The sequence below is a fragment of the Halomonas sp. AOP12-B1-6 genome, from assembly GCF_052379225.1.
In the GTDB taxonomy this organism is placed as follows: Bacteria; Pseudomonadota; Gammaproteobacteria; order Pseudomonadales; family Halomonadaceae; genus Vreelandella; species Vreelandella casei.
Genome location: NZ_JBQSYK010000005.1, coordinates 111,945 through 168,196 on the forward strand (window position 1 = coordinate 111,945; position 56,252 = coordinate 168,196).

A 56,252-nucleotide genomic window follows, 5' to 3' on the forward strand; every position below is an offset into this window, starting at 1 on the left:
TGCAGGCATTTAACTGGCCGGAAGTGCGCAGCCACTGCACCGTAGATGCAATTATTACCGTCATCGATGGGCCTGCCGTGGCCGCCGGCCGTTTTGCCAGCGACGAAGGTAAAGTGGCTGCGCAGCGGTTAGCTGACGAAAGCCTTGATCACGACCCGAGCCTGCGTGAGCTGCTTGACGATCAGCTCAGCGCCGCGGATTTAGTCTTGGTCACCAAGACCGACCTGCTAAGCGCAGAGGAAAAGGCCCGCGTTGAGACGCTAGTAAAAGCGCGGGTGCCAGCGTCGGTCAAAATACTGTTTATCGACCAAACGCTGGCGACCGACACCGCGCAGCTAGAGGCATTAATGGGCATTGGCGCGGCCAGCGAAGAGAACATCGACCGTATCGCCAACCACCACGACAAACATCACGCTGAAGGCGCGCACCACGACCACGCCCACGATCATTTTGATTCTTGCGTAATAACGCTCGGCGAAGTCGATGCCGACGTTCTGGCAGCCCAGCTTCAGCAGCTGCTAGAAACACAGGAAATCTATCGGGCTAAAGGCTTTGCGGCGGTTCCCGGCAAGCCGATGCGCCGCGTAATTCAAGCGGTAGGCGAACGGCTAGACGGCTACTTCGACAGGCTTTGGGGGCAGGATGAGCGTCGCCAAACCCAACTGGTCATTATTGGTAAAGCGCTTAACCGCGACGATATTCAGGCGGCGCTATCCAGCGCTGAGCGCACGGTCAGCGCTTAATGCATCTTTTCGCTGCCAAGCCTGGGGGCTTTGTTGACGATGAAGGTATCGTCGACCTGCAACAAAGCCCCGCCGAGGTCGTCATTATGTCAGCGGCTGACAGCAACCTGTCGGCGCTGGCTCAGGCGGTTGACCGCCTGGGCGATGATTACCCGTCGGTGAGGCTGGCGAATTGGATGAATCTGGTAAAGCCGGCGGCCTTTGATCTCTATGAAGATCGCGTGCTTGAAAAAGCCAGGCTGGTGATCGTTTCGCTGTTAGGCGGCAAGGGCTATTGGCCTTACGGCCATGAGCGCTTGTTGGCCTGGGCTGCGGCGAAACCTGAGCGCCAGCTGATTATGGTGCCCGGCTGTGATGCACCGGACGATGCGCTACTGAACGATTCGAGCGTGAGCTTTGACGCTGCCTACCGCGTGTGGCGCTACCTGCGCGAAGGCGGCGTTGACAATGCCGAGCAGCTGCTGCGCTTTGTGGGTAGCGAGTGTTTAGCCCACGCTCAGCCGTGGCAAGAGCCGAAGGTGATCCCCGCGGCGGTTATCTATGCACCGCAGATAGGCGGTCGCCAGGCGGTGAGCCTAAGTGAATGGCGTGATCAGCGTGTTGCTGAGCGACCTGTTTGCTTACTGCTGTTTTATCGCAGCCATCTGCAGGGCGGCAATACCGCCGTGCCCGACGGCATGATTGAGGCGCTTAAAGCCCAAGGGCTTGAGCCGTTAGCCGTGGCCGTAGCATCGCTAAAAGAGGGGCCCTGTATCGTGTTTGCCAATCATCTTATTGAGCAAACCGGTGCCATGCTGGTGATCAATACCACCAGCTTTTCGGTCAACCGTAATACCGACGAAGTCGATGCCCTCAGTAGCGAGCAGGGCAGTGATGACTCGGGCAGCCTGTTTGTCGGCAGCCCCGTGGTGCTCCAGGCCATGATGGCCAGTAGCACAGCTGAGGACTGGCAGGCAATGGCCGCGGGGCTGCATAGCCGCGACGTGGCGATGCAGATAGTGCTACCTGAAATGGACGGGCGCATCATCACTCGCGCCGTCGGGTTTAAGGCCGAAGCACACTACAATGCCCGCAGTCAGCTGTCGGTCACGCATCACACACTGCATCCTGAACGCGCAGCGTTTGTCGCCACGCTGGCACGTCGGTTTTGCGACCTGCGGCAAACGCCCAACGCTGAAAAACGTGTCGCGCTGATCATGGCGAATTACCCCAATCGCGATGGGCGTATTGGCAATGGCGTGGGGCTGGATACACCCGCTTCAACGCTAAAACTCATAAACGCGCTGGCTTCATCGGGCTACCCGGTCAACGATATCCCTAGTGATGGCGATGCGTTGATTCGCCTGCTGCAGGGTGCCGTCACCAATGATCACGAAAGCCTCGATCAGCGCGCTTGCTGGCAAAGTATTGGCGTTGATGAGTATTTAAGCTGGTTTCAAACGCTGCCCGCCACGCTCCAAGAAGCCGTGTGGGCACGATGGGGCGCACCCGCAGATGACCCCAAATGCCGACAGGGGCGGCTGATGATTTCCGGTGTTCGCCTGGGTGAAACGTTCGTCGGTATTCAGCCTGAACGTGAGTTTTGTGAAGACCCGAACATTGACTTAACGCAGTCGTACCACGATATGCAGTTGGTACCGCCGCATAGCTACTTGGCGTTTTATCTTTGGCTACGCGAGCACTATCACGTTGATGCCGTGGTGCACGTGGGCAAGCACGGCAATTTAGAATGGCTACCGGGCAAAAGCACGGCGCTAAGTGCCGACTGCTGGCCGGATATCGCGCTGGGGCCGCTGCCGCATTTCTACCCGTTTATCGTCAACGACCCCGGTGAAGGTGCCCAGGCTAAGCGTAGAAGCCAAGCGGTGATCATTGATCACCTAATGCCGCCTCTGGCGCGGGCTGAACTGTACGGGCCGATGGCCGAGCTTGAAGCGCTGTGTGATGAGTATTATCAGGCGCTGGATATGGACCCCCGGCGCGAAGCGCTGATTCGTGAGCAGATTTTAAGCCACCTGCGCGCAACCGGTATCGACCAGGAACTTGCCCGCGCTGTTGATAGCAGCTGTGGCAGCGAGATTCTCAATGAGCTGGATACGTTCCTTTGCGATATTAAAGAGTCGCAGATACGCCACGGCCTGCACATTCTCGGCACGCTGCCACCCCAGGAGAAGCTAGCGGGTACGCTGGTAGCGCTATTGAGGCTGCCCCGTGGCGAGGCGGCTGCTCAGCGCGGCCTGCTGCATAATCTAGCCGATGACCTGGGGCTATCGAACGAAGCTTCCCCCTTTGACCCGCTGGCGGCCAGCAGTGAACCCTGGAACGGCCCGCGCCCGGCACTATTGGCCAGCCAGCTCAGCGATGCTTGGCGAACCGGTGCGGATACCCGTGAGCGGCTGGAACTATTGGCCGAGCAGCTCATTACCGACTATGTGCTCGCCCAGGGCTGCCTCGTTGAACTCGCCCATGGCTATCCTGCCACCGCGGAGCAGCTGCGCTATGCCCGCGAACATCTGTGGGTCGCTATGCAGCGCGGCGTAAAAATGGAGATTCAGTCGCTGTTGGATGGGCTGGACGGTCTGTTCGTGCCCGCTGGGCCAAGCGGCGCGCCTAGCCGAGGGCGGCTAGACACGCTGCCAACCGGGCGTAACTTCTTTAGCGTGGATAACCGCTCGATTCCCTCTCCGGCAGCCTGGACACTGGGGCAGAAATCAGCGCAGGCATTCGTAGAGCGCTACCTGCAGGATAACGGCGACTACCCGCGCCGTCTGGGTCTGTCGATTTGGGGCACCGCCACTATGCGTACCGGCGGGGATGACATCGCCCAGGCCTTCGCGCTGATGGGCGTGCGGCCTAAATGGTCGCTGGGCTCGCAGCGGGTGTTCGATTTTGAAGTGATTCCATCGATGCTGCTGAACCGCCCGCGCGTCGACGTCACCTTGCGCGTTTCCGGCTTTTTCCGTGACGCGTTTCCTAACGTCATTCGGCTATTCGATGCCGCGGTGCAAGCCGTTGCCGAGTATCAAGAGCCGGGCGACAGCAATACCATTCGAACGGCCGTGCTCAGCCAGCAGCGCACGCTTGAAGCTCAAGGAATGTCTTCTGAAAGCGCCGCTCAGCAGGCCCGCTACCGTATTTTTGGCAGCAAGCCCGGTGAGTACGGCGCCGGTCTTAATCGGCTGATCGAAAGCCGCGCCTGGAACAGTGCTGACGACTTGGCCGAGGCGTATTTAGACGCAGGCGCCTACGCCTATGGGCAGTTTAAAGAGTCGGGCGTTGGCGCACGCAAGGCGTTTGAACAGCAGCTCAAAGGGCTGGACGCGGTGATGCAAAACCAGGATAACCGCGAGCACGATATTCTTGACTCCAACAGCTATTACGCTTTTCAAGGCGGCATGGCCAATGCCACTCGTGCGCTAAGCGGCAATGCGCCGACCATTTATCACGCGGATCACGCTAACCCGGCCGCCCCCAAGATTCGCACGCTGAAAGAAGAGCTTGCCCGCGTTATTCGCTCGCGTGTGCTGAATCCTAAGTGGATAAATGCGATGCGCGAGCATGGCTACAAAGGCGCGTTTGAAATGGCCGCCACCGTGGACTATCTGTTTGCCTACGACGCCACCACTGATTTAGTCGCGGACTATCAGTACGCCCAGATCAGCGAGGCCTTCGTGCTTGACCCGGCCAGCCAGCAGTTTTTGCGTGAGCATAATCCTGCCGCGCTTGAGGAAATGGCCGAACGGCTGCTTGAAGCGGCCCAGCGCGGCATGTGGCAAGATCCAGGCGAGCAGGGGCAGGCGCTGCAAGACCTGCTGCTGGCAATAGATGAAGCCAAAGAGACCGGCCGCTATGGCCATTAACACGCGCGCAGAGGCGCTCAGCCCGCGTGTCAAAGGCTGGTGCCCCGGCGCGTGGCAGCCTATGCAAACCGGCGATGGCCTGCTGGTAAGAGTTCGCCCGCCCATGGGCGAGCTTTCACTTACCCAGGTGCTGGCCCTATGTGAAGCGGCAGATACGTTTGGTAATGGCTTAATAGAGCTCACCAGCCGAGCCAATATCCAGCTGCGCGGAGTAACCGACGCTAGCTGGCCTGCGCTCATGGATTTTCTGATCGAAAATGGCCTGGTGGATGCCAGCCCAGAGGCCGAGCGCCTGCCGCCCATCATGCTGGCCCCCGGCTGGCAAATAGGCGATGACACGCACACCGGTGCACGTTTGTTGCAAGCAAGGCGCAATGCGCTCGCCATCATGCCAGGCAAGGTCGGCATTGCGATTGATGCAGGAGACGCCTCGGTACTGAGCGACGCTGCGGCAGATTTTCGTATTGAACGTTCAGAATCGGGTGGCTTGATGGTGCGCGCAGAGGGGCACCAGCATGGCACGCCAGTGGACTCGATTGAGGCCGCCGTTGAGCACTTGATCTGCCTGACACATTGGTTTGTGGAAAGCGGCGGAAGCCAGGCAGGGCGCATGCGCCGACACCAGGTAGCGCTGCCCCTGTGGGCACCCGCCAGTGTGCGCCCGGCGCAGCCAGCGGAAAGCCGCGCACTTGGTAAACAGGCCTGCGGGATGGTCTATGGGCTGCCGTTTGGCCGTGCGCCGGCCACCGCCTGGCGCGCAGCCGTGACCCCGGCGTCAGTGACTCACCTCCGCGTCACACCCTGGCGGCGTTTAGTGGTCAAGCAAGCGCTGACTGAAAGCACAGCATTACCCGCGGTAGAAGGCTTGATCAGCGATAGCAGTGACTCGCGACTATTGATAGATGCTTGCCCCGGCGCGCCTTACTGCGCACAGGCAAGTGTTGCCACGCAGCCATTGGCTGAGCGATTGAGTGGCCTGGTAGAAACGTCTCTTCACGTGTCGGGCTGCGCCAAGGGCTGTGCCCGGCAACAGGCTGCAGCGGTCTGTTTAGTGGGCCATGCTGGAAAATTTAATCTTATCGTCAACGGCCGTGCCGACAGCACGCCGGTTCAGACAGGCCTCAGTGATGCTGAGGTAATTGCATATCTGGAGAATTTGGGTGCCCTATAAGTACGAAACAAGCGGACCGGCGATTTACCGGGAATCTTTTGCGATTATCCGACGCGAAGCAGAACTGAGCCGCTTTTCGCCAGAAGAAGAGCCGGTAGCGGTTCGTATGATTCACGCCGCCGGGCTGGTCGAACTTGCCGCGCATATTCATTTTCAAAACGATGCGGTTAACCGCGCACGCTCAGCATTAGAGCAGGGCGCGCCGATTCTCTGCGATGCGCATATGGTCTCGGAAGGCATTACCCGCAAGCGCTTGCCGGCCAACAACGAGGTGATCTGTACCCTGCGCGATGAACGCGTGCCGGGCATGGCTCAACAGATGGCTAATACCCGCTCGGCGGCGGCGCTTGAACTTTGGCGTCCGCATCTTGAAGGTGCCGTGGTGGCGATTGGCAATGCGCCGACCGCGCTGTTTCATCTTTTAAATATGCTCGAAGACCCTAGCTGCCCGCGCCCAGCGGCGGTGATCGGCTGCCCGGTTGGTTTTGTGGGGGCGGCGGAATCAAAGCAGGCGCTGTGGGAGAATTTTGCCATCCCCAGCTGTATCGTGCGCGGCCGCTTAGGCGGCAGCGCGGTGACGGTCGCAGCCCTCAATGCGCTGGCGGATCGTAGCGAATGACCCAGGGAACCCGAACGACCCAGGGAAGCGTTGTGGGCGTTGGCCTGGGGCCGGGGAGTCAGGACCTAATGAGCGTGCGGGCCGACCGGTTGATTCGCCAGGCCACGCACATTGCCTATTTTCGCAAGAAGGGCCGTAAAGGCCATGCGCGCAGCATCGTTGAAGGCCTGCTGGCACCGGATGTTATTGAGCTGCCCATGGAATATCCGGTGACCACGGAAATTCCGGTGGATGACCCGCGCTATAACGCCTTGCTGTCGTCTTTTTATGAGCAGAGCGTTGCCCAGCTGATTGAGATGGCCAACGCCGGCTGCGACGTGGTGGTGCTCTGCGAAGGCGATCCGTTCTTCTACGGCTCGTTTATGCATCTCTATACGCGGCTACTTAACCAGGTATCGGTTTCAGTAGTGCCGGGAATTACCGGTATGTCGGCGGCCTGGACCGCTACCGGGCAGCCGATCACCTGGGGCGATGACATTCTGACCGTCCTCATGGCAACGCTCCCTGAGCAAGCACTGGCGGAGCGGATCGCCCAGACCGACGCGCTGGTCGTCATGAAAATCGGCCGCAACCTTAACAAGCTGCGACGGGCGCTGGTAACGGCTGGCCGTGAGCATCAGGCGTGGCTAATCGAGTACGCGGCGATGGCGCAGCAGCGCGTGCTGCCGCTAAGCGATCTTGATCCGCTAGCTGAAGGAACTGAGAACGTGCCTTATTTCTCGATTGTGCTGATCCACGGCAACGGCAGGCGCCCATGAGCGGATGGCTAAAAATTGTTGGCTTAGGTCCGGGGGCAGCGAGCATGATCACGCCCGAAGTATCTGCAGCGCTGTTAGAGGCATCGGATGTGGTGGGCTATGTGCCCTACGTTAATCGGGTCGCGCCACGTGAAGGGCTTATTCGCCATGGTTCAGATAATCGCGAAGAGATTAATCGTGCTGAACAGGCGCTGCAGCTCGCGTTTGAGGGGCATCGCGTGGCAGTGGTTTCCTCCGGCGACCCGGGTGTGTTTGCCATGGCATCCGCCGTGTTTGAGGCGCTAGAGGCAGGCGACCCGCGTTGGCGATCAATAGATATTCAGGTGTTGCCGGGTATTTCCGCCATGCTGGCAGCCAGCGCACGGGCAGGCGCACCGCTCGGCCATGATTTTTGCTGTATTAATTTATCCGACAACCTTAAGCCTTGGTCGCTGATTGAAAAGCGCCTGCGCCTCTCAGCAGAGGCCGATTTCGCCATGGCGTTTTACAACCCGCGTTCCAAGGCAAGGCCGGTGGGGTTTGAGCGCACGTTGAAGGTATTGCGTGAGGTGTGTGAGCCCGAGCGTTTGATCATCTTTGCCCGAGCGGTTTCCACGCCCGATGAGGCGATTCGCGTGACGACCCTGGCCAAAGCAACGCCAGAAATGGCTGATATGCGTACGCTGGTGATTGTCGGCTCTAGCCAAACGCGCCGAATTGAGCGAATGAAAAGCCCTGGCCCGGATGAAGACCAGGCTCCGCTGGTGTATACCCCAAGGTCAGTATGCTGAGTTAATCCACGCAAGCACGTCATCGACACCATGAACTTCACGACGCGCTGGCAGCATCGGCCGTTCGATCATTATCACAGGCACCTTCAGGTGACGCGCAGCCGCAAGCTTAGCCGCGGCGCCTTCGCCGCCAGCGTTCTTGCAAACTATACGCTCGATACGCTGCGTTTGTAGCAGGGCTAAATCGCCATCGAGAGTGAACGGGCCTCTGTCTAGCGTGGTGGTAAAATGAGTCAGCGGCGGCGTTTCAGTTGGCGGGTCAATCAGCCGCAGCACGTAATGATGCTGGGGCTGCGCGCTGAATGCTTTCAGATGTAGACGACCAATCGCCAGCAGCACGCGCTGGGGTGGGCCGTTCAACGCGGCCACGGCGTCATCAATGCTGGCCACTGGCTGCCATCGGTCGCCTTGCTTAGGCTGCCAAGCGGGGCGAGATAAGGCCAGCAGCGCCACACCGCTTTGCGCCGCGGCACTCAGCGCGTTGCGGCTCATTTGCGCAGCGAAAGGGTGGGTGGCATCGACGATATGGGTAATACCCGCGTGCTTAATAAACGCGATAAGGCCATCCACGCCGCCAAAGCCCCCCACGCGGGTAGGAAGCGGTTGGGGCTTTGGCGCACTGACGCGGCCTGCGTAGCTAAAGATGGCCGGAAGCCCGCGTTCTGCAACGGCGCAGGCCAGGGCGCTGGCTTCACTCGTTCCGCCAAGAATCAGGACGTTTATCATGGCTGAGATTAACAATACTCCCTGGCTGACAGTTTTAGGCTGGGGGGAGAGTGGCACAGAGGGATTGACGGCGGCAAGCCGTCAGCAGCTGGCGGATGCCGAGGTAGTATTCGGTGCGCGCCGCCACTTGCGCCTTTTGCCGCCACTCAATGCGGTGGTTCGTGAATGGCCGGTGCCGTTTGCCGACGGTATTGCCGAGCTGCTGCACGAGCGGGGCCGCCGAGTCGTGATGCTGGTGTCCGGTGACCCGTTCTGGTTTGGTGCCGGCACAAGCCTGGCGCCTCACCTGCTTGCCAGCGAATGGACGGCCATTCCTTCGCCCTCAACGTTTAGCCTAGCGGCCTCGCATTTGGGGTGGCCGTTAGAGCGCTGCACCTGCCTGGGCCTACATGCCAAGCCGCTGACCCGCATTCGCCCTTATCTGCATGCCGGCAGGCGATTGCTGGTGCTGGTAAGAGACGCCGATGCGGTGGCCGAGCTGGCCTCGCTTGTCGTGCGGTTTGGCTTTGCGGAGTCTCAGCTAACCCTGCTTGAATCGTTAGGCGGTGATAACCAGCGAATCCGCACGCTGAGCATGAGCGAGACGCTGCCACTGGATATCACTCATCCGGTAGCAGTGGGCATTCTTGTGGCCGGTGACGGCCCGTCTATGCCACTCACGCCCGGCCTTGCCGACAGCTTTTTTGACCACGATGGGCAAATCACCAAGCAGCCTGTGCGCGCCATCACGCTGGCAGCGCTGGCCCCTAAACCCGGTGAGCGGCTGTGGGATATCGGCACCGGCTCAGGCTCCATCGCCATTGAGTGGCTGCTAGCTCACCCTGACAACCAGGCCATTGGCTTTGAGCACCACGCTGAGCGGGCCGCACGGGCACGCAGCAATGCCCAGCATCTTGGCGTTGACTGGTTAGACGTCAAAGAAGGCGATGCGCTGGAAGCGCTGGCAAATGCACCGCTGCCGCAGGCAGTATTTATCGGCGGCGGGCTTTCTCAAGCGCTTTTAGAACAGTTATGGCAGCGCCTGCCAGCGGGCGTGCGGGTGGTCGTCAATGCCGTTACGTTGGAATCAGAAGCGCTGCTCGCGCACTGGCATCAGGCGATAGGCGGCGATCTTTATCGCCTTGAACTGGCCATCGCCGCGCCTATCGGCCAACGCCGGGGCTGGAAAGCCAGCTACCCGGTTGTGCAGTGGCGGGTGGTGCGTTGAAAGGGCGGGTAATGCAGAAGGTACGCCGATGAGCACTACGCCGATGCTCATAGCCGGGTTTGGTTTTCGCCGAGAGGCAACGCTGGCATCGCTAGAACAGGCGCTTGAGCAGCTTTGCCAACAATATGGCGATATCGACCGATTGGCCGTTACTCACGCGATGCGCCCGCTGGTGGAAAGCCTCGGCCGCCAGCATTGCCTTGAGGTTGTCGTGGTGGCAGACGAAGAGTTAGCCAGCATGGCGACGCTTACCCGCTCAGCTTACAGCCAGCAGGCAAAGGGCACCGGCAGTGTGGCGGAAGCCGTTGCGCTTTTGGCCGCGGGCAGCGGTGCCCAGCTGTTGGGGCCGCGAATCATTTCAGCCGACAGAAAAGCCACGGCCGCGGTAGCAAAGGCACGGGCAACAGGAGTTACTTCATGACGGTTCACTTTATTGGCGCAGGCCCCGGCGCACCGGACCTGCTCACGCTGCGCGGGCGCGATTTAATCGCGGCCTGCCCGGTATGCCTTTACGCAGGTTCATTGGTGCCCGAGCAGATTCTTGAGCACTGCCCAGAAGGCGCGCGCATCGTTAATACGGCGCCGCTTTCTCTGGATGAGATTCTTGATGAAATTCAAGCCGCCCACGCTGTGGGCCAGGATGTCGCCCGGCTTCACTCCGGCGATGTGTCGGTATGGTCGGCCATGGGCGAGCAGCTGCGCCGCCTGCGTGCGCTGGATATTCCTTACAGCGTTACCCCCGGCGTGCCTTCCTTTGCGGCGGCGGCGGCAACGCTGGGCCAAGAGCTAACATTGCCAGGAGTGGCGCAATCATTAGTGCTAACACGCACGCCGGGCCGTGCCAGCGCAATGCCCAGTAGTGAAAGCCTCGCTAACTTCGCTAATACCGGCGCTACGCTGGCTATTCACCTTTCCGTGCATAATCTGGCGCAGGTCGTTAATGATTTGACGCCGTTTTACGGCCCGCAGTGCCCGGTCGCTATCGTTTGGCGGGCGAGCTGGCCCGATGAGCGAGTGGTTCGAGGCCGTCTTTCCAGCATTGAAGCGTTAGCCGCAGGCGCCTTGCAGCGCACGGCGCTGATTCTGGTAGGGCCGGTGCTGGAAAACGACGATTTTCAGGAAAGCAGCCTATACGCGGTAGGTTACGACCGCCGCTTTCGACCGCAGTCTGCGGATTCACCGTTTGCGGGCGGCAAGGATGATGAAGAGGGCCGCGCATGATCACGCTTTCGCTGATTGGTATCGGTACTGGCAACCCCGATCACGTTACCTTAGCCGCCGTGCGGGCGCTCAACAGCGCCGATGTGCTTCTGCTGCCGCGCAAGGGTGAGGCAAAATCAGACCTGCTCGACTTGCGCCGACTGCTGTGCGAACAGCTGCTTGATAGCGCTACACAGGCCAACATCGTGGAGTTCGATTTACCCACCCGCGATGCCAAGTGTGCGTACCTAAGCGCGGTAGACGATTGGCATAGCGCCATTGCGCGGATGTGGGCACAGCTCATGGATAAGCATTTACCCAACGGCGGGCAGGTGGGCATGTTGGTGTGGGGCGATCCTTCGCTTTATGACAGCAGCCTGCGTATTGCCAAGCGCTTGACTGATAGTGGTCGCGCTGTTGAGGTCAAGGTAGTGCCCGGCATCACCAGCCTGCAAGTGCTCACCGCCGAGCATAAAATTCCGCTCAACGCGCTCGCCGAGCCAGTTCAAATAACCACCGGCCGCCGCCTACGCGAACGCGGCTGGCCAAGCGATGCCGCCACCGTTGCCGTCATGCTCGACAGCGGCGGGGCGTTTTCCACGTTGCCGCAAGCTGAGACCTACATCTGGTGGGGAGCCTACTTAGGCATGGATAAACAGTGCCTGATCAAAGGCCCGTTAAGCGAGGTAAGCGACGAGATTATCAAGCGCCGCGCCGCGCTGCGTGAATCACATGGCTGGATTATGGATATCTATCTGTTAGCCAAACACCCGCTACTATAACGCCGGTATTAAGTTGGAATGTTTTTCCATAAAATGGCTCTACTTAGTTATCTGATATTCAATATTTAAGGAGTAAGCCATGAGCTTTTACGTTTACCTATCCGGCGAGATCCACACCGACTGGCGCGATGAAATCCAGCGTGGCGCAGAAGTCGCAGGCTTGGATATCGTCTTCACCGCCCCGGTCACCGACCACGACGCCAGTGACGCCGCAGGCGACCACCTGGGCGAGCAGAGCAACCAGTTTTGGCGCGACCACCAGTCGTCTAAGGTCAACGCTATACGTACTCGCACTTTGATTGAGCAAAGCGATTTAGTCGTGGTGCGTTTTGGCGACAAGTACAAGCAGTGGAATGCCGCCTTTGATGCAGGCTACTGCGCCGCACTCGCTAAGCCGTACATCACCCTGCACAGCGACGACATCGTTCACCCGCTGAAAGAAGTTGATGCCGGAGCGCAGGCTTGGTGCACCACCACTGAACAAGTCGTTGAAACTCTCAAGTACGTGCTGAAAGCATAAGCCTGCAAAACATTCTGCAGGCCCTCAGCGGCCTGTAGAATTTCCGACTTTGAATCGTTGATTTAATGAGCGCACGCTTTGGCGCGTCAAAGATCTTGCCCCAAGAATCATCATTTCCAATAGCTTGATAATACTTATAATATAACTACAACGTAATTATGAGTTGTCTTACCTTTGACTGGGATCCACGTAAGAATGCCGCTAATCGTAAAAAGCATGACGTCTTTCAAGAGGTCAGAACTGCTTTTACAGATGAATTCGGCCGTCTGATATCAGATCCCGACCATTCTGAGGAGGAGGATCGCTTCATACTTCTCGGGACGAGCATTCATTCGCGCTTGTTGGTGGTGTGCCACTGCATTAGAGACGGTGAGACCATTCGCATTATTTCAGCGCGCAAGGCAGATAAACGAGAGAGAAAAGCCTACGAAGGATATAGATATGCGTGATCATTATGATTTTTCAGAGTCAGTTAAAAACCCATACGCCAAAAAGCTTAAAAAGCAGGTCACGATTCGGCTGGATGAAGACACCATCTCGTATTTCAAAAATCTCGCTGAAGAAAAAGACCTTCCTTATCAAAGCTTGATTAATCTTTACCTGCGCGACTGCGCACAGTCACATAAAGACCTTAAGCTGGAATGGCAATAAACGTTGCAGCGCTGGCCTAGCCTTATATTACCCTACTCAGCGAAGAAGCTCGCTTAAAGCAGATGATGCCAAGGCCCAGGCCATGCGTACGACTACCGATCCAGTCGTCGAAACTCTGCGCTATGTCCTCAAAGCATAAATCCAGAGCTCCTCCCATAAACATAGCCACTGCATCAGTGGTGTTGAACAAGTGTTGCGGGAGGGCGCTTTAGCGCGCGATATATTCCGCCACAATAAAGCCCCCTGTAATGCGGGTACCGCCTTGGGAAGGCACGAGCTAAAAAGGGACCCGCGAAGGGCAGCACCCGCAGCCCCGCTCAGCCACATGCCCACATCGTCAACTCCCCACCGCGCAGGCGTTGCGGCTCAGGGCGCAACGGTAACGTCACCCAAACCAACACCCACCTAAGACCTATGGCTACCCCTCGCGATCAAGTTTTCAGGTGACCGAAGCAAAATTTATCAATAAAGTATGATTGAATAGAGCAAAACGAGCGGACACGCGAATTTTTGATATATAGCCGAATGTCGCGCCTGTGCTATATAAAACAGATGTTTAGAGCTTTTTTGAATGCTGGATAATGTTAATAAATGCGCGAGCATATTCAAGAATGTTATGTGGCGGGCTATATAATCACTGTTAGGGCTACGAGGATCAGAGTATGACGGATGGAATCAGCCCGGAAGATGAAGTTCCTAAAGGCAAAAGAGTTGCTAAGTATTCACGTGGGGCACTTCAGGCCATTGGGGGCGCTGTTCCTTTTGCTGGCGGTATATTTTCGGCTATTGCAGGCGCGTGGTCCGAAAAAGAGCAGGACAGGGTTAATCGTTTTTTTGAGCATTGGGTGCGAATGCTACAAGACGAGTTAAAGGAAAAGGAGGATACCATTATCGAGATTATGGCCCGCCTTGACCTACAGGATGAGTCGATCGCAGCGCGAGTAGAAAGCAAAGAGTATCAGTCGCTCGTAAAGAAAACATTCCGTGAATGGGCTGGTGCCGAAAGCGAAGACAAACGCGCTTACATTCGAAATATTCTGTCCAATGCGGCGGCCTCTTCAGTTTCCAGCGACGATGTCGTACGAATGTATATTGACTGGATCAACCAGTACTCAGAGATGCATTTTCAGGTTATTGGGGCAATATATAATAGCGGGGGCATAACACGCGGTGAGATATGGCGAAAAATTGGTAAGGGGCCTGTGCGGGAAGATTCAGCGGATGCCGATCTTTATAAGCTTCTATTTCGCGACCTAAGTACGGGCAGCATTATTCGCCAACACCGACAGGTAGATCGATTTGGCAATTTTGTTCCAAAGCCGACACAGAGAAGGCCGAAGGGCAGTGGCCCCAAACCAACAGTGTCGGCATTTGATGAGACCGAGGGTTACGAGCTTACCGGGCTTGGTCAGCAGTTTGTACACTATGCAATGAGCGAGTTACCGCCAAAAATTGAATTTCAGGCCGAGACCGATGGCGAAGAGCCCTAACAAAGCCAGGCACAGCGACAGCTTTTCCGTTGCGGCTTCGCCTCCACTACAAAGCCGCGCGTGCTGGCGGCGTTACGTGGTAGGAAGTAAGGAGAATAAATGAGTAGTTCTGGGTTTGGGCTTATTGTCATTTCGAACGGATCAGTCCCTGTCGAAATAGTTCAGGAGGATTTTAATTGGGCTAGCCCTCTACTTGAGAACCTCCCATTTTTAGTAACAGTCGTTATTGTTGTTGCTGCGGCCGTCGTTACTTATAGAAGCAACCGAAAATCGGTGGAGTCACAAAACAATCTGGCTCAACAACGCCGCCAAGATGAGCATGACAACAAAATTTCAGAATTTAGGCATCAATGGCTTCAAGGGGTTCGTGAAACTGCTGCTGAATTATGCGAAGTTATATATGAGCTTCAAATCTACATCGTTAAAAGAAACATTGCGCGAGAAAACTACAGGCAGGCTGGTCAAGCAGGAGACATCGACAGCGTAGAGAGCTTCTCTGAAGAGACGGGTAGCTACGCAGACCATTTGCATGATCACCGAACAAAGTTCTACAGGCTTTACTCAAAGTTGAAATTGCTCTTCAAAAAGGACGAACCGGCAACGGTAAAGCTTTTCGCGCTCCTAGATTCAATAAAAGATAGTATTTACAATTTTGATACAACTGAGCTTCAGGATGATCAGATAAAAAAGGTGATTGCAAGCCTTCAAGTGGTTTTGAAGGATGAATGGGAGGTAACAAAAGCTCGCGAATGGAAGAGCACGTAACAAGTTGCTGCACGCGGATAAATTACTCGCTGCGCTCCTAATTTACCGGTGAACAAAGCGTTAGGCAATTAGGTCATCAAGGATAATATGCAGAATCTATATACAAACAGAAGCTCTAAGAAAGATTTTGTGCAAAATGGCATATATGAAAACGTTAAAGAGGGCATGGATATTTTTATTGCATCAGCTTTCTTTACAGAGTTTGATGTCATTAAGATGCTATTGGAAAAAAATTGCCACATCCGAATTATTGTTCGACTGGGATTCCCTACCTCTCCATCAGCCCTTGAAAAACTCGCAAACAACAATAGCATTGAGGCGAGATTTTATACCAACCATTCATTTCACCCGAAGATGTACATTTTTGGGGACAAGTCTGTAATGATTGGCTCGGCTAATCTCACAAGGTCTGCGATTTTAACTAATCAAGAGGTTATGGTTGGGCTACCATCGAATGACTCAAGGTTCGATGAGCTGACACAGCTCTTTGCGGAATATTGGGATGAAGCTGAAGTTTTAAATGAAGATGCCATTTCCTCTTATAGATCTATTTATGAAAAATTTAAAAAAGCATCTCAATTAGTAGATGAGCTGGATAGTACGGTTATAGATGAGCTGGGAGACAAGACTTTCTCTAATATAAACAGAGGAAAGAAAAAGACCACGAAGAAATCTATATTTCTAGATACATACAGGAAATCTTATCAAGAGTCTGTGTCAGCGTTTAGGAAAATAGAGGAAGTATATTCTTTAAAAGATCGTAAGGTTGGAGAAGATGACATTCCTCTCCGCTTGGAAATAGACTCGTTTTTTAGCTTTGTGCGAGATTGTCATGCAACCCAGGAAACTTGGAAGCAGCAACCAATAGGCTGGAATGACTCAAAGAAAATAATTTTAACTTCACTGATTGATGAGTGGCTTATCACGGAATGGATCCATTTCGAAGAGCGAATTGTTCCAGAAAACTACCCATTGATCCGTAGTGTCTTCGGCAGCCAAGAGTCAATAAACTCGGCCTCAGCTGAGGAAATTGTTGATGCTCTCTGCGTATTGCATTCGTTCCATGATAGGTTGCGATTTTATAAAGGGGGTCTTGAAACACTTAAGTCAGAGTTTTTAGCCTCAAACAATATTACTGACATTAAAGCAAGCTTGACCTATCTTTTTTACGGTAAGGGCGAAATTGTATCAAGAATGTCTGACTGTCTGTTTGATGATAGGTATAAGTTAAACGAGTTTGGTCAAGCAAATGTTCAGGAGCTAATTGGGTGGATTAGCAAAGAAAATTTGCCGGTTATCAATGGGCGTACAACAAAAGTGTTAAGGTATTTTGGCTTCGATGTACGTCAACTGTAAGTCCAGCATGCCTAACAAGGTGCTACTGTCGGACAAACTTTCCGCTACGCTCCAAATTTGCCGCAGAGCGCGGCGCTAGGAAAAAATTATGGCTGACGACTATGCGAAAATAGGATGGGAGACAATTCAGAAAGCAGTCGATAATGGTCCCCGTTTATTTGACGAACACAGCGGCAGCCAGGACTTCAACAAAGCTTGTGATCACGTTTTGGTGCTGATCGAAGATGCCTTTTCTTGTTTCAACCGAGCCTCATATGGAACTGCAGTTTTTCTGAGCATCACAGCCATCGAAGAAACCGCCAAAGCCGAAATTGGAATATACCGAAGAGCCAATGAGGCCGATGAGCGAAGCAGAAGAAAAGATCCACTTTTCAATCATCTGTCTAAACATCGCATGGCTATCCTACCAACCGTTTTCATGGGGCGTCGGTTGGAGGAAGCTATCGGAAAAGATCGGTGCGAAGCGCTGCTATCGGAAGTGGCTCACGGTTCTCTGAGAGATTTGAGAGAAGAGGCTCTCTACTTTCATAGGTCCACCGGAAAGTTCGTAACGCCCAAGGAAGCAATAACTCAGGAAAAGGCTCGTGAAGTGTTACTGCTGGCCATTGAGGCGGCTGATGATCGGCTGGTTGGTTATACGGGACATACTGGCATCATCGAGCATCGATTGGACCAGATATTCGGATCGGTCTGCAATTCCTAACAAGTGCAGGCACGGCGACGCCCATTACATTGCGCCTTCGGCTCCATTGCATGGACGCGCATGCTGCAAACGTTAGAGCGATGGTAAACCATGCCTGATCAGGAATTTTGGCTATTCATTAATACATTTTCCGGTTGGTTCTCAGCAGTGGGAACCGTTGCTGCCGTTATTGTTGCACTGTATCTCGCACGTCAAGACAAGCGAATCCGGCTGAGTGTCTTTGCCGGTTATCGAGTCATAGTGACCCAAGGAATTCCAGGGAGTCAGCGGGATTATTTGACCATTGGAATCACGAATATCGGGCATCGCGAAGCACAGATAACAACTATTGGCTGGAGGGTTGGTTTCTGGCGTAAACAGTATTCAATTCAAACTGTGATGCAAGATGGTATGTCTAGTTCTCTGCCGGTCCGGCTCAGAGATGGTGAGGAAGCCCGCTACTACATACCATTAACCGGTGAAACACGATGGCTCGAAGAGTTTGCCAAGGAATGCTTGGTGCCAAATCCACGCAAACGATTGATGTTCATGTGGGTCAGAGTGCATACATCAGTTGGGGGTGTGTATACCGCCCGAATTGAGAAGGGACTGCGTGAAAAGCTGTTGGCGTTTGCGGAACAGTAATCGCTCTAACAATATGGTCAACGGGACGCCAACTACGCTGCGCTCCGTTGGCGCCCATTAACACCGGCGTTAGATTCTTCACCATGGCCACCTTATGCTCAAGAATTATAGAATTATTAAAAAAATCGGTGCTGAAGTATCGGAGGCAGCTGAGAGCGCCGCAAACTCTGTCCTTAACGACTATTCAAATCTTAAAGGACGTGAAGAAGAAATCACCGCTCAGTTGCGTGGAGAAATTAATCGGAATCTAGCTCGGAATATAGAAGAACGCTTAGGAAATAAAGATATAAATGGTTGCAAGTTCTCGGTGGCGACCTTCAAAAAGAAGCAAGAAAAAGGCGTTGGCGCAGACTTGGCTGGAGTTGTAGAGCTTTCATTGGCAAATCGCACAATTTCAAAAGCATTTCTTGCACAGGCAAAAATTGGAAATTTTTACGAAGGGCCAAGGGGGATAAACTATATAAAAGCCTACAATAAAGACATTGTCAGGCAAGCAGAAGATATGCTTAAGATCACCTCAGACTCATTCTTTTTTTTATACTCGACCCGAGGTATTCATTGCGTCTCCGCACTTCAAGTATTACTTAGCGGCTCGAAGACTATTGATACGGGGCACCATCCATTCCATACATTCGGCTCTTTCTATCAAGAGTTCTTCAAGTGTTTCATTGGTGATCACTTAATTTCACCTGCCGCACTAGGAGCTAAAGATCTAGAGGATTATGCTGAAAAAGTAAATGCCGAAACAGTTATGAAGCTCAGCGTCCAACTAAAGTCCGCTGATTGAAGCCAAATCTAACAACAGGTTAAAACCGTTCGCTGCGCTCACTGGGACGGGCTAAAGCCCGCCCCTTAACCAAACGTTATAAATCAATGGATATATTGAATGACCTCAAATAGATTCTGTGTTTTTTGTGGAAACCCACCAGAAAAAAAGAATCGAGAGCACATACTTCCTCAGTGGCTGCTTGAGTTAACTGGAGATCCAAAAAGAGTTGTAAATTTTGGTGCCAATTTTAGAGACGGGCGAACTGTTAGATTTGATTGGTTAAATTTCTGTGTTCCAGCGTGTGAGAGCTGCAATACGGAATACTCAAATCTGGAAGGTAGAGCTAAATCCTACGTTCTGACGTTACTTGATAGAGGCGCACTAACAAGCATTGAATACATAGATTTTATGGATTGGGTTGATAAAGTTCGAGTAGGACTTTGGATTGCATATCATTTCATTCAAGGTAACCCCACTAATATTCAGCCCCGCTTTCATATCAAGACGAGAATAAGTCAAAAAGATCGAATGATTGCCATCTACCCGATCGAGGGTGACGGAGTTGGCTTAAATGCCTTAGGAACAGAATCACTAGTATTTCATAGTCAGCCATCTTGCATGGGATTGAGAATAAATAATATCTTGATCATTAATATGTCCAGTGATTTTTTGTTTTCCGCACGTTGTGGTTTTCCGTTTCCAAAAAGCTGTTTCACTATGCTTGATGGAGAAAACCCTTATATGATGCATGCTAGTGATTTTTCGATAACTAGAAAAATTAAACACCCGCTTATAAGAAAATCAATAATTAAACCCTCCATACATCTTTATCAGCCGATTATGGGTAGGTCCGTAGATAAGAGGTTTCAATCAGGTTTCATAGGTGATTATAATAGCTTTGATTCATATTTGGCTAAACATACACTCCCGCCTTACCCTTCGGGTAAGGGCATATTGTACTTTCAGCATTTGGATCGAGTCGAACCAATATATGATATTAATGAGCCGATAGAGTTTCAGAACTGCACAGGAATACATTCCAAACCAATGTATAGTCTCGTGAAACAGGTCTATGAGTTTCAAAATAATATCTACAAACAAGAAAAATATTTAGCAGAAAATCGCGAGCTAGTTTTGAATCATGCAAAGAGAACGAAATTACTTTTAAAGTGGAATGACAAGGTCATTGCACATTACTCAGGCATGAAAAATGTGTAACGCCGCCATCAATTTGACAGCCTTACGCTGCGCTTCAGGCGGAAAATTATGGCGGCGTTATATTCATTACAAGTACAAGTGGAACCAAAGGTAATGATGGAAGAAGAATTAGAAAAGCTTAGAGAGAGTATATCAAGAACACTTGAAGGCAGAGATTACCCGTCCGTTAGAGATAAGATGCTCGCTGTCTCTGCATACTATAGATATATGTCTACAAGCATCGCTTCGGATGAAATATTGATAGACTGTGATCGTGAGCTTTTATCTAACTTTGAGGCTGTTTATTTGTGGTTGATTGAGCAGCTAGTATATTTACCTGCTCATCTGAAAGATCAAGTGGAAGGCATATTTAATGAAGCCAAGCTATGCGAACTCTTTGCAATCCTATCTAGCCTCAACGACAAGGAAATCTGGACTATTAACCGGCGTAGGAGATTAAATAGTTCCTTCGGTATTCTGTCTTCTTTTTTCAAGATTAGAGGTTACAGCGAGCTTGAAGATTCTCAGCTGGTTTCTACCACTCATTTAGTTAATGCAAAAGTTGCCCTGACTAGGTTGAGTCAGGTAACAAAATTTTCAGCCTCAAAGTTTGATGATGACTTCCATGCAGTAGATCGATTTGAGGAGTTTTCGAGTCGTTACAACACTGAAATTATTAACAAAGCGCGAACGGTCGCTCTGGTGAATTTATTAAAATCGCAGATTCAGGAAATTGAAGAAAGCGACGATACAAAATTGATACTTGAAAAGTTAGATCAGGTTGAGAAAGAAATAAATAAAAGAAGACCCCGCTGGGGGTTAATATTCTCAACGATTTTTGTAATATTTGGATTTACCGCAGATCTAAAAACATTAAACCCATATGTATACAGCAAGCCATTAAAAACAATAGAGGCCATTCTTTTCAACTTACATGAAGATGGTCAAGTTGAGAAAAATATTTCCAAAGGCCTTCCCGTAAACCCAGACGAAGATGGCAAAAATACAAGAGCCATAGGTCTTTTCAGGCGAGAAGAAATTGAACCGGAGTCTGAAAGCTGAATATAACAAGCGGCAGCACGGTGACCGCTTCTCCACCGCTTCGCGGCTACAAACCGGCACGTGTGCCGGGCGTTTAATGCTTAAGGGAATTCTATGCCATACCCAATAGAAAGGAAGTTAGTTGTAGCGGTTTCTTCAAGTGCGTTGTTCGATTTATCGGAATCACATTCAGTTTTTGTTGAAAAAGGGCCAAAAGCTTATAAGAACTTCCAAGAGGAAAATATTGACAAGGTTCTTGAGAAAGGAGTTGCGTTTCCTTTCATTAAGCGATTTCTAAAGATAAATAATCGGTTTCCTGAAAAACTTCCCGTCGAAGTGGTTTTATTGTCTAGAAACTCAGCAGCCACAGGAAAGAGAGTTTTTAGATCAATCAAACACTACGATCTTGATATTTCTCGGGCAGCGTTCATGGAGGGGAAGTCACCGTTCGAATATATCCCTGCTTTTAATGCATCACTATTCCTCTCTGCAAATGCAGAGGATGTGCAGAATGCTATTGATGCCGGCTACCCCGGTGGAGTAGTTTTACCTAGCAAAATTATTAATGATGACGAGAATGATGAGCTAAGAATTGGATTTGACTTTGATGGCGTTATTGCTGACGACGAAGCAGAAACAATCTTCAAAGACGGGGATCTTCCGGAGTTTCATGCGTATGAGGTAGCAAATTCTGATATCCCTCATAAGCCTGGGCCACTGGCAGATCTTTTTAGAAAGCTCTCTTTTTTGCAAAAGCTCGAAGATCGCGAAATTGAAAATAATCGGAATTACAAAAGGATTCTAACTACTGCCATAATTACCGCTAGAAACGCGCCAGCTCATGAGCGTGTTATTACCACTCTAGAGGATTGGGGAGTAAGCGCTAACGAAATGTTTTTCGTTGGTGGCATACAAAAAAGCAGAATTTTATCCACTTTTAAACCTCACATGTTTTTTGACGACCAAAGAAGCCATTTGGAGTCAAAGGCTGGTGATATACCAATGGTGCATATTCCATTTGGTATTGCGAATATCAAAATTGAACAAACAAAGGTAGCGGACAGCTAAAGCTGCGCGCTGCTTTTGGCGTTAACAGGCAGAAAAAGGAGATTCCAAGTTATGAATAGATTTGCGCTCAGGATACTGTTTTTGTGTTCAATATTTCCATCAATACTATTTGCAGATAGCGAAGCCAAGCCACATACCGAGGCTTTGTTCCATGCGCAAATGGATGCCATTGTTTCAAACGACTATCAGAAATTTCAGGAACATACCGATTCAGAATTTCAGCAAGCAATCAGCACAGAACAGTTTGAAGCTCTTGCAAACTCTCTGTCCTCAACATTTGAAAGTGGATACGAGCCTGAGTATTTGGGAGCCCTCAATCAGCAAGGGTTCAAAGTTCATCTATGGAAAGTGATGCCTTCAAGCTCAGAATCCGATCTCCTCGTAAAGATGGCTATGCAGGAAAACGAGATTGCCGGATTCTGGATCGAATAAACTTGCTATACAAAGCTACAGCGGAGCTCTTTTCCGGCGCCGTTGCTCCTTCAAATTGGCCGCTAAGACCGAGTGTTGAGGCTGTAGAAAACTCCACTGACGCCTAGCTTTCAGTAGAATAGTGAAAACGGGGTTATTCACCAATATCATTTTCAAAGTGCTGCAGTTATTTTATAAATTCAGTATTCTATAAATCCAGGTTATTCAAGGCGATCCATCGATATTATGGCTAGAAAAACATTAGGTTTGAAGGCGAAAAAACAGATAGACGACAAGCCTGCCGACGAAGTGGAAGATCAATTTTCTGATAATCCCGAACAACGTTTTTTAAATGGCGTCGCTATTCATCCTTCCCCACGCATTTACTTGGCGCCTGGCTCTCAAGAGCGCACTGTGCGGGCGATGGATTTAATTACGCCCATAGGAATGGGGCAACGAGGATTAATCGTGGCGCCGCCGGGCTCTGGCAAAACGACGATGTTAAAACATATCTGTCAGGCCGTGGCTGAGGCTCATCCTGACATCAAGCTGTATGCCTTGCTGATTGATGAGCGCCCAGAAGAAGTGACCGATTTTAAGCGCAGTGTGTCGGCAGAAGTTCATGCATCGTCTTCAGACGAAACCTACACACACCATGTGCGTATGGCAGATAAGCTCCTTGAGACGGCGCGTAAGCAAGCGGGCGAGGGGCATGATGTGATGATTGTAATTGACTCACTTACGCGACTCTCGCGCGTTCATAATGCCGAGCAGCGGGGCAATGGCCGTACGATGTCGGGTGGGCTGGATTCTCGCGCGATGGAAATACCCCGAAAGCTGTTTGGCGCCGCGAGAAAGATCGAAAACGGCGGGTCGCTCACCATTCTGGCCACCGTGCTGGTAGATACCGGAAGCCGTATGGATCAGGTGATTTTCGAGGAGTTCAAGGGCACGGGCAATATGGAACTCGTGTTATCTCGCGACGTGGCCAATCAACGGATTTTCCCGGCGATAGATATTGCCAAAAGCAGTACCCGTCGTGAAGAGCTTTTGATTGATGAAAAAGATATTGAAAAAGTACGCACATTGCGTAGAGGTTTGACAGCACTTAAGCCAGTAGAAGGCGCGCAGAAGTTGCTTGCGCTATTGGAGAAATATCCGACTAATGCCGAGCTATTGAATGCGTTTACATCCGACTAGCGAAGCTCACCTGTTGATCGCTTGAGAGGTGAGCTTCCTGGTTACGTATTAGCGGTTACTTCTTTTTATAATTCAAGTTTGAAGCAGGCACGGCCTTTTTAACCGGGAAGCCTTCGACTTCCTTGCGCTCGATGATTGCGTTTAATCGCCTTTCAATGGCACATAAATTCTTGAAATCACTGATATCGACCAACGATATAGCTTCACCCGAGGCGCCCGCACGACCGGTTCGGCCAATGCGGTGGATGTAATCTTCTGGCTGGAACGGTAAATCGTAATTCACCACGCGGCTCAGTTCGTCAATATCCAGACCACGAGCGGCCACCCCGGTGGCAATCAAGTACTTGAGTTCGCCGGATTTGAACTGAGCCAAGACCTGCTCGCGCATGGCCTGGCTTCTGCCGCCGTGAATGGAGTCCGCGGTGATGCCGCGTTTTTCCAGTTGCGCCACCAGCTTGGCGGCATTGTGTTTTTTCTCGACAAAGATAAGCGCCTGATCCCACTTGTTCTCGTTGATCAAGTGACTCAACAGTGCGGACTTGGTGTCCTTATCTACCGTGATGAGCCATTGCTTGATGCTGGCGGCGGCGCGAATGTTGGGCGTAATGGAGATATCCGCCGCCAGGTCGGTCATTTTGCTATCTGAAAAGCCGTAGGCCAGCGCCCGAACGTCGCCAGTCATGGTGGCCGAAAACAGCAGGTTCTGACGGTTTTCAGGCAGGCGGTCGATGATTTTTTTGATGTCATCGACAAAACCCATGTCGACCATTCTGTCCGCTTCGTCCAACACCATGACTTTTAGCTCATCAAAGTGCAGCGCCCGCTGATGAGCCAAATCCAGCAATCTGCCCGGCGTGGCGACCAGAATATCCACCCCTGCGATTAGGCGCTCTTTTTGAGCTTCGGTGTCTACACCGCCATACATCGCCATAGACGTTAAGTGCGTGTGTTTAGCGTATTGAGCCACATTGGCTTCAACCTGGACCGCTAACTCACGCGTCGGTACTAGAATTAGCGCACGTATGCGTTTGCCGCGTAACGTTCCCGCGTTACTGAATCGTTCTAGCAGCGGCAGAACAAAGGCCGCGGTTTTGCCTGTTCCCGTTTGTGCGGTGGCGATTAAGTCTTGACCCGAGAGAATGACAGGAATCGCTTGTTCCTGGATGGGCGTTGGCGCTTTGTATCCGAGTTCGGTAATCGCTTGAACAAGCGGACTGGATAAGCCTAGTTTTGCAAATGACATAATGAACTCTGACAGATTGTCGTAAGGTGTGTCGAAAATAAAAGATGATGCAGTATAGCGTAAAAGGGTAATACGCCATTATTCATGAGCTATACAGAATGCGCTTGATCTATTCCAGGCTAACGCCACTTCATTCAGCTACCGCTATCGTCAAGCAAAGGGCGCTATGCGCATGTGCCGGATAGCCTGAGATCTACTCCCGCAGCGAGTTCTTATTCAATAAATCGGTTCCATCAACATTCTCAGCAATTTCCTGATCTACCTTTTCCATCAGCTTCTCGTCAGGCCGTGCATCCAGCACTTCATCGGCATCCTGGCCGCGCAGTACCTCCTTTGCGCGTGCTTTGGCTTGTTGTTTCTCTCTTTCGTCAAGCGCATTGGGCCCCATGGCTATTTGGGAATCAGGCGTGGTCGAGGTCAGCGTCATATCAGGGGTGAGCGAATCTGCGCTTTGGATCTGAAAGCGTTCCAATGCTTGCTCAAGCTTGGAATTAAAACGTAAGCGATAGATCGGTTCTGGTAGGCTGAACCCTTGATCTTCTAGGGCGTGTTTGGTTTCACGAATGGCAATACTGCGCGCTTTACCAAAGTCCGTTTTTGACTGATCTACCCACATTTGAAATTCTAATATGATGTTGGAGTCGCCCACGTGAGTGATGATGGCAATGGCCTTGGGTTCGGCTAAAACAAAGTCTAATGTCTGAACGGCATCAAGGCCTACCTTGATGGCCGCTAGCGGGTCGTCATTGGCATCAACCCCTAGCTCAAACGTGAAGCGGCGCTCTGGGTTCTGGGTGTAATTGAGAATAATGCCTTTGAATACATCCGCATTGGGTATACGTAGCTGGTTACCATCCAGGGTCATGAGAATCGTGGCGCGGGAGGTCAGGCGCACCACAATGCCTTCTTTATCATTGATGACCACGTGGTCCCGCGCTTGAAAAGGTTGGCGAATGCTGAGCATCAAGGATGCAATGTAATTTTCAATGGTATCTTTCACGGCGAAACCAATGGCGATACCGATCACCCCCGCACCGCCCAGCAGCGTACCTATAATTGTCTCAGCCCCTATCAGGCTTAACGCCAGTATCAGCCCCAAGATAATAAAAATAACTTTGATAGTTTGTGCCAACAACTCTGCCACGAATGGGTTAGGCGTTAATCGTTGCCAGAGTTTTTGGCGTCTAGACAGCCAGGCGCCAAACCACGCGACTAACCCAAACAGTAAGAAAGCGACCACTAATAAGGGCAGGGCCTTGAACAGATTTCGGCCTTTGGTCCTTAAACCTTGATAGGCGGTCGAGACATTATCCTGCACGTCCAAGGTACGGTTGATCTGATCATCTACCGTTACTACATCAGTCAGCCGATTGGCTAAATTGATGGCTTGCTGGGCTTTTCTTTCATTGGCTGTTTCACCTGCCAGGATGACCACGCCTTGGGCGACGCTAACCTCAATCGCTCCCAGTCCCTCAATTTCAGAAAAAATTCCGCTTATGCGCTGGCGAATCTCATTGTCTTTGAGCGGTGAAGGTGTGGTTTCGATCTGCGCATTGTTAGTGCCCTCACTGCTGATAGTAGCAGGCGCTGGGAGGGCTGCGGGGGCAGCGGCACCAGTATCGCCTTGTTCTACATTATTGGACACCCGAACCGTTGTTGCATCCCCGGCTGCCGCGTCAGCAGAGAATCCATAGGCAATGCTTAACAGAAGCAATAATAGACAACAGACGCGCAAAGACCGACGTGCACTTGAAGAGGTAAAAAAAGCGGCCATAACCATCCTTGTCATTGTATGGTGAGAAAGCTGAGCAACCACTCATTATCCAAGATTAGCACCATCTGCATCCGCACACTGATTGATCAACGTGGTTTTATCGAGGCGCACGTTAGCGGCAGGTGCTGTCCTATGAGTTGGCGTTGGTTTGTTGATGAGCGTTGCCTCCGGCCCGCTCTTCCGCCTGATCCAACAGCACCGGCCCGCTACCCACTTTCGCCAATTGATCATCCGGATTATACAGCGGGCAGTTGGTCATGCTCAGGCAACCGCAGCCGATACAGCCGCTCAGGTTATTGCGCAGCGTTTGTAGATACGCAATACGGCCATCCAGCATGCGCTGCCAGCGTTTTGAAAGCTGTTGCCAGTCCTCCATCGTGGGCGTGCGGTTATTCGGCAGCGATTCAAAGGCCTGTTTAATCTCTTCAAGGCTCACGCCGACTTTCTGCGCGGCTTTGATCACAGAAATGCGTCTAAGCACCTCGGATTTATAGCGGCGCTGGTTTCCTGCATTGCGAGAACTGTGGATCAACCCTTGCTGCTCGTAAAAATGCAGGGCACTTACGTTGATTCCGCAGCGCTTGGCCACTTTGCCAACACTCCAATTTGCCTCCGCCATGCTCGCTCCCGCTTTTGTTCATGTTCAAAAAAAGCTTTACCTCAATATGGGTTGAGGTTTTAACCTCTTATTGTAAATCAAACAAGGAGAACGCTTATGTACTTAGAGCACGTTAACCTGGTCGTTGCGAATATGGATGCCATGCTGGACTTTTACCGCGCCGCTTTCCCACACTGGCAGATACGCGATGAGGGCCAAGGCGAGTGGTACGGCAAGCCGCGTAAATGGGTGCACTTCGGTGACGATAGACATTACCTAGCATTAAGCGACCATGGCGAAGGAACGAATCGCGATTTGACGGGGCATAGCGCCGGCTTAGCGCATTTTGCCTACGTGACCGATAACCTGGATGCTGCGGTTGCCCGGTTAAATAACGCGGGTTTTGCCATTGCCAAACCCGGCGCGACAGAGCCATTTCGCAAAAACGTTTATTTTGTCGACCCGGCGGGTTTTGAAGTCGAGTTTGTCGAGTACCAGAGTGACATCCCGGCGGAGCGCAATTTAAATCGTGATGCGTTGTAGGCAATTGCGCGGAGTGACGGTGACGCTTGAGTCCGTGACGAAACTTTTGGCTCGGCATTGTTAAAGCCTAGCGCCGTAATACTTATTGAATTATCTAGATCGCTTTGGAGTTTTCGATGGCAAAAGATATTGGCTTTACCCACATTGCATTATCAGCGAGTAACTTGGATAGCAGCATTGCGTTTTATCAGCGCTACGCCAACATGTCAGTCATGCACGAGCGAATCGATGAGGAAGCCAGCAAACGCGTTGTCTGGTTGTCAGATAAAACGCGTCCATTTGTCCTCGTTCTCGTCCAAAATAGCCAGCCGGTTCCTATTTTAGGGCCTTTTGCTCATTTGGGTGTGGGGTGTGAAAGTCGACGCGCAGTGGATGACCTATGCGACCGTGCTAGGCATGAAGGTATTTTATCCAAAGAAGCGACTGATTCAGGCGATCCGGTTGGCTATTGGGCATTTATCAATGACCCTGATGGTCATATTCTAGAGATATCCTATGGGCAAGAAATTGGTTTAGCAGTGGAAGCCTCGGAAGCTTAACTTTTAGCCATGTATTTACTAATAGCCGGCTGGACAGGAAGCGCCCATGACCCAGTACCTCACAGAGAGTGGCATGGGTGAACGGTATGACCACTATCGCCCCAAAATCCATCAGGCTGTCGTTCAAAAAATGCACCAGCACGTGCAGGACAGGCACTTTGAGCGCGTGGTTGATGTGGCGTGTGGCACTGGTGATTCTACTATACTATTACTTGAACTTGGTCAGGACGTCATGGGAATTGATTCATCTGACGAGATGCTGGCCATAGCACGAAAGCGCGGGCTATGTGTAAGAAGGGCCGACTATACCGAGCTTTCGAAGCAGGGTCGTTTTGATCTTATCTCGACGTGTATGGCCTTTCACTGGCTTGATGGCGCTCAGGCGATTGCTGCTTATAAAGCCGCCTCTAACCGTGGGGCTATTTGGCTTATCTATAATTTTGCCTTCGCGGGCCATACTAGTTCTGATGAGTTTATTGACTGGCTTCATAACGAGTATTGGAAGCGCTACCTATCACCGCCGCGTAATCGGTTTTAAGACATTGCCCTGAACCGATTATCGAGCAGGGCATACAGCATCAGTATGCGTTGCGGCTGTACATCGCGTTTTAGCGGTAGCACCGCCTAAACGATCTCCCGTACACTCCAGGGCTTTTATCTACTGGCTTATACGATGAATAAACTAGCATGGCTGCTGCTGTTTCTAGTGACTCCGGTTCTGGCGGATGTCGATCTGGTAAAAGTAGATAAATCAGAAAACCGTATGTATCTCCTGGATGGGGAGAACGTAGTTAGAGAGTTTCGCGTTGCGTTTGGCGGCAACCCGCAGGGCCATAAGGTGCAGGAGGGCGACCAGCGAACGCCTGAAGGTCACTACACGCTGGACTACAAGAAAGAGGACTCCGCGGCTTATCGTTCCATGCATGTGAGTTACCCCAATGAAGCAGATATAGCGCATGCCGAAAGCCTCGGCGTATCGCCAGGTGGTTTTATCATGGTGCACGGCCAGTTTAACTGGTTGGGGTGGCTGGCGCCCATTGCTCAACGCTTCAACTGGACCAATGGCTGCATTGCCTTGAGCAACTCGGAAATGGATGAGTTCATGGAGCTGGTTAAGGTGGGTACGCCCATTCACATTGAATGGTAACGCTGTATAAAGGGAAGACCTCAGTGCCAAAAGTAACCTTGAAAGGTTTTATAGCCGTCCCTGACAGCGATCTGGAAGCCGTGAAAACCGGGCTTGTCGATCACCGCGCGCTCACCCTTGAAGAACCAGGCTGCATGACGTTCGAGGTTGCTCAGAATAGCGCCGATCCTTGCCGTTTTGATGTCTATGAAGAGTTTGTCGACCGTGCCGCCTTTGAGCGACATCAGCAGCGTGTAGCAAACTCCGATTGGGGACAGCTAACCCGAAACGTGACGCGTCATTACGAGGTGTTTGAATAGGCTTTATCGTAAGGTTTGTGCTTTTTAGGGATTCGTTTAAAAAGTTGTCGTCGTCATCGGCAGAGCGTGGCATGGGCATCACTCTGGAAAAAGACTTCAATGCGTTGCTTCATGGGTATAATGCGAGCCATCGCCAATGGCCGTAGTGTTGGCGCGCAATGGATCGTATCGGCGAGTTAATCAGTCGATTCACATTTTACTGTTGAAGGTAGCTGACGTGATTAATACCAAAATATACAAGTCTGTCTATGAGTTGGCTGAAAAGCTAATGAGGGCGGCTGATAAAGATGATAGAGCGGCATTTGAGTCACTCTATGCAGAGTTGAAGGCTATTTGCACTGATAACGAAAATACCGATAAAGATCACCCTGAACAGTGGGAAACGCTGGCTGACTTTACCGAGGAGTTAGACGATGCGCTGTGTGTCTATGACAAAGCGCTAGAGAAAGCGGTCGCTATTAATTCGAAAGACCACATGTCATCCATCGGTTTTTCAATGGCGACATTGCAAGTTGAGCTAGGTCAAAAAGACGCGGCTATCAAGAATCTTCAAGCGGCAAAACTGAATGCGAATAAAGTTGAAGATAATGATTTGAAAGAAGAAATAGATAAACTGCTGGCAACGTTAACGGTTGCATAAGCGTTACGTTGCCATCTGTAGGTTGCTGATGTTAAGCACAGCCTTATACGATAAAGGGCTGGGCTGATTTCCCTAAGACTAGGAGCTGTAATTTTGACCAATAATGATATTTTGCGCCGTATACGGTACGCCTTTGATTTTAAAGATAGCACTATGATTAAAATCTTCGCCCTGGCAGATTTTGAGGCCAGCGAAGAGCAAGTGTCTTCTTGGTTGAAAAAGGAAGAAGATGAGGCCTTTCTCAATATGAGAGCCAAAGAGTTAGCCGCATTTCTCAATGGTTTTATTAGCTTTAAACGTGGTAAGCGTGATGGTCCGCAACCCAAATTAGAAGATCATTTGAATAATAATATGGTGTTTCAGAAGCTGAGAATTGCGTTGAATTTACAAGCAGATGATATTGCTGCTATTTTTGAGCTGGCAGATTTCAGTTTAAGTAATCACGAGCTAAGCGCATTTTTCCGCAAGCCCAGTCATAAGAACTATCGCGAGTGTAAGGATCAGGTGCTGCGCAATTTTTTACTCGGCATTCAGCGTCAGCAACGGCCTAATCAGAGTGACGTCGAGGCCTGAGTTTATAAAAGCCAGCTTGCTGTATTACACAAAGAGGCAGGGCGACGTGTGCCTGCCTCTCTGCCACTTAAGTTTGAACGTTACACTTTGATGCAGACGAAAATCGCATTGCCTTCGTTTTTGTCCCAAGGGGTGATCTTCTCGTAGTTATGTTCAAAGACGTGAACGTCAAAGTATGGCTTCAACAGCGCTAATAATGTTGCAAAGTTGAACGCCACCATCGGATGCTCATCGTTCCATTGCTGAGACTCTGCCCCGCTGATTCTTTCAATGCTGAGCCGAAGCGATTGTTGCTCCCCTTGGCCTGCGTAGTGCCACCCAGAACGAAACGTGAACACATCGCCTTCATGTTTGGCAGTGTGCTTAACAAATAAATCGTTATTAATTTTGTCTTTATCAACCGCATTAAAATAAAAAACGCCGCCCGTTTTTAAGGCGCGGTGGGCGTGAGCAATACACGCTGTTAGCTTTTCAATCCCATCGTTGTAATGAATCGAATATAAAAAACACGTTATTAAGTCCTGAGATTCATCAACCGTGAAATCGCTCATATCCTGCAGCGTGAAATCTGCTTCTGGGCAGCGCTTGGCGGCGATATCCAGCATGGGTTGATTGATATCAAGGCCGCTGCTGGTGTAGCCCGCATCAATAAAATGGCGTACATGTGGGCCGGTGCCACAGGCTAAATCCAGATGGCACGTACCGCCGTTGCCGAAAATCTGATGAAGTCTACGAATGGCGTTGCTTTGTGCTTGGTAGTCGATATCCACGCACATCAAGTCGTAGTAGCCAGAAAGGTCGGTATAGAGCGCGTTGACAGACATGGTCGCCTAGTGGTGGTCGATGGGGTGGATGGCGCATAGTAAACGAGCGCGTGGAGTTTGAGAAGGAGGTACCGTTTCATGCCAGCGGTGGCTTACTCTGAGGTGCTAGTGTGCGCCGATATAAACGTAATATTTCATGCTTCTAGAGGATCAGCGATGAACATTAAAGACCTACCTTTTGGGATTACTGACTGGGCTGAGATTGAGAAGACCGAGCATTCAGGTGAGCAAGGAGTGGCTTACTGGCGCACCCAGCACTTTGGCGATATGCGGGTACGTATGGTCGAGTATAGCCCCGGCTATTTGGCCGACCACTGGTGTGTAAAGGGCCACATATTGCTTTGCTTGGAAGGCGAGCTCCACACCGAATTAGCAGATGGCCGCCAGTTCGTACTCAGCCCCGGCATGAGCTATCAGGTCGCTGACAATGCGGAGCCTCATCGCTCCTCTACCCAGCATGGCGCCAAGCTATTCATTGTAGATTAAGCTATCTGTACCTAGACGGCACTCACCATTAGGTTTGCGCGGATAGCTAACCCTTTGGTGTCGTTGCCAGGGTGGTCAGCGTCTTTAACCGCTTGAATGGTTCGCCACATAGCATAGCCGAGCAAACCCTCTGCAATAATGCGAGCAGAACATGAGTACACTTTCGTCATCGACACTTACACCCAACACGATGTTTTCCAGTACTGGCTCGTCACCTAGATTCTGGCGCGATGCTCGCATGCCTTATGTGGAACTACGTCATATTAGTGATGCGCGGCAAATTTGCTATGCCCCTCACAGCCATTCGCATTGGTCGCTCGGGGCCGTTACCGCAGGGCGTAGCACGTTTTGCTATCGTGACGCATCTTACCGGATTCAAGCGGGCGACATGGTTATGATGAACCCCCACTGGGTGCACGCCTGTAATCCTATTGAGAGCCAGCCATGGGCCTATTTGATGCTCTATATCGACGCCGAATGGTTGAGCCAGCTGCGTTATCAACTAGGTTTACTCGACGCGCCTGAATGGCAAGACATATCGACGGCCGTGGTGACTCAGCCAAATCTCTATGCAGAGTATTGCGATATGGCAGCATGCTTACTGGATGATCAGCGAGCTATTGGCGATAAGCAAATGGTGCTGAGGGAGTGCCTATCTCTGATGATGCAGGCGCTTGCCCAAGATCCCCCTGTGATATTGCCTCAAGTGTCTTGTGAACTGGAAAAAATCGCTGCCTACTTGCGTGTAAATTTCGCCACTGACATCTCGCTTGAACGCTTATGCCAGCAGTCTGGCTATAACGCTGGTATAGGCGGCAATGCCAGCGGCAGATGCTAGCCATGCTTTGGGGTTGAGCCACTGCATCACGGCGCCCGTAATAAAGCCCGGAGCATTATCGGCGCTTCTTTCCTGCAAGCGGCCATCGTGCTGTAACAGTTGATAGCTGAGATAAAGTAAAAACAGCAAGCCTGCCCAACGTAAAAATGCTTCCAGCAGTGGCAGCACATTCAAAAGTGAATAAAGCCCTGCACCGATACATAAAAACAGTGCAATAAACCCCAGCGTAGCGCCTGTCACAAAATTCAGCCCTTGAGCGATGGGGTAGTGCGTGCCGCTGCTCAGGCAAACGATATTCACCGGCCCTGGTGAAATAGAAGCAGCAAGTGCAAAGGCCGACATGGGTAGCATTATAGGTAGCAGTAGTGACGTGCTCATCGTTATTCTCCTTAAGGAAAGCAAGGAGTTTGCAATGGCAGCCACGACTTCGTATTGAACAAAATTGAGGTGGCTTATTAAACGGTGTTAGTGCCCAAACACCGACCAGCCGGTACGTTGCACAAACATCTCCAACGCTTGGCTACCTAGCAGACTATTGCCGAAGGAATCTAATCCCGGTGACCAAACCGCAATAGAGCCATGCCCTGGGGCGATAGCCAGTATCCCGCCGCCCACGCCGCTTTTACCGGGGAGCCCAACACGAAAAGCGAACTCGCCAGAGGCATCGTAGTGCCCGCACATCATCATTAGCGAGTTAATACGCCGTGCTCTTTGGGGGGCTACCACACGAATGCCGCTGGGCTTATTTATGCCATCTGATGCCAAAAATAGGCCAGCATGAGCGAGCTGTTCACAGCTCATGGCGATAGCACACTGGTGAAAGTAAGTACCCAGCACCTTATCAACATCGTGGCGCAGGTGGCCAAACGCTTTCATAAAGTGTGCCAGTGATGCATTGCGATCGCGGTGCGCCATCTCGGAAGCAGCCACTGCGTGGTCAAAGCAGATGCTGTCGTCATCGGCGATATAGCGCACGAAATTGAGAATTTCGGCCAATGTTTCTTTGGGTTCATGGCCCATCATGATGGCATCGACAACTGCGATAGCGCCGGCATTGATAAACGGATTACGCGGTTTACCGCTCTCGTGCTCAAGCTGAACAATCGAGTTGAAAGGGTCGCCTGACGGTTCGCGGCCGACTTTTTTCCATAACGCATCGCCCATCTGCCCAAGGGCAATGGTCAGCGTAAATACTTTCGAGATACTCTGAATAGAGAACGGTGTGGTTGCGCAACCTGCCGAGTACACGTTGCCGTCCACGGTGGCGAGTGAGATGGCAAACTTCTTCGGGTCAACGTGGCCAAGCTCGGGAATATAGTCTGCCACTTTGCCACGCTCTTCTGCGTTCGCCATGGCTGTCGCAATATCATTGATCAAGTCTTGCATGGGCGTATTGTGTACCGTCATTTGAGGCGGGGCCACACCCTAGCGGAAAAGTGTGAGGATGTCTTTAGCTTCACTATAACGCTAATGACAGCTTCATCCGAGTGTAGGTACTGAGCAAGATTCGGGTCGGCAAACGCAGTCAGGTCGCTTAGGCTGCCAGCAGGGCACCACAACGAATAAACTGACCGCTAGAGAGACACAGATGAACGATTATGAGCGTATCGAAAAAGCCATGGCTTACATGGTGGCCCATGCAGCGGCGCAGCCTCATTTAGAGACGGTGGCTAATCACGTTCATTTAAGTGCCTTTTACTTTCAGCGCCTATTTAGTCATTACGTTGGGGTTAGCCCCAAGCGCTTTTTGCAGGCGCTGACGTTAGAACGCGGCAAGCAGCTGATTCAATCCTCATCTTCGCTACTGGATGTTGCCCATAGCCTGGGCTTGAGCGGCGGCTCACGGCTTTATGATCATTTCGTGCAGCTAGAAGCAGCGACTCCCGGTGAATATAAGCGCCAAGGTGAGGGCGTTGAGATTGCTTATGGCGTTCATGAAACGCCGTTTGGCCACATCTTTGTTGCCGTGACCCCCCGCGGTATCTGCCGAATGGGGTTTGTTGATGCCACCAGCGCAGAGTCGCTGTTGGCACGGCTTGCCAAGGAGTGGCCGCTTAGTACGTTGCAGCACAATACTGAGGCCACGCGTTACGCGGTAGAAGGGTTATTTGCTAAATCTAGGTTTTCTAAACCTAAACTTTCTAAACCCCAAGAGGGAGTGGCCGCTTTGTCGCTGCACGTGACCGGTACCAATTTCCAAATGGCGGTATGGCGAGCGCTGTTGACCATTCCTGAAGGCCAGTTAGCCAGCTATTCCCACCTAGCCCAGGCGTTGGGCGCGCCTAAATCCTCCCGTGCGGTGGGTAACGCCGTGGGCGCTAATCCCATCGCGCTGTGGATTCCCTGCCACCGAGTGATTCAACAAAGCGGCGCACTAGGCGGCTACCGCTGGGGGGTGGAGAAAAAGCAGATGGTGCAAGCCTGGGAGCTGGCAATGAGCGATACAGCGCTTGCTCCCATGGCCATGTCTTAATCAATGAGCCCGTTGGCATCATAAAATGGGAAAGGGCCCGGGTAGCACGCTATAAAACCTTGGTGAGTAATCATGCCATGCGCCGCTGACCACTGGTGCAGCAGGTAGCCGGGGGGCTCAAGCTGAAAGCGAGAAGGGCCGTCTGGAGTCAGGTCAAGGCTAACTTGGTGGGAAACACCCGGGCAGCTAATGGCTAAGGTATTTCCAAAGCGAGCCTGTATGCTCCGATGAAGGTGGCCGCAAAGCACGCGTTCTACTTGTGCATGTTTGCCAATGACGTTTTCTAACGCGCTCGCGTGCTTAAGCGGCTGTTGGTCCATATGATCAATGCCACTGACAAACGGATGGTGATGCACCATGACCAGGGTAGGTTTTTCGGGTTGCTCCGTTAGAATTTCATCAAGCCACTCTAAGCTGGCATTGCTTAACTCCCCGTACGGTTTTCCGGGTACCGATGAATCTAGCCCCACGAGGCGTACCGGGTAATCGTCAATGACCCAATGAAGAAAGTCGCGGTGCTGAAACAGATAGCGATGTTCTGGGAAGGCTGCGCGCAAGCTTTGGCGATCATCGTGATTGCCGGGAATCAAATACACCGGCAGCGTTAAGTCAGACAGAATGTGCTTAAACGTGGCGTACTCTTCTGGGTGGCCAAAATCGACCAAGTCACCGCTGATTAGTACCAAGTCGGGCCGAGGTATTAGCTGATTGAGCGTAGTAATCGCCTCGCGCAATGCATTGGCAGTATCGACTTGACGATAAGAGAGCTTACCGCCTGCCTTGATATGTGGATCACTAATTTGCGCGATAAGACATTGCTGAGAAGTGGAGCATTGCTCAACCCTAAAAGCTTGATCAGCCATTCGCCATTTCCTTGGTGTTAATCTTCGTAGTCGGCTTATCGGGATGAAATAGCACGTTACAAGGCAACGCTAGGCCGATCGCTGTGCCGTTTGGCCAACGCTGGCGCGAAGGTGCCTCTATTTGAAGCGGCACTGTTCCCCCGGTATCCACGAGCAGGCGCTGTGTCTGGCCTAAAAAAACGCTTTGTACCACCTGCCCCTTAATATCGGCTTGATTAAGCGGTACCACTTGAATATCTTCTGGTCGGCAGTAAATCTCTGTAGCCCCCAGTAAATGAGGCGCGGACAGCTCACCACCATGTACCGCTAATCGGCCATCCGGTTTTGTTGCAATGACGCTTAAACAGTTAACCGCGCCGATAAAGTCGGCCACAAAAGCATTGGCCGGCTGGTGATAGATTTCTTGCGGCGTGCCCAGCTGGGCGATGCGCCCTGTTTGCATCACCGCAATGCGATCACCTAACGCCATCGCTTCATCTTGATCGTGGGTAACGTATACCGCTGTGGTACCTAGCTCACGCAGTAATTGACCAATTTCAATGCGTAAGCGATCACGTAGTTTTGCATCCAATGCGGCCAAAGGCTCATCAAATAGCAGCACCTTGGGACGCACCGCAATGGCGCGGGCGAGTGCGACACGCTGTTTCTGGCCGCCGGATAACGCATCGATTCTTCGCTCGCCAAAGCCTTGTAAGTCGACCATGCGCATAGCTTCGTCGCGCCGTTGGGTGATCTCGAAACGCGATAGACGCTGTAATTTCAGGCCGTAAGCAATGTTGTCGGCAACGCTCATATTGGGAAATAGCGCATAGTTTTGAAAGACCATCCCGACGTCGCGCTTTTCAATGGGCAAAGTAGTGACATCACGCTGGCCAAACTGTACGTGTCCGCCTTTATCTGGGCTTTCAAGGCCGCTAATAATGCGCAGCGTGGTTGTTTTTCCGCAGCCAGAAGGCCCTAGCAGTACCAGCGTTTCACCCGCATTCACCTTTAGGTCAAGTGGCTGTAAGGCCATGTGGCCGCCAGCGAACGTGCGGCTACAGTGGGTTAGGGTAATACTGACAGATGAACTCATAGCGAACTCTCATATAAAGCAATCAGGTATCTTTGAATGTGGAGCTGAATCTCAGAGGCCTTGACGGCGTGAGTCTTAACGGCGTTGCTCGGTTAATCGCCCAGCCCATTGGATAGCCACCAGCAATGGCACCACCATCACCAAAAATATCAGCGTGTAGGCTGAGCCGATTTCCAGGCGCATAGACGCGTAACTATCGGCTAAGCCAACCGGCAGCGTTTTAGTCAGCGGAGTGTGGAGCATCCAGGTAATGTTGAATTCGCCAATGGACAGTGTGATCACCATTAGCGCGCCTGCCAAAATGCCGCTCATACAGTTAGGGATGACTACTGAGAAAAAGCGTTGCCTGAAGCTTGCACCTAAGCTTGCGGCCGCCTCTTCAAGCTGGGGAAGCTTTGCCGTCTGCATCACGGAAAGTACTGCGCGCACCATAAAAGGCAGTGTGAAAAGGACATGACCAATCAGAATAAACAGCCAGCTGCCTCTAAATTCACGATAGCTACCATAGGCGAGCAGCAGCGCTAGGGCAGTCGCCAATCCGGGTACGGCAACGGGAAGTAGGAGCAATTCTTCAATCGCATTGGCCCACCGGCGCCGGCTACGTAGCAGGCCATAAGCAGCGGGCACGCCAATAAGGGTAGTGATCAGCAAACAGGCGAGCGCCAACTTAATAGACAGCCAAATCGTATCTGAATAAAGCTCCCAAACCTCATTTACCCAGCGCAGCGTCAAGCCGCTCTGTAAGCCAACAAAATAATTCTCGGTCAGCCCTGCTAGCACCGACATCGCTACAGGCACAATCATGAATAAACATACGATCAGCGTGAAGCTCAGCTGCAGTGTGAAACGTAGGCGCGATTTCATGCGGAAGCTCCTAGATTTCCGCCTGCTAATCGGCGGGCGATGCTTAACGCTATCCAGGTAATAGCGCCCAGCACCACGGAAAGGGCGGCCGCCATCGCGAAGTTGGCGTAGTTGGTGAATTCGCCGTAAATATTGAGGGGCAAAATGTTAAGCCGCGTCCCCAGCGTAAAAGCAGTACCAAAGGCGCCCATGCTGGTAGCAAAGCAGATCGCGCCGGTTGAGAGCAGCGCTGGCGCAATGCCTGGCACAATCACATCTTTTGTTACCTGCCAGGTATTGGCTCCTAACGAGCGGGCAGCCTCTTCAAGGCTTTGATCCAAGTTGTCACAAGCAGCCATCACCGTGGTAATGACGCGAGGAATGGAGAAGTAGAGATAGCCAATGAATAGCCCGGCTAATGAGTAGGCGAACACCCAACGTTCGCCGAAAAGCCATAGGCTTGACTGTGCCAGCGCCCCCTGGCGCCCTCCTAACATGATGACTAAAAAGCCGACCACGACGCCTGGAAAGGCAAGGGGGAAGGTCAAAATAGCGACCAGCACGGCCTTACCCCAAAAATGCTGACGGGCTAGAAAAAAGCCCACAAAGCCAGCAATAGCGACCGCCGTTAGTGAGACAACGAGTGAGATACCAACGGTTGTCACTATGCTGATTAAGTACTGGCGATGGGTGAGAATAGTCAGATAAGCGCTTACGCCGCTACTTCGGTCTGCTTCGGCGCCCATCAATATCAAGCGTGAAAAAGGCAGTAGCCAAAAAGCGCAGAACACAATGAGCGCAGGCATTAAGGCCAGTACGGCCACGAGGCTTTTATGCCGCACGGGGACTGTTAAAACGATCCATCGAGTTGAAAAAGAAGCAGCCCCCAAGGGCTGCTTGGATGCTGCTTTCATGGTTAACGAACCTCCGACAAATACCGCTCAGAGAAGCTGCGCTGAGCAGCCGCCATTGCAGAGTAGTCAACGGTTGCGGCGCGGGCGTAGTCGCTATCAGGCAGAAAAACCTCACGTGCTTTTGCTGAGATAGCGCTCTCACGCACCGGGCGTAGATACGCATCGGCCCAGACAGCCTGTCCCTGGTCAGAAAGCACGAAATCAAGCACTTGCTGACCATTTTCGGGGTTAGGGCCATCCTTCACTAGGCTCATGACATAAGGCACAACCACGCTGCCTTCTTGGGGAATGACAAACTCTACGTTGGCGCCGTCATTGTGGCGAGCGCGATAAGCGTTGAAGTCATAATCAAGCAGAATAGGAATCTCACCGGAAAGCACGCGTGCATAGCTAGTTTGCTTGGGCACAATGGGGGCGTTATCGGCCAGCTCATTGAAGTAGTTGATGGCGGGTGTGAAATCATTAAGGTCGCCACCCATCGCTAAGTTGACCGCCACAGCGCCCACGTAGCCTACAAAGGCGCTTGCAGGATCAAGATAGCCCACCATGCCACGGTATTCGGGTTTAAGCAGATCTTCCCAAGAGGTGGGCACTGACGCGCCATCTAGCGCATCAACGTTGACCATAAAACCGAGGGTGCCGGAATGAATGGCGAACCAGTTGCCCTCGGGATCTTTAAGCCCTTCAGGGATCTCTTCCCAGTGTTCGGGCTGGTAGGGCGTGACCACGCCCTCCGCCATGGCTTGGATACCAAAGGTGACGCCATAGTAGACAACATCGGCCACTGGACTACCTGCTTCGGCGACCAGCTGGGCTAAGGACTGGCCGGAGTTTTTATTGTCTTGCGGTACGTGAATGCCGGTTTCCTGTTCGATCAAGCGCAGCTGTGTGCCCCAGTCAGCCCATTCAGGTGGGCAGTTGTAGCAAATCGCGTTATCGCCAGGTTCAGCCATCGCTGCCGCTGATGTAGCGATAGCCGCGGTGGTCAGTAATGCTTGATAGATACGCTTCATATGCCTGCGCTTAAGGTTCATAACGTGCTCCTCTGAGTGGTGCCTGTGTTGGACTTGCGTGATGCCGGTATTCCGGTACTTTCGCCCTTACGCAATGCGTGGGGCAGGGGAGCCGTCGTGCAGCTTTCTCCCCGAATCATGGCTAATAAGGTGTGAACCGCCGTGCGTCCTATATCGGCACGCGGTTGTTCGATAGTGCATAGCGATGGATAGAGGTACTGACCTAAAGCGATGCCATCAAACCCCATCACCGAAAGGTCGTCGGGCACGGCAAAGCCTGCACGTTGCAGCTCTCCGATTAGGCTGATAGCAAGCAGATCATTGGTACAAATAACAGCGCTAAAAGATTGAAAACCTTGTAGCGCTGGCTTGAGGCTGGCGAGGTCGGCTTGGGTATGACGAGCCATTTCGACAAGCTGATGAGGCAAGAAACCGGCACTCTTCATTGCTTGGCAATAACCTTCGTAACGCTGTTGAGCACGGTCTGATTGCAGCAATGGGCCGGCGATCATGCCGATGCGCTCATGCCCCAGGGCGATTAAGTGGCGAGTAGCATCAGCACCAGCGGCAAGGTTATCGACGCCAATTGAGGCAAAGCCGCTAGTCCCAGGTGGGTTGTAGACCAGCAGGCAAGGAATGTTTTCCATACGCAGCTTATCCAGTACGTCACTGTTACTAGCATCGGCGACGGTGAGCACTAAGCCGTCTACGCGCTGGCGCAGCATCTCTTCAACAATGTTGCCTTCACGGCTGGGCGAGTACTCGCTGGTGGTAACGATTAAGGAGTACCCTGAGTCGCGGGCCGCCACTTCCATGGCTTGCAGCTGCTCAGCAAAGACGGGGTTGTCGAGGCTGGGCACCATCACGCCAATCATTTGTGTGGCTTGCGAGCGCAACTGCTGCGCGACTTTGTTGGGCCTGAATGCCAACTCTTGGGCTGCATTGAATATTTTTTCGCGGGTTGCGGGGCGCACTAAGTCGGGGCTTGAAAAGGCCCGCCCAGCGGTAGCGCGAGAAACCCCCGCTCGCTTTGCCACACTGAGTAAATCTGCCATGCCAACACCTTTCGCTTGCGTAATGAGATCGATCTCATTTGTTGGGTGTCAGCCTAACTAGCGCATGTGACGAACTGATGGCGGTAAAAAGTATTTTTGGCGTTATTCATGTGACAGCGTGGTTTTGTTGCACTGATAACGCGGTCTGTTTTATTTGGCTACGTTGCGAAGCGGTGCACCTCCCGCTAAAGTCTCGCGTTAGTTAACCTGGGCAAGGCTTTCTTATGGCCACACTAATGATTCAAGGCACGACCTCTGATGCCGGTAAAAGCACGGTGGTGGCTGCGCTATGTCGCGCTCTGGCACGGCGTGGCATCTCGGTCGCGCCGTTTAAGCCTCAGAACATGGCACTTAACAGTGCCGTGACTGAAGATGGTGGTGAGATAGGTCGCTCTACAGCCCTACAGGCGCAGGCATGCTATTTGGCGCCGCACAGCGATATGAACCCCGTGCTGCTAAAGCCTGAAACAGACCGCGGCGCTCAGGTGATTTTGCGCGGCAAGGTGCATGGCCATATGGATGCATTGGATTACCACGCCTATAAGCGCACCGCGAAAGAGAGCGTGATGGCCGCTTGGCAGGCGCTGGAAAACCGCTTTGATGTGATTATTGCCGAGGGCGCCGGTAGCCCGGCAGAAATCAATTTACGCGAGGGTGATATCGCCAATATGGGCTTTGCCGAAGCGGCAAATTGCCCCGTACTGCTGGTGGGCGATATTGATCGTGGCGGCGTATTTGCTCAGTTAGTAGGCACGCTGGCGCTGCTTAGTGAGAGTGAGCAGATGCGCACAAAAGGCTTTATTATTAATCGATTCCGTGGCGATATCGCGTTATTAAATCCCGGCCTTGAGTGGTTGGAAAAACGCACACAAAAGCCGGTACTGGGAACACTCCCTTATCTTCAGGGGCTGGTGCTGGACTCCGAAGACAGCATTGGTGTCGTTCAAGCAGAAAAGCGCAGCGCTGTGATCAATATTATTGTCCCCGCGCTTCCACGCATCAGCAATCATACCGACTTTGATCCGCTGCGCTTACACCCCCAGGTTTCGCTGCGTTTTATTGGGCCTGATCAGCCAATTCCCGCTGCCGATGCGATCATTTTGCCCGGTAGTAAAAGCACTGCCAGCGATCTTGCGTGGTTAAAACGTCAAGGGTGGGATAAGGCGCTTCAGCGCCATCTTCGTTACGGTGGGGCAGTGTTGGGTATTTGCGGTGGCTTTCAAATGCTGGGCGAGTGGGTGGACGACCCTGATGGCTTGGAGGGGCAACCAGGAAAAGTGGCCGGGCTAGGGCTGTTGCCCCTCACAACGCAAATGGTAGCGGGCAAGCAGCTGCGCAACGTTAGTGGCTTGCTGTCAGATCAACCTGCCCTTGTCGAGGGGTATGAAATTCATAACGGCGTCAGCCAGGGCTTAGCGCTTAACTCGCCGCTTTTTCATATACAGGGTAAGCCTGAAGGGGCCGTTAGTGACGATGGCCAAATAATGGGCACTTACCTGCATGGGTTATTTGATCACCCCGATGCTTGCCAAGCGTTGCTAACAAAACTGGGCCTTACCCATGTTGAACCAAGTGATTATCAAGCTCACCGTGAGCATGAGCTTAATCGCTTGGCCGACATGCTAGAGGCGAGCATTGATATAGAGCAAGTTATTGCGCTGATTGATGCTGGCGTCGATAAAAGCTGTTAACTGGGTTCTTTAACCCAGTGCTCTAGTAGTAAATCAATAAATAACTGTGCGGTGCTGGATAGACTGTGTGAATTACTTCGCACAAGACCAATAGAACGCTGAATGCGTGGCTCGGGAAGATCTCTAGAACAGAGCGTGTCGTGATCAGGGCCTGGCATGGTCATGCGCGGCAAAATAGCCACTCCCAGCCCTGACTCGACAAGCCCTAACGACGTGGATAAGTGTTGGACTTCGTAAAAACTATTGAGATGAATGCCCTCTGCTGACAGGGCGTTATCAAGCAGCGTGCGATTCCCACTATCACGGCTAACTGTGATAAGCCGCACTTCTTCCAAGTCGCTCCACTCAATCTGCTGCTTACTAGCAAGCGGATGGTCGGAGCGAAGTGCCAGTACAAAGGGGTCTCGGAGTAGTGGTGTGAAGCGTACTTCGGAACTTTGCGCACTGATCATATTGATTCCAAAGTCTGCTTCGCCGTTAATCACTTTCTCCAAGCCTTCGTTGGCACTGACATCCAAGATACGAATGCGAATGCCAGGCCAAGCTTCGCTGAACACTCGAATGACACTAGGCAAAAAGTAGAATGCCGCCGTGGGTAAGCAGGCTATCGTCACCGTGCCCTTTTGGTGGGTGACCAGTTCACGAATCCCCAATATGGAGGACTCGTACTCTTCTATCATACGTCTGGCTCGGGGCAAGAAATCGGCTCCGATAGGACTTAGACGAGTGCGTCGTGTTGTTCTTTCAAGCAGTTCAACTTCAAGGAGTTCTTCTAATTTTTGAATGCGCCTGGTAAGGGCTGGCTGAGACAAATGCAAGCGCTGAGCCGCCTCATGAAAAGTGCCCAATTCAGCGACCAGGATGAAGGCTTGTAGATCAAGAAATTCGAGTCTATGCAGCATAGGATTGTTGCGCAAAAGAGGTGGTTTAATAATTAAAACACATTAATGCATAAAACGGATTTATAGCAATCTATATTTGCATTTGAGACATTAAAGATTGGCTGACACTCTTCGTCCATACAGTCATCACTAAATATGGCGGAGCAACATGAACAGTATTCCTTGTGTGGTAATGCGTGGAGGAACCTCTAGAGGCCCTTTTTTACGTATGAAAGATCTGCCCAGTGACCAAGAACAGCAGGCTGAAATACTGCTTAGTTTAATGGGGTCTGGCCATGCACTACAAATTGATGGCATTGGTGGTGGAGACCCACTCACCAGCAAAGTGGCTATTGTAGAACGCTCATCGCACCCTGATGCCGATGTTGATTACTTATTCGCTCAAGTTGATGTGGTGAATAAGCGCGTCGATTTTAACCCCAACTGCGGCAACATGCTCTCTGCCGTCGGGCCGTATGCAATAGAGACGGGGCTGGTTGAGCCTCAAGACGATATCACCGTAGTCAGGGTGCATAACTTAAATACCCAACGGCTGATCGAGTGCCATGTACCTACACCGGGGAAGCAGGTGCAGTACGAAGGCAGTGTCACCATTAGCGGCGTTCCAGGTAGTGCTGCAGGCATTCAACTCAGCTTTTTAGACATCATGGGAAGTAAAACAGGCCAACTGTTACCCACGGGAAAAGCATGTGATGAGATTGATGGTGTCGAGGTGAGCTGCATCGATGCGGCCACCCCGATTATGTTACTGCGGGCTGAGTCGGTTGGACTAACGGGCTATGAGTCGCCTGCTGAATTAGATAAGAATGCGCCCTTGTTAACGCGCTTAGAAACCCTTCGCCGTGAAGCGGGGCTGCGAATGGGAATGGGTGATGTTAGCCAAAGCGTTTTGCCAAAGGTCGTGCTGATCTCCGCGGCCGAAGCGGAATTGAATACGCTTAATGTTCGTTATTTTGTGCCTCATCGCTGCCATAAAGCCATTGCCGTAACGGGGGCGATGGCCGTTGCTGCTGCGGTTAATGTACCTGGTTCGATTGCCAATCACATGGCCAGCAGCACAAAGAAGCTTTCTGCTGGAAAGCTTCTATCTCAGGTTGTCTTAGAACATCCCTCAGGCTCTATTGAGCTGACGGCGGAGTACCGCCAAGAGAATGCGTTTGATTTGGCGCGTGTATCGCTTATCCGAACGGCTCGTAAAATTATGAGTGGGCAAATTTTCTACGCACTCCCTCCAAAGAAAGTGGACAACCATGCTGTTGAGGCTGTCGATTAAGCCACTTTAAAAAATCACTAAATGACAATAATTAATAACAGGAGTATCGCCATGACCACTTTTAAGAAAAAACCGCTTATCGCTCTGAGATTGCCTGCATTGCGCACTACTTACAAAAAAGCGCTACTTGTCGTTGCTTGTTCAACGCTGAGTGCCATCAGCGTGAATGTTCAGGCTAACGATGTGAACGTGCCCGATACCATTCATTGGACCATTCCGTTTGGTGTAGGCGGTGGAACCGACGTCTGGGCACGCTTCTTTACTACTTGGATGAGCGACAATATTCAAGGTAACCCTACGCTGGTGATTGATAACGTGCCTGGTGGCGGCTCTATTAATGGCGCTAACTTGTTCTCCATGCGGGCTGCCTCAGATGGCAGTCAGTGGATAGGTACCTCAGCTTCTACTCAGTATCCTGCCATGCTGAAAGATCGGCGTGTACGTTATAGTTACGATGATTGGACACCGATTTTAGCGACGCCGACAGGAGGGGTGGTGTATGCACAGCCTAGCCTAGGAAGCACCGCAGAGGAGGTGCTGAATGCGATGACCAGCCAGCAAGTTACATTTGCTGTGCAAAGCCATACAGGGCTAGAGCTGCCAGTATTGATTGCGCTTGATCTGCTCGGAGTTGATGTGAAGGCGGTCTCGGGTATGAGTAGCCGCGGGGAAGGCCGGTTGGCCTTCGAACGAGGAGAGGCGGATATCGACTTCCAAACTACCTCTGCTTATTTCACCAGCGTGGAAGGGTTGGTGGAGACTGACCGAGCGGTTCCGCTCTTTTCCTTGGGTGTGCTCAGCGACAGTGGTGAGATTGTTCGTGATCCTGCCTTCCCTGATTTGCCGACGTTTAATGAGGTTTACGAAACACTTCATGGCGAAGCGCCCAGCGGCCTAGCAGCTGAAGCGTATCGCAAGTTCTTTGCATCCGGGTTCACGCTGCAAAAGCTAATACTGCTGCCCAGTGACGCACCAGAGGAATTGATTCAGGAGTATCGCGATGCAGCACGTCGTTTTGTGGATACAGAAGCGTTTAAAGACGCAGCAATGGCTCAGCTTGGCCCCTACACGCCGGTTGTCGGTGAAGTCGTCGAGCAACATCTGAAGGATGCCATGTCGCTTGATGATGCTACGCGGGAGTGGCTGTCCGAGTGGCTGTTAGAGCAGCACGGTGCTCGTATTTAACACGAGAGTTTAACACCAACAAAGCACTGCTTAAGTGGTGCTTTTGGGCACCCTTACACTAAACAACATAAGAGCCATGACAATGTCTGACGTCTTATTCTCTAGTTTGGGGCAGTTGTTTACTGTTCCGCATATGATGTACATGGTTATTGGTGTTCTCATTGGGCTTGTTGTGGGCATCATTCCTGGGCTTGGCGGCATTGCTGGCATGTCACTACTGTTACCGTTCCTCTATGGTATGGAGCCTTCGGTTGCTCTAGGTATGCTGATGGGGTTAGTGGCAGTGATACCCACAGGCGATACTTTCTCCTCCGTGCTACTGGGCATTCCTGGCTCAAGTGCTTCACAAGCGACCGTGCTGGACGGCTTTGCGCTGGCTAAAAAAGGACAGGCTGCAAGAGCGCTTTCCAGTGCATTTTTGTCTTCAATGATTGGCGGTCTCATCGGTGCGGTTGTTCTCACTGCCTTTATTCTCGTCGCTCGGCCGATTGTGCTGTCTTTCTCTTCGTCTGAGCTATTTATGTTGACGTTGCTAGGGCTATCGATGGTGGCGATTCTTTCTGGCAAGGATGTCTTTAAAGGCATTGCTGCCTGTGGCCTAGGGCTATTAGTGGGGACGATCGGTATGGCTCCTGCCACTGGTGAGTTCAGGCTGCCGTTCGAATTTGACTATCTGTATGACGGGTTGCCGCTGGTAGTGGTGGGTTTAGGTATTTTCGCATTACCTGAGATCATTGACTTATTGGGCAAGCGCGGCGCGATTGCGGAGGAGCCCTGCCAATTAGGCCAGGGCTGGAAAGAGGGAATGAAGGATGTTGTTAGACGCCCTGGACTAGTGGCCCGCTGCGCAGGCATCGGCAGCTTAATTGGGACGATTCCTGGCTTGGCGGGTTCGGTGGTGGATTGGCTTACTTATGGGCATGCGGTGCAGACTGCTAAGGATAAATCGCAGTTTGGTAAAGGGGATATTCGTGGCGTAATTGCGCCAGAGTCTGCTAACAATGCGTGTGCCTGCGGGGCGATGGTGCCCACTCTGCTTTTTGGTATTCCCGGCTCAGGCACCGCAGCGGTTTTTCTAGGCGGTTTACTGCTCCTTGGTCTTCAGCCAGGTGTCAGCATGCTAGAGACGAATCTTGACCTGACTTACACCATTATCTGGTCATTAGCGCTCGCTAATATTTTAGGTGCCGCTCTCTGCTTAGGGTTGGCCCGTCCGGTTTCCAGCTTAACGCGGGTGCCGTTCGTGATTTTAGCGCCACTAATTACTGTCTTAATACTCTTTGCGGCCTATCAAGCGACGCGCTCGCTGGGTGATTTTTTTGCACTCGGTATTGTCGGAGCGTTTGGCGTGCTGTTTAAACAGGCGAACTGGTCTCGGCCCGCCTTTTTGATTGGCTTTGTGCTCGCGCCCGGTGCTGAAACATACTTTTATCAAGCCGCCCAGTTTCAAGGCGCTGCAGCCTTTACGAGGCCTGGTGTGCTGATCATTGGCGCAATGATTGCGGCATCACTATTACTTCCTCCTTTGCGCAGCTATCTGCAAAAGCGCCGTCAAGCCAAAGATTCTATGGCCCATTTGACTGCTCAGGAAGAGGTGGATTCGCTGTCGCTGGGCGCGCTCGATGTAGCACTGCTAGGCAGCCTGTTAGTAGGTGTCGGCTACATATGGCTGAGCTTTGCTGATCTTTCTATGTTAGGCGGGATCATGCCCAGGCTGGCGATTGCCATTATCGTGGTCGCGTGCCTGCTGGAAATTATCAGAACGATCATCAAACCGATAAAGTGGCAGGTTCAAACATTCCTCCCGCAGCTAGCTTGGGTGGCCGGCTTCTTCGCCTTGATTGTATGCGTGATGGTGTTCGGTTTAATGCTGACCGCCCCTGTATTTTGCCTAGGTTTCCTACTGCTGGTGGCCCGCGTGAAACCTATGACTGCAGTAGTAATGGCGGCAGGAGTCGCTATTTTCCTAGTGGGAATGGCGAACCTGCTGACGCTTACATATCCTTCAGGTATGTTAACCGGGTTCTAAAACAGATTTACGCTGGGGACGTAAGACAAAAAGCCATTAAGTTGGCTTTTTGTCTTTAAAAAAATTAATGATTAGCGCGCTGCGCCATCACGGTGATCTCAACACTGCACCCGCCACAGATGTTTGCCGATTCAGTGCAGGTGCGGGCAGGATAGCGGCCGGGATCGAAGTGCTCGGCATACACACCGTCTAGTTCTTGAAGCGTGTGCAGGTCAGTAAGGTGGATATCTACGCGCACTACATCAGCAAAACTGCCGCCTTCCATTTCAAGCATGCGAGAGATGGCCCGCATCACTAGGCGTGTTTCTTCTTTTACGTCGCCCCGCGCCGCGTGACCATTAGATAAATCTGCGACGGTTAGCCCTGAAATGAACACATAGTGGTCGTCGATTACCATGTGGCTACCGGGAAAGCTCGGTGTGGGCAGTGTCGGATCGTTGGTATAGGTCGGCATGCTAATTCCTTCTAAGTTGCTGATCGCATATACATCCTCTACGACAGGGCAATAGTGCTAGTGTTCAGTATCAGTCATTATGAATAGAACAAGGGGAGGCATTATGCACTGTCAAAATAGCGGTGTTTACTCTAGGCTTGCGGCTTTTCTGTCGGCATTGGGGGATAAATGAAGGTCATACACGTTAAAGAAGAGGCCCAGCGCGATGCCTGTTTAGCGCGGCTATGCGCTGAAGTTTACGGCCAAGAAGCTGGTTTAACGCCGCTCGTCGTGTTTGCCGGCACTCGCACCGTTTTATTTGCTCAGCAGGCCGCACGCTTATTTGCTGCCGTTGATGCAAAAGGAAAACCGCAGGCGCTGGCGCTGCTGGTATTAGATGAAGAGGGTGAGGGGATGACGATTACCCACGCCTGCACGCTGGGCCAATTAGATGCCAAGCAGCGCTTGATTAGTGAACTTAGCTTAAAAGCGCCGCTGCGTGTTGAGGTAGATACTGGCGAACAAGAAGCGTTTTACCGCGAGAGTGGTATCAAGCGCTGGTTCGGCGGAGTGGATGGCAAACGTATTGGCTTGGGGGCGCGTCACCCGGCGCAAAATGTTCGCGAGTTGGCACCCACTTTAGGGTTAGACGAAGCGCTTATTTTGCGTCGTTTTAAACATGACCCAAAGGCTTTCGAGGCAGCCAAACAGGCGTTCTTGAGCGGCTTGAATGACTTTCCCGCGACGCTTTAATGACGACTCGTCACGTTGGGCAGATTTACTTCTTCGCCAGTTCGCGCATGGCCGTTTCCAAGCCTTCCATGGTCATCGGGTACATTCGGTCGTTGATAAGCTCGCGAATAAGCTGAGTGGAGTAGGTGCTTTCCCAGGCGCGTGGCGGCATTGGATTGAGCCACGCCAAGCGTGGAAAGGTGGCGCATAAACGTTGAAGCCAAACGCCGCCCGGTTCGTCGTTAAAATGCTCAACGCTGCCGCCGCGATGAGTGATCTCATAAGGTGACATGGCAGCGTCGCCCACTACAACGACCTGATAATCAGCGCCGTAAGTGTGCAGCACGTCCATCGTCGGAATTCGTTCATTGTTGCGGCGAGACGAGTGCTGGGCGTTACGCCGCCACACCCCTTCGTACAAGCAGTTATGAAAGTAGTAGTGCTCCAGATGCTTGAACTCGGAGCGCGCCGCTGAAAACAGTTCTTCGCAAACGCGAATGTGGTCGTCCATTGAACCGCCAACGTCTAAAAACAGCAGCACTTTTACCGTGTTGTGGCGCTCTGGGCGCATCTGGACGTTAAGTAGCCCGGCATCGCGCGCGGTGGCGCGTATAGTGTTGTCAACGTCGAACTCTTCAAGCGCGCCTTGGCGGGCAAACTTGCGCAGACGGCGTAGTGCCATCTTGATATTACGTGTGCCGAGTTCAAGGGAGTCATCGTAGTCACGAAAGCGGCGCTCATCCCATACTTTAATGGCGCGGCGATGGCGCGAGCCTTCCTGGCCAATCCGGATACCTTCCGGATTATAGCCATAGGCACCAAACGGGCTGGTGCCACCGGTGCCTATCCATTTATTCCCCCCTGCATGACGCTCTTTTTGCTCTTCCAGGCGCTTTTTGAACGTTTCAATAAGCGCTTCAAGGCCGCCGAGGGATTCGATATTGGCTTTCTCTTCGTCGGTTAATTGCTTCTCAAATTCGCGCCTTAGCCAATCATCAGGAATCAATGCCTCAATGGCGGCATCCATATCTTCCAGGCCTTTAAACCATGCGCCGAACGCGCGATCAAAGCGGTCAAAGTGGCGCTCGTCTTTAACCATAACGGTGCGCGCTACTTGATAGAACGCGTTGATATCAGCAAATACAACGCCGCGTTCTACTACCGTGTTAAGGTCCAGCAGTTCACGTAGCGACACTGGAACGCCCGCACGTTTGAGGGTTTCAAAGAGACCAATAAACATGGCTTAGCGGCCCGCGCCTTTTTGGCGACGCATCATAAAGGCTAAGCGCTCAAGCAGATGAGTGTCCTGTTCATTTTTAACCAGCGCACCGGCCATGGGCGGCAGTGCTTTGGCCGGGTCGCGGTTATACAGCGCTTCCTGAGCAAGCTCATCCGCCATGAGCAGTTTTAGCCAATCCACCAGCTCAGAGGTTGACGGTTTTTTCTTCAAGCCAGGGGCGTTGCGCAAATCGAAGAATACTTCTAACGCCTCACTGACCATTCGCGGTGCGATGTCTGGAAAGTGAACATCGACAATCGCCTGCATGGTCTCTCGGTCGGGGAAGTCAATGTAGTGGAAAAAGCAGCGGCGTAGAAAAGCATCGGGCAGCTCTTTTTCGTTATTTGACGTAATGATGATAATCGGGCGCTGCTCGGCGCGGATAGTTTCACCGGTTTCATAAACGTGAAACTCCATACGATCCAGCTCTTGAAGCAGGTCGTTGGGGAATTCGATATCCGCCTTGTCGATTTCGTCGATCAGCAGCACAACGCGCTCATTCGCCGTGAAGGCATCCCATAGTTTGCCGGGCTTGATGTAGTTGGCAACGTTCTCTACGCCTTCCACACCTAACTGGGAATCGCGCAAGCGGCTCACCGCATCGTACTCATACAAACCCTGGGCTGCTTTGGTGCTGGACTTAATGTGCCAAGTGATCAGCTTGGTGCTCAGCGACTCGGCCAGCTCTTCGGCCAGCAGCGTTTTACCGGTACCCGGCTCGCCTTTGATTAAAAGCGGGCGTTCCAACACAACAGCAGCATTGACCGCCTGCTTAAGCGCGTCGGTTGCGATATAGGTCGAAGTGGATTCAAACGCCATGAGCAGGGCCTCGGCTTGTCGAAAACGTGTTGGGAAATATTCAAACAAGTGTACGTGAGGGCAAACCCCAAGGCCATTCAGAGTGAGGTGTCTTTTATGTTCTCCTGGCTTTTATCAATGCAGCCAGTTTGGCGGCACAATCCCTTGGCGCTGCATTTGCCGATATATCGTTGGCCGTGAAACGCCTAGCGCGCGAGCCACGGCGCTAATGTTCCAGTGGTGCTTTTTAAGTAGATCTAGTAGCGGCTGCCCTGGATCTGAGCAACTGTCGGAAGATAAGTCATTAGCCTTGCGCGTAATGCGTTCGCTAAGGCATTGCTCCGGTAAATCAGCGACGGTGATTTCATCGTTTTCCGAGGTGGCCAGTGCGAAGGCCAGCGCATTTTTTAGCTGCCGAATATTACCTGGCCATGCGTAAGCCAGCAGAGCGCTAATAGCATCTGCTCTTAGGCGTGGTGACTCGCTGGCGGCCCGTTCTTTGATTACGTCTGCAAACACGCGACGAATCACGTACAGCTTGTCGGCGCGCTCGTTTAGTGAGGGCAGGCGCAGCTGCGCACCGTTCAGGCGGTAGTAGAGATCTTCACGGAATTCTCCGCGTTGAATCATCTCTTCTATATTGCGATGGGTCGCGGTAATTACCCTAATATCAACCTTCACCGGCGTGTTCGCACCTAGCGGCATGACTTCCCGTTCTGCGAGTACGCGCAGCAGACGCGTTTGCAGTGCCAGTGGCATATCGCCTATTTCGTCAAGAAACAGGGTGCCTCCGTCAGCTTGGGGAATGAGCCCGCGCATGCCTTGCGAGCGCCCTCCGGTAAATGCTCCTGGCTGATAGCCAAATAGCTCACTTTCGATCAGTGCTTCAGGAATAGCGGCGCAGTTGACCGCTACAAAGGGCTTGCTGGAGCGGTGGCCGCTGTCGTGCAGCGCGCGAGCAACAACTTCTTTACCTGTCCCAGTGTCGCCACTAATAAGGACATTAACACTGACTTCATTGCGCAGCCTCTCAGCCAGTTTTTGTATTTTCCGCATGGCGGGGTCATCGGCACCCAGGCGAGCCAGTGGCTCCGGTAGCGATGATGCGGGCGGTTGCTGTGCATGCGTCGATCGAGTGCGGCGAGGTTCCAGCAGGCTAATAAAGTAAATCGTGTTGTCGGCCCTGGCGCGAAAGGCACGCAGCTGATCATCTGAGCCGCTATTGATGCTCAGCACGTCGGCGATTTCGCATTCAAATAGTTCATCCAATATAGGCGTGTGGCGCGCTGACCAAGGTGGCCACCGGTGCTGATGGCAGGCGATGAGTTCACGGCCGACGGCGTTGGCCGCTATTACCTGGCCATTTTCTTCAATGGCGATCAGGCCACGCCCGTTCACATGCACAAACTCCCGGGAGGTATCCAGGCGTACCATTAGGCAGTCGCGGTAGCGCCGGAGAAAGTAGGCATCTTCAATCATGCGGGCGTAGAGAGTTACTAACGAAAGGCTGAAATTTTGGCTTTCATGTTGGCTAGGTGATTGCAGAGCAGAGATATCCAGCACGGCCATGACGTTACCTTGTGGGTCGGTGATAGGTGCAGCGGTGCAGGTCAGCGAAATATGCGAGGCATCAAAGTGTTCCTGGCGGTGGCAGATAATCGCTTGGCGGTCGTGAAGGCAGGTGCCCACGGCGCAGGTGCCAGCAAATCGCTCGTCCCAATCGGCGCCCAAGTAAAGACCCGCTTGCCGCAGTAGCCTATCTTTATGGGGGTCGCCGCGAAACTCGACGGTAATACCACGATGGTCGGTGAGTAGCAGGACGTAGCCCAACTGGGAGATTTGCTGATAAAGCTGATCCACGCCAGCCCTGGCAACGTGTAGGAGTTCATCAACGGGTTCCCGGTGCTCGATAAGCGTTTGCTGAGTCACAACTCTTGCGGGGCGCGGCTGGGTAGGGTCAAGCTGGTATTCATTCAAACAGCGCAGCCAGGAGCGTCGAATTGTTGGCTGAGCCGGTAGCTGAGGCACGTCCACCCCTTCGCCGAGCAAGAATATATGCTCGATATGCTGGCGCTGTACAGAGTGTAATCGTGCAGGCAATAGCGATTGAGTTGGCATGGCGTTTTGCACCGTAAGACGCGTTATTGTCTTTCCAGCCTATGCGCTCTAGCGCAGGTGTCAACGCAGCCATCTTACGCCGTTAGTCGTGTGTTACACCTGTAACGGATGTTACGCCGAGCTGTAAACAGTGTGACAGGTGTACGATGCCGTAAATGCTCTTTAATTTTTCAATAGCCGATTATTAATCTTTACTATTCAATTGTTTATATTTTATTTGTTCGGTTTGGCACGACGGGTGCTTAGAGTTGTGTAGGTAAAAGGCCTTTCAACAATAACAAGCGTATATGGAGTACCCGCTATGTCACAGATCCCGTCACATAAAATTGCCACAACAGCCGTCGATGCGTGGCTGAGAGATTTTGATAACGCGCTACAGGCTAACGATATACAGCACGCGCTTTCACTGTTCGGTGAAGACTGCTATTGGCGTGACTTTCTAGCCTTCACATGGAATTTAAAAACCTGCGAGGGCAAAAGCGATATTCAGGCTATGCTTTCTGCAACGTTGGCTAGCGTATGTCCTTCTGATTGGCAGCTAGAAGGCGAGGCGACCGACAGTGGTGACACTTTTGATGCGTGGTTTACCTTTAAAACAGCAGTGTCTAGCGGCAAAGGCTACCTGCGTCTTAAGCAGGGGAAGTGTTGGACGCTGCTGACCACGATGCAGGCGCTTAATGACTATCCTGAGCGTCGTAACCACCATCGCCCCAAAGGGGCTGAGCACGGCGCCAATAAAAACCGCGAAACGTGGTTAGAAGCTCGGGAGCGCGAGGAAGCTGAATTAGGCTACACCCAGCAGCCGTACTGCGTGATTATTGGCGGTGGCCAGGGGGGCATTGGCTTAGGCGCACGGCTCAAACAGATGGGTGTCCCAACTATTATTATCGAGCGTAACGAGCGCGCGGGCGATTCCTGGCGTAAACGTTATAAGTCGCTATGTCTGCACGACCCTGTCTGGTATGACCATCTTCCTTATATTCCCTTTCCCGATAGCTGGCCGATCTTTGCCCCTAAAGACAAAGTAGGTGATTGGCTGGAAATGTATACCAACGTGATGGAACTCAACTATTGGAGTTCTACCGAGTGCCAGAATGCACACTTTGACGAAGTGGCAGGTGAGTGGGTCGTGGATGTGACTCGCAACGGTGAAAAAGTGACGCTACGGCCGAAGCAGCTCGTGATGGCGACCGGAATGTCGGGCATGCCTAATGTGCCGACATTCCCAGGTGCTGAAAGCTTTGAAGGTGAGCAGCAGCACTCTAGCCAGCACTCGGGGCCGGATGCCTATAAGGGTAAAAAGTGCGTCATTATTGGGGCTAATAACTCGGCCCACGATATTGCGGCCGCGCTATGGGAACACGACGCTGATGTGACGATGTTGCAGCGATCATCTACCCATATCGTAAAGTCGGACTCATTAATGGAAGAGGTGCTAGGGCCGCTTTATTCAGAAGAGGCCGTCGCTAACGGCATTACTCACGATAAAGCGGATCTTATTTTCGCGTCTATCCCTTATAAGGTGCTGCCGGATTTTCATCGCCCGGCCTTTGCTGCCGTTAAAAAGCGTGACGCCACGTTTTACCAAAAACTGGAAGATGCCGGCTTTATGCTCGATTTCGGTGACGATGAGTCGGGGCTCTTTTTGAAATATTTGCGCCGCGGCTCTGGCTACTACATTGATGTGGGCGCCTGTGACCTAGTGGCCAATGGTGATATCAAACTACGTAGCGGCGTGGGCATTGAACGCATTAATCCACGCTCTATCACATTGACCGATGGTAGCGAGATTACGGCTGATTTGATCGTTTATGCCACTGGGTATGGTTCGATGAACGGCTGGGCGGCCCGGCTTATCTCTCAAGAAGTGGCCGACAAGGTGGGCAAATGTTGGGGCTTAGGCTCCGATACCACGAAAGACCCCGGGCCTTGGGAAGGCGAGCTGCGCAATATGTGGAAGCCCACCCAGCAAGAAGCGCTTTGGTTTCATGGCGGCAACCTGCACCAGTCTCGACACTACTCGCATTATTTGGCGCTGCAGTTGAAAGCACGTATGGAGGGGTTGGAAACGCCTGTTTACGGGCTCCAGCCGATTCATCATAAGTCTTAATGGGAAGCCAGAAATGACGCAATCAACCATGCAGGCAGCGGTTTGGTACGCAGCAAAAGATCTACGCGTTGAGCACGTGTCGCTACCCGCTATCAGTGATTCTCACGAGGTAAAGGTTAAAGTTGCTGCGTGCGGTATCTGCGGCAGCGATTTGCACGAGTATGCGGCAGGGCCGATTTTTATTCCCGTGGGCGAGCCGCATCCTATTAGCGGTGAGCAGGCGCCGATTATTATGGGCCATGAGTTTTCCGGTGAAGTCGTCGAAATCGGTGAAAAGGTATCGCGGGTGAGTGTCGGCGATCGCGTGGCCATTGAGCCGATTCTTTCCCCC

58 protein-coding genes and 1 pseudogene (2 of these 59 cut by a window edge) are annotated in these 56,252 nt (G+C 52.0%); 41 read left to right on the forward strand and 18 right to left on the reverse strand.

The features are described from left to right. The 6 genes in view from cobW to cobJ are tightly spaced (each overlapping or abutting the next) and all read left to right on the forward strand, a layout consistent with a single transcriptional unit that may run on beyond the window. Positions 1–743, forward strand: partial view of a cobalamin biosynthesis protein CobW gene (gene cobW, locus ACT3TR_RS14775; protein ID WP_096279447.1) — the 3' portion only. 355 nt of this gene lie to the left of the window's left edge; 743 of the gene's 1,098 nt are visible here — the last part of the coding sequence; its start codon lies off the left edge, out of view; it ends in the stop codon at positions 741–743. Beyond that, positions 743–4,603, forward strand: coding sequence for a cobaltochelatase subunit CobN (gene cobN, locus ACT3TR_RS14780; protein ID WP_444625666.1), 3,861 nt, complete (start codon positions 743–745; stop codon positions 4,601–4,603). Before cobW ends, cobN begins: the two co-directional genes overlap by 1 nt. Further along, complete coding sequence (locus ACT3TR_RS14785) at positions 4,593–5,774, forward strand: cobalamin biosynthesis protein CobG (protein WP_444625665.1); 1,182 nt, start codon at positions 4,593–4,595, stop codon at positions 5,772–5,774. The genes cobN and ACT3TR_RS14785 overlap by 11 nt, the downstream gene beginning before the upstream one ends. Then, a complete protein-coding gene (locus ACT3TR_RS14790; RefSeq protein ID WP_096279453.1) occupies positions 5,764–6,393 on the forward strand; it encodes a precorrin-8X methylmutase in 630 nt (209 codons plus the stop codon). Before ACT3TR_RS14785 ends, ACT3TR_RS14790 begins: the two co-directional genes overlap by 11 nt. After that, positions 6,390–7,151, forward strand: coding sequence for a precorrin-2 C(20)-methyltransferase (locus ACT3TR_RS14795; RefSeq protein ID WP_096279455.1), 762 nt, complete (start codon positions 6,390–6,392; stop codon positions 7,149–7,151). The genes ACT3TR_RS14790 and ACT3TR_RS14795 overlap by 4 nt, the downstream gene beginning before the upstream one ends. After that, positions 7,148–7,921 carry a precorrin-3B C(17)-methyltransferase gene (gene cobJ, locus ACT3TR_RS14800; RefSeq protein ID WP_444625664.1) on the forward strand — a complete coding sequence of 258 codons (774 nt, stop codon included), beginning with the start codon at positions 7,148–7,150 and terminating at the stop codon, positions 7,919–7,921. Before ACT3TR_RS14795 ends, cobJ begins: the two co-directional genes overlap by 4 nt. Here cobJ and ACT3TR_RS14805 read toward each other — a convergent pair. Then, positions 7,910–8,647 carry a cobalt-precorrin-6A reductase gene (locus ACT3TR_RS14805; protein WP_444625663.1) on the reverse strand — a complete coding sequence of 246 codons (738 nt, stop codon included), beginning with the start codon at positions 8,645–8,647 and terminating at the stop codon, positions 7,910–7,912. The genes cobJ and ACT3TR_RS14805 overlap by 12 nt on opposite strands. On the opposite strand from ACT3TR_RS14805, the gene cbiE reads away from it, so the two are divergent. The 18 genes from cbiE to rho all read left to right on the forward strand — a co-directional run bounded on the left by cbiE (position 8,646) and on the right by rho (position 23,631). Further along, a complete protein-coding gene (cbiE, locus tag ACT3TR_RS14810) occupies positions 8,646–9,854 on the forward strand; it encodes a precorrin-6y C5,15-methyltransferase (decarboxylating) subunit CbiE (RefSeq protein WP_444625662.1) in 1,209 nt (402 codons plus the stop codon). The two genes, ACT3TR_RS14805 and cbiE, sit on opposite strands and share 2 nt — an antisense overlap. A 28-nt stretch (positions 9,855–9,882) precedes the next feature. Beyond that, the gene (locus tag ACT3TR_RS14815) at positions 9,883–10,275 is read left to right on the forward strand and encodes a cobalamin biosynthesis protein (protein WP_444625661.1); all 393 of its coding nucleotides are present in this window, start codon (positions 9,883–9,885) and stop codon (positions 10,273–10,275) included. After that, positions 10,272–11,075 carry a precorrin-4 C(11)-methyltransferase gene (gene cobM, locus ACT3TR_RS14820; RefSeq protein WP_444625660.1) on the forward strand — a complete coding sequence of 268 codons (804 nt, stop codon included), beginning with the start codon at positions 10,272–10,274 and terminating at the stop codon, positions 11,073–11,075. The genes ACT3TR_RS14815 and cobM overlap by 4 nt, the downstream gene beginning before the upstream one ends. Next, the gene (gene cobF / locus ACT3TR_RS14825) at positions 11,072–11,836 is read left to right on the forward strand and encodes a precorrin-6A synthase (deacetylating) (RefSeq protein WP_444625659.1); all 765 of its coding nucleotides are present in this window, start codon (positions 11,072–11,074) and stop codon (positions 11,834–11,836) included. Before cobM ends, cobF begins: the two co-directional genes overlap by 4 nt. A gap of 79 nt (positions 11,837–11,915) precedes the next feature. Further along, positions 11,916–12,356, forward strand: a complete 441-nt coding sequence (locus tag ACT3TR_RS14830) for a YtoQ family protein (protein WP_441686666.1) — start codon at positions 11,916–11,918, stop codon at positions 12,354–12,356. A 158-nt stretch (positions 12,357–12,514) separates the two neighbouring features. After that, complete coding sequence (locus ACT3TR_RS14835) at positions 12,515–12,805, forward strand: BrnT family toxin (protein WP_096279472.1); 291 nt, start codon at positions 12,515–12,517, stop codon at positions 12,803–12,805. Beyond that, entirely contained in the window at positions 12,726–13,007 is a 282-nt protein-coding gene (locus ACT3TR_RS14840) for a BrnA antitoxin family protein (RefSeq protein ID WP_441686667.1), read from the forward strand. Before ACT3TR_RS14835 ends, ACT3TR_RS14840 begins: the two co-directional genes overlap by 80 nt. A gap of 662 nt (positions 13,008–13,669) precedes the next feature. Continuing rightward, positions 13,670–14,497 carry a hypothetical protein gene (locus ACT3TR_RS14845; protein ID WP_444625658.1) on the forward strand — a complete coding sequence of 276 codons (828 nt, stop codon included), beginning with the start codon at positions 13,670–13,672 and terminating at the stop codon, positions 14,495–14,497. Between the two features lie 99 nt (positions 14,498–14,596). Further along, a complete protein-coding gene (locus ACT3TR_RS14850; protein WP_444625657.1) occupies positions 14,597–15,262 on the forward strand; it encodes a hypothetical protein in 666 nt (221 codons plus the stop codon). A gap of 87 nt (positions 15,263–15,349) precedes the next feature. Continuing rightward, positions 15,350–16,618 carry a phospholipase D-like domain-containing protein gene (locus ACT3TR_RS14855; protein ID WP_444625656.1) on the forward strand — a complete coding sequence of 423 codons (1,269 nt, stop codon included), beginning with the start codon at positions 15,350–15,352 and terminating at the stop codon, positions 16,616–16,618. A gap of 88 nt (positions 16,619–16,706) precedes the next feature. Next, the gene (locus ACT3TR_RS14860) at positions 16,707–17,321 is read left to right on the forward strand and encodes an AbiV family abortive infection protein (RefSeq protein WP_444625655.1); all 615 of its coding nucleotides are present in this window, start codon (positions 16,707–16,709) and stop codon (positions 17,319–17,321) included. 90 nt (positions 17,322–17,411) lie between these two features. Then, complete coding sequence (locus ACT3TR_RS14865; RefSeq protein WP_444625654.1) at positions 17,412–17,945, forward strand: hypothetical protein; 534 nt, start codon at positions 17,412–17,414, stop codon at positions 17,943–17,945. 94 nt (positions 17,946–18,039) lie between these two features. Beyond that, positions 18,040–18,732, forward strand: coding sequence for a hypothetical protein (locus tag ACT3TR_RS14870; RefSeq protein WP_444625653.1), 693 nt, complete (start codon positions 18,040–18,042; stop codon positions 18,730–18,732). Between the two features lie 99 nt (positions 18,733–18,831). After that, positions 18,832–19,932: a hypothetical protein gene (locus tag ACT3TR_RS14875; protein WP_444625652.1), complete on the forward strand. Its 1,101-nt coding sequence runs from the start codon at positions 18,832–18,834 to the stop codon at positions 19,930–19,932. A 48-nt stretch (positions 19,933–19,980) separates the two neighbouring features. Continuing rightward, positions 19,981–20,973 (forward strand): hypothetical protein, encoded by a 993-nt coding sequence (locus ACT3TR_RS14880; protein WP_444625651.1) that lies wholly within the window; start codon positions 19,981–19,983, stop codon positions 20,971–20,973. Between the two features lie 93 nt (positions 20,974–21,066). After that, a complete protein-coding gene (locus tag ACT3TR_RS14885; protein ID WP_444625650.1) occupies positions 21,067–22,020 on the forward strand; it encodes a 5'-nucleotidase in 954 nt (317 codons plus the stop codon). A 51-nt stretch (positions 22,021–22,071) separates the two neighbouring features. Beyond that, positions 22,072–22,452, forward strand: a complete 381-nt coding sequence (locus ACT3TR_RS14890) for a hypothetical protein (RefSeq protein WP_444625649.1) — start codon at positions 22,072–22,074, stop codon at positions 22,450–22,452. 225 nt (positions 22,453–22,677) lie between these two features. Next, complete coding sequence (gene rho / locus ACT3TR_RS14895; RefSeq protein ID WP_444625648.1) at positions 22,678–23,631, forward strand: transcription termination factor Rho; 954 nt, start codon at positions 22,678–22,680, stop codon at positions 23,629–23,631. A gap of 55 nt (positions 23,632–23,686) precedes the next feature. On the opposite strand, the gene ACT3TR_RS14900 is transcribed toward rho, so the two are convergent. From ACT3TR_RS14900 to soxR, 3 genes are all read right to left on the reverse strand, one after another. Continuing rightward, entirely contained in the window at positions 23,687–24,874 is a 1,188-nt protein-coding gene (locus tag ACT3TR_RS14900; RefSeq protein WP_444625647.1) for a DEAD/DEAH box helicase, read from the reverse strand. Between the two features lie 193 nt (positions 24,875–25,067). Then, positions 25,068–26,519: a mechanosensitive ion channel domain-containing protein gene (locus ACT3TR_RS14905; protein WP_444625646.1), complete on the reverse strand. Its 1,452-nt coding sequence runs from the start codon at positions 26,517–26,519 to the stop codon at positions 25,068–25,070. 259 nt (positions 26,520–26,778) lie between these two features. Next, positions 26,779–27,267 carry a redox-sensitive transcriptional activator SoxR gene (soxR, locus tag ACT3TR_RS14910; RefSeq protein ID WP_444625645.1) on the reverse strand — a complete coding sequence of 163 codons (489 nt, stop codon included), beginning with the start codon at positions 27,265–27,267 and terminating at the stop codon, positions 26,779–26,781. A gap of 96 nt (positions 27,268–27,363) precedes the next feature. On the opposite strand from soxR, the gene ACT3TR_RS14915 reads away from it, so the two are divergent. The 7 genes from ACT3TR_RS14915 (at position 27,364) to ACT3TR_RS14945 (ending at position 30,987) form a co-directional block, all read left to right on the forward strand. Next, positions 27,364–27,789 carry a VOC family protein gene (locus tag ACT3TR_RS14915; RefSeq protein ID WP_444625644.1) on the forward strand — a complete coding sequence of 142 codons (426 nt, stop codon included), beginning with the start codon at positions 27,364–27,366 and terminating at the stop codon, positions 27,787–27,789. Positions 27,790–27,905: 116 nt separating this feature from the next. Next, on the forward strand, positions 27,906–28,328 hold the full coding sequence (locus ACT3TR_RS14920; protein WP_444625643.1) for a VOC family protein: 423 nt from the start codon (positions 27,906–27,908) through the stop codon (positions 28,326–28,328). A 46-nt stretch (positions 28,329–28,374) separates the two neighbouring features. Further along, on the forward strand, positions 28,375–28,866 hold the full coding sequence (locus ACT3TR_RS14925) for a class I SAM-dependent methyltransferase (RefSeq protein ID WP_444625642.1): 492 nt from the start codon (positions 28,375–28,377) through the stop codon (positions 28,864–28,866). A gap of 135 nt (positions 28,867–29,001) precedes the next feature. Then, positions 29,002–29,475: a L,D-transpeptidase family protein gene (locus tag ACT3TR_RS14930; protein ID WP_096279508.1), complete on the forward strand. Its 474-nt coding sequence runs from the start codon at positions 29,002–29,004 to the stop codon at positions 29,473–29,475. A gap of 23 nt (positions 29,476–29,498) precedes the next feature. Continuing rightward, entirely contained in the window at positions 29,499–29,774 is a 276-nt protein-coding gene (locus tag ACT3TR_RS14935; RefSeq protein WP_096282339.1) for a putative quinol monooxygenase, read from the forward strand. A 217-nt stretch (positions 29,775–29,991) separates the two neighbouring features. Next, complete coding sequence (locus ACT3TR_RS14940; RefSeq protein ID WP_444625641.1) at positions 29,992–30,414, forward strand: tetratricopeptide repeat protein; 423 nt, start codon at positions 29,992–29,994, stop codon at positions 30,412–30,414. 93 nt (positions 30,415–30,507) lie between these two features. Then, positions 30,508–30,987 (forward strand): YehS family protein, encoded by a 480-nt coding sequence (locus ACT3TR_RS14945; RefSeq protein ID WP_096279510.1) that lies wholly within the window; start codon positions 30,508–30,510, stop codon positions 30,985–30,987. Between the two features lie 80 nt (positions 30,988–31,067). On the opposite strand, the gene ACT3TR_RS14950 is transcribed toward ACT3TR_RS14945, so the two are convergent. Then, complete coding sequence (locus ACT3TR_RS14950; protein WP_444625640.1) at positions 31,068–31,811, reverse strand: class I SAM-dependent DNA methyltransferase; 744 nt, start codon at positions 31,809–31,811, stop codon at positions 31,068–31,070. Positions 31,812–31,967: 156 nt separating this feature from the next. Here ACT3TR_RS14950 and ACT3TR_RS14955 point away from each other — a divergent pair, with 156 nt between their 5' ends. Beyond that, entirely contained in the window at positions 31,968–32,297 is a 330-nt protein-coding gene (locus ACT3TR_RS14955) for a DHCW motif cupin fold protein (RefSeq protein WP_444625639.1), read from the forward strand. Between the two features lie 238 nt (positions 32,298–32,535). After that, the gene (locus ACT3TR_RS14960) at positions 32,536–33,135 is read left to right on the forward strand and encodes an AraC family ligand binding domain-containing protein (protein WP_096279516.1); all 600 of its coding nucleotides are present in this window, start codon (positions 32,536–32,538) and stop codon (positions 33,133–33,135) included. On the opposite strand, the pseudogene ACT3TR_RS14965 reads toward ACT3TR_RS14960, so the two are convergent. Beyond that, positions 33,100–33,513: pseudogene (locus ACT3TR_RS14965) on the reverse strand (LysE family translocator); the annotation flags it as partial. The gene ACT3TR_RS14960 and the pseudogene ACT3TR_RS14965 sit on opposite strands and share 36 nt — an antisense overlap. 87 nt (positions 33,514–33,600) lie before the next feature. After that, the gene (locus ACT3TR_RS14970; protein WP_096282341.1) at positions 33,601–34,521 is read right to left on the reverse strand and encodes a glutaminase; all 921 of its coding nucleotides are present in this window, start codon (positions 34,519–34,521) and stop codon (positions 33,601–33,603) included. A gap of 202 nt (positions 34,522–34,723) precedes the next feature. Here ACT3TR_RS14970 and ACT3TR_RS14975 point away from each other — a divergent pair, with 202 nt between their 5' ends. Further along, entirely contained in the window at positions 34,724–35,608 is an 885-nt protein-coding gene (locus ACT3TR_RS14975) for a bifunctional transcriptional activator/DNA repair enzyme AdaA (protein ID WP_444625638.1), read from the forward strand. Here the strand turns inward: ACT3TR_RS14975 and ACT3TR_RS14980 are convergent. From ACT3TR_RS14980 to ACT3TR_RS15005, 6 genes are all read right to left on the reverse strand, one after another. Continuing rightward, a complete protein-coding gene (locus ACT3TR_RS14980; RefSeq protein WP_444625637.1) occupies positions 35,605–36,471 on the reverse strand; it encodes a phosphodiesterase in 867 nt (288 codons plus the stop codon). The two genes, ACT3TR_RS14975 and ACT3TR_RS14980, sit on opposite strands and share 4 nt — an antisense overlap. Then, positions 36,464–37,546 (reverse strand): ABC transporter ATP-binding protein, encoded by a 1,083-nt coding sequence (locus ACT3TR_RS14985; protein WP_441684818.1) that lies wholly within the window; start codon positions 37,544–37,546, stop codon positions 36,464–36,466. Before ACT3TR_RS14985 ends, ACT3TR_RS14980 begins: the two co-directional genes overlap by 8 nt. Positions 37,547–37,621: 75 nt before the next feature. Then, positions 37,622–38,410 (reverse strand): ABC transporter permease, encoded by a 789-nt coding sequence (locus ACT3TR_RS14990; RefSeq protein ID WP_096279526.1) that lies wholly within the window; start codon positions 38,408–38,410, stop codon positions 37,622–37,624. Then, positions 38,407–39,303: an ABC transporter permease gene (locus tag ACT3TR_RS14995; protein WP_444625636.1), complete on the reverse strand. Its 897-nt coding sequence runs from the start codon at positions 39,301–39,303 to the stop codon at positions 38,407–38,409. Before ACT3TR_RS14995 ends, ACT3TR_RS14990 begins: the two co-directional genes overlap by 4 nt. A gap of 2 nt (positions 39,304–39,305) precedes the next feature. After that, on the reverse strand, positions 39,306–40,337 hold the full coding sequence (locus ACT3TR_RS15000) for an ABC transporter substrate-binding protein (protein ID WP_441684815.1): 1,032 nt from the start codon (positions 40,335–40,337) through the stop codon (positions 39,306–39,308). Continuing rightward, positions 40,334–41,371: a LacI family DNA-binding transcriptional regulator gene (locus ACT3TR_RS15005; protein WP_444625635.1), complete on the reverse strand. Its 1,038-nt coding sequence runs from the start codon at positions 41,369–41,371 to the stop codon at positions 40,334–40,336. Before ACT3TR_RS15005 ends, ACT3TR_RS15000 begins: the two co-directional genes overlap by 4 nt. A 224-nt stretch (positions 41,372–41,595) precedes the next feature. On the opposite strand from ACT3TR_RS15005, the gene ACT3TR_RS15010 reads away from it, so the two are divergent. After that, positions 41,596–43,062: a cobyric acid synthase gene (locus ACT3TR_RS15010; RefSeq protein WP_444625634.1), complete on the forward strand. Its 1,467-nt coding sequence runs from the start codon at positions 41,596–41,598 to the stop codon at positions 43,060–43,062. Here ACT3TR_RS15010 and ACT3TR_RS15015 read toward each other — a convergent pair. After that, positions 43,059–43,964 carry a LysR substrate-binding domain-containing protein gene (locus tag ACT3TR_RS15015; protein WP_444625633.1) on the reverse strand — a complete coding sequence of 302 codons (906 nt, stop codon included), beginning with the start codon at positions 43,962–43,964 and terminating at the stop codon, positions 43,059–43,061. The two genes, ACT3TR_RS15010 and ACT3TR_RS15015, sit on opposite strands and share 4 nt — an antisense overlap. 148 nt (positions 43,965–44,112) lie before the next feature. On the opposite strand from ACT3TR_RS15015, the gene ACT3TR_RS15020 reads away from it, so the two are divergent. The 3 genes from ACT3TR_RS15020 (at position 44,113) to ACT3TR_RS15030 (ending at position 48,451) form a co-directional block, all read left to right on the forward strand. After that, positions 44,113–45,237, forward strand: coding sequence for a 4-oxalomesaconate tautomerase (locus ACT3TR_RS15020; RefSeq protein WP_441684809.1), 1,125 nt, complete (start codon positions 44,113–44,115; stop codon positions 45,235–45,237). Between the two features lie 51 nt (positions 45,238–45,288). After that, positions 45,289–46,422: a tricarboxylate transporter gene (locus tag ACT3TR_RS15025; RefSeq protein ID WP_441684808.1), complete on the forward strand. Its 1,134-nt coding sequence runs from the start codon at positions 45,289–45,291 to the stop codon at positions 46,420–46,422. 82 nt (positions 46,423–46,504) lie between these two features. Beyond that, positions 46,505–48,451 (forward strand): tripartite tricarboxylate transporter permease, encoded by a 1,947-nt coding sequence (locus ACT3TR_RS15030; RefSeq protein WP_444625632.1) that lies wholly within the window; start codon positions 46,505–46,507, stop codon positions 48,449–48,451. Between the two features lie 64 nt (positions 48,452–48,515). Here the strand turns inward: ACT3TR_RS15030 and ACT3TR_RS15035 are convergent, their stop codons facing one another. Beyond that, a complete protein-coding gene (locus ACT3TR_RS15035) occupies positions 48,516–48,905 on the reverse strand; it encodes a RidA family protein (RefSeq protein WP_441684805.1) in 390 nt (129 codons plus the stop codon). A 168-nt stretch (positions 48,906–49,073) separates the two neighbouring features. Between ACT3TR_RS15035 and ACT3TR_RS15040 the strand changes: the two genes are divergently transcribed. Further along, positions 49,074–49,637, forward strand: coding sequence for a hypothetical protein (locus ACT3TR_RS15040; protein WP_441684804.1), 564 nt, complete (start codon positions 49,074–49,076; stop codon positions 49,635–49,637). Positions 49,638–49,662: 25 nt separating this feature from the next. Here the strand turns inward: ACT3TR_RS15040 and ACT3TR_RS15045 are convergent, their stop codons facing one another. The 3 genes from ACT3TR_RS15045 to ACT3TR_RS15055 form a co-directional block, all read right to left on the reverse strand. Continuing rightward, positions 49,663–50,856 carry a vWA domain-containing protein gene (locus tag ACT3TR_RS15045; RefSeq protein ID WP_444625631.1) on the reverse strand — a complete coding sequence of 398 codons (1,194 nt, stop codon included), beginning with the start codon at positions 50,854–50,856 and terminating at the stop codon, positions 49,663–49,665. A 3-nt stretch (positions 50,857–50,859) separates the two neighbouring features. Beyond that, positions 50,860–51,714 (reverse strand): AAA family ATPase, encoded by an 855-nt coding sequence (locus tag ACT3TR_RS15050; protein ID WP_441684801.1) that lies wholly within the window; start codon positions 51,712–51,714, stop codon positions 50,860–50,862. Positions 51,715–51,828: 114 nt separating this feature from the next. Next, the gene (locus tag ACT3TR_RS15055) at positions 51,829–53,811 is read right to left on the reverse strand and encodes a sigma-54-dependent Fis family transcriptional regulator (protein WP_096279544.1); all 1,983 of its coding nucleotides are present in this window, start codon (positions 53,809–53,811) and stop codon (positions 51,829–51,831) included. Between the two features lie 301 nt (positions 53,812–54,112). On the opposite strand from ACT3TR_RS15055, the gene ACT3TR_RS15060 reads away from it, so the two are divergent. Together ACT3TR_RS15060 and ACT3TR_RS15065 are read left to right on the forward strand one after the other, a co-directional pair. Beyond that, entirely contained in the window at positions 54,113–55,921 is a 1,809-nt protein-coding gene (locus tag ACT3TR_RS15060; RefSeq protein WP_444625630.1) for an NAD(P)-binding domain-containing protein, read from the forward strand. Between the two features lie 13 nt (positions 55,922–55,934). Then, positions 55,935–56,252 carry the 5' end (the start) of a 2,3-butanediol dehydrogenase gene (locus tag ACT3TR_RS15065; RefSeq protein ID WP_444625629.1) on the forward strand. The gene runs 747 nt beyond the window's last position, so only the first 318 of its 1,065 coding nucleotides appear in the window; its start codon is at positions 55,935–55,937; its stop codon lies off the right edge, out of view.

Bases quoted from the DNA above. Each gene is read 5' to 3' on its own strand.
- cobN (WP_444625666.1), top strand. From the start codon at position 743: ATGCATCTTTTCGCTGCCAAGCCTGGGGGCTTTGTTGACGATGAAGGT.
- ACT3TR_RS14785 (WP_444625665.1), top strand. From the start codon at position 4,593: ATGGCCATTAACACGCGCGCAGAGGCGCTCAGCCCGCGTGTCAAAGGC.
- ACT3TR_RS14795 (WP_096279455.1), top strand. From the start codon at position 6,390: ATGACCCAGGGAACCCGAACGACCCAGGGAAGCGTTGTGGGCGTTGGC.
- cobJ (WP_444625664.1), top strand. From the start codon at position 7,148: ATGAGCGGATGGCTAAAAATTGTTGGCTTAGGTCCGGGGGCAGCGAGC.
- cbiE (WP_444625662.1), top strand. From the start codon at position 8,646: ATGGCTGAGATTAACAATACTCCCTGGCTGACAGTTTTAGGCTGGGGG.
- ACT3TR_RS14805 (WP_444625663.1), bottom strand. From the start codon at position 8,647: ATGATAAACGTCCTGATTCTTGGCGGAACGAGTGAAGCCAGCGCCCTG.
- ACT3TR_RS14815 (WP_444625661.1), top strand. From the start codon at position 9,883: ATGAGCACTACGCCGATGCTCATAGCCGGGTTTGGTTTTCGCCGAGAG.
- cobM (WP_444625660.1), top strand. From the start codon at position 10,272: ATGACGGTTCACTTTATTGGCGCAGGCCCCGGCGCACCGGACCTGCTC.
- cobF (WP_444625659.1), top strand. From the start codon at position 11,072: ATGATCACGCTTTCGCTGATTGGTATCGGTACTGGCAACCCCGATCAC.
- ACT3TR_RS14830 (WP_441686666.1), top strand. From the start codon at position 11,916: ATGAGCTTTTACGTTTACCTATCCGGCGAGATCCACACCGACTGGCGC.
- ACT3TR_RS14835 (WP_096279472.1), top strand. From the start codon at position 12,515: ATGAGTTGTCTTACCTTTGACTGGGATCCACGTAAGAATGCCGCTAAT.
- ACT3TR_RS14845 (WP_444625658.1), top strand. From the start codon at position 13,670: ATGACGGATGGAATCAGCCCGGAAGATGAAGTTCCTAAAGGCAAAAGA.
- ACT3TR_RS14850 (WP_444625657.1), top strand. From the start codon at position 14,597: ATGAGTAGTTCTGGGTTTGGGCTTATTGTCATTTCGAACGGATCAGTC.
- ACT3TR_RS14855 (WP_444625656.1), top strand. From the start codon at position 15,350: ATGCAGAATCTATATACAAACAGAAGCTCTAAGAAAGATTTTGTGCAA.
- ACT3TR_RS14860 (WP_444625655.1), top strand. From the start codon at position 16,707: ATGGCTGACGACTATGCGAAAATAGGATGGGAGACAATTCAGAAAGCA.
- ACT3TR_RS14865 (WP_444625654.1), top strand. From the start codon at position 17,412: ATGCCTGATCAGGAATTTTGGCTATTCATTAATACATTTTCCGGTTGG.
- ACT3TR_RS14870 (WP_444625653.1), top strand. From the start codon at position 18,040: ATGCTCAAGAATTATAGAATTATTAAAAAAATCGGTGCTGAAGTATCG.
- ACT3TR_RS14875 (WP_444625652.1), top strand. From the start codon at position 18,832: ATGACCTCAAATAGATTCTGTGTTTTTTGTGGAAACCCACCAGAAAAA.
- ACT3TR_RS14880 (WP_444625651.1), top strand. From the start codon at position 19,981: ATGGCGGCGTTATATTCATTACAAGTACAAGTGGAACCAAAGGTAATG.
- ACT3TR_RS14885 (WP_444625650.1), top strand. From the start codon at position 21,067: ATGCCATACCCAATAGAAAGGAAGTTAGTTGTAGCGGTTTCTTCAAGT.
- ACT3TR_RS14890 (WP_444625649.1), top strand. From the start codon at position 22,072: ATGAATAGATTTGCGCTCAGGATACTGTTTTTGTGTTCAATATTTCCA.
- rho (WP_444625648.1), top strand. From the start codon at position 22,678: ATGGCTAGAAAAACATTAGGTTTGAAGGCGAAAAAACAGATAGACGAC.
- ACT3TR_RS14900 (WP_444625647.1), bottom strand. From the start codon at position 24,874: ATGTCATTTGCAAAACTAGGCTTATCCAGTCCGCTTGTTCAAGCGATT.
- soxR (WP_444625645.1), bottom strand. From the start codon at position 27,267: ATGGCGGAGGCAAATTGGAGTGTTGGCAAAGTGGCCAAGCGCTGCGGA.
- ACT3TR_RS14915 (WP_444625644.1), top strand. From the start codon at position 27,364: ATGTACTTAGAGCACGTTAACCTGGTCGTTGCGAATATGGATGCCATG.
- ACT3TR_RS14920 (WP_444625643.1), top strand. From the start codon at position 27,906: ATGGCAAAAGATATTGGCTTTACCCACATTGCATTATCAGCGAGTAAC.
- ACT3TR_RS14925 (WP_444625642.1), top strand. From the start codon at position 28,375: ATGACCCAGTACCTCACAGAGAGTGGCATGGGTGAACGGTATGACCAC.
- ACT3TR_RS14930 (WP_096279508.1), top strand. From the start codon at position 29,002: ATGAATAAACTAGCATGGCTGCTGCTGTTTCTAGTGACTCCGGTTCTG.
- ACT3TR_RS14950 (WP_444625640.1), bottom strand. From the start codon at position 31,811: ATGTCTGTCAACGCGCTCTATACCGACCTTTCTGGCTACTACGACTTG.
- ACT3TR_RS14955 (WP_444625639.1), top strand. From the start codon at position 31,968: ATGAACATTAAAGACCTACCTTTTGGGATTACTGACTGGGCTGAGATT.
- ACT3TR_RS14960 (WP_096279516.1), top strand. From the start codon at position 32,536: ATGCCTTATGTGGAACTACGTCATATTAGTGATGCGCGGCAAATTTGC.
- ACT3TR_RS14970 (WP_096282341.1), bottom strand. From the start codon at position 34,521: ATGCAAGACTTGATCAATGATATTGCGACAGCCATGGCGAACGCAGAA.
- ACT3TR_RS14975 (WP_444625638.1), top strand. From the start codon at position 34,724: ATGAACGATTATGAGCGTATCGAAAAAGCCATGGCTTACATGGTGGCC.
- ACT3TR_RS14980 (WP_444625637.1), bottom strand. From the start codon at position 36,471: ATGGCTGATCAAGCTTTTAGGGTTGAGCAATGCTCCACTTCTCAGCAA.
- ACT3TR_RS14985 (WP_441684818.1), bottom strand. From the start codon at position 37,546: ATGAGTTCATCTGTCAGTATTACCCTAACCCACTGTAGCCGCACGTTC.
- ACT3TR_RS14990 (WP_096279526.1), bottom strand. From the start codon at position 38,410: ATGAAATCGCGCCTACGTTTCACACTGCAGCTGAGCTTCACGCTGATC.
- ACT3TR_RS14995 (WP_444625636.1), bottom strand. From the start codon at position 39,303: ATGAAAGCAGCATCCAAGCAGCCCTTGGGGGCTGCTTCTTTTTCAACT.
- ACT3TR_RS15000 (WP_441684815.1), bottom strand. From the start codon at position 40,337: ATGAACCTTAAGCGCAGGCATATGAAGCGTATCTATCAAGCATTACTG.
- ACT3TR_RS15005 (WP_444625635.1), bottom strand. From the start codon at position 41,371: ATGGCAGATTTACTCAGTGTGGCAAAGCGAGCGGGGGTTTCTCGCGCT.
- ACT3TR_RS15010 (WP_444625634.1), top strand. From the start codon at position 41,596: ATGGCCACACTAATGATTCAAGGCACGACCTCTGATGCCGGTAAAAGC.
- ACT3TR_RS15015 (WP_444625633.1), bottom strand. From the start codon at position 43,964: ATGCTGCATAGACTCGAATTTCTTGATCTACAAGCCTTCATCCTGGTC.
- ACT3TR_RS15020 (WP_441684809.1), top strand. From the start codon at position 44,113: ATGAACAGTATTCCTTGTGTGGTAATGCGTGGAGGAACCTCTAGAGGC.
- ACT3TR_RS15025 (WP_441684808.1), top strand. From the start codon at position 45,289: ATGACCACTTTTAAGAAAAAACCGCTTATCGCTCTGAGATTGCCTGCA.
- ACT3TR_RS15030 (WP_444625632.1), top strand. From the start codon at position 46,505: ATGTCTGACGTCTTATTCTCTAGTTTGGGGCAGTTGTTTACTGTTCCG.
- ACT3TR_RS15035 (WP_441684805.1), bottom strand. From the start codon at position 48,905: ATGCCGACCTATACCAACGATCCGACACTGCCCACACCGAGCTTTCCC.
- ACT3TR_RS15040 (WP_441684804.1), top strand. From the start codon at position 49,074: ATGAAGGTCATACACGTTAAAGAAGAGGCCCAGCGCGATGCCTGTTTA.
- ACT3TR_RS15045 (WP_444625631.1), bottom strand. From the start codon at position 50,856: ATGTTTATTGGTCTCTTTGAAACCCTCAAACGTGCGGGCGTTCCAGTG.
- ACT3TR_RS15050 (WP_441684801.1), bottom strand. From the start codon at position 51,714: ATGGCGTTTGAATCCACTTCGACCTATATCGCAACCGACGCGCTTAAG.
- ACT3TR_RS15055 (WP_096279544.1), bottom strand. From the start codon at position 53,811: ATGCCAACTCAATCGCTATTGCCTGCACGATTACACTCTGTACAGCGC.
- ACT3TR_RS15060 (WP_444625630.1), top strand. From the start codon at position 54,113: ATGTCACAGATCCCGTCACATAAAATTGCCACAACAGCCGTCGATGCG.